Origin of the sequence: Polaribacter uvawellassae (genome assembly GCF_039748955.1) — a bacterium.
In the GTDB taxonomy this organism is placed as follows: Bacteria; Bacteroidota; Bacteroidia; order Flavobacteriales; family Flavobacteriaceae; genus Polaribacter; species Polaribacter uvawellassae.
In genome coordinates this window covers 1-57201 of record NZ_JBDIZN010000007.1, presented here as the reverse complement: position 1 = coordinate 57201, position 57201 = coordinate 1, and the positions used below count along the sequence as shown (strand labels likewise).

The following is a 57201-nucleotide window of genomic DNA, read 5'->3' as shown; positions in this document are numbered from 1 at the left end:
AGATTAGCACCATTTATTTTACCGTTTTCTATTTGGTACTCACATTATTTTACTTGGTAGATTTTGGCTATTACGATTATTTAAACATTCGTTTAGATGCTGCTTCGTTACGTTTTTTAAGCAATCTTGATATTTCTACACAAGTATTGTTTGAAAGTTATCCTGTATATAAAGGCTTGTTTGGTTTGCTTATTTTAGGAATTATAATTTATAAACTCAACTCGTTTATTTATAAAAAATTTGCTGTTGCTACTACTCCAATTTCTAAAAAGAAAAAAGCAATTTTTATTGTGATTCCGTTTTTTGTGTTGGCATTCTTTATTTACAACAGTTTTACGCATTATCCGTTGCGTTGGAGTCAGGCGTTCTTTTCTAAAAATCAATCGGTAAATCAGTTTGCGTTGAATCCTATTTTATATTTCTACGACAGTTTTGCTTTTAGAAGTGATGGTTTTGACCTCGAAAAAACAAAAAAATATTATCCTTCAGTTGCCAAACAATTGCACTTACCAAAAGACAGTTTAAACTTTCAAAGAAGGGTTTTAAAAAACGATTCTATCACCAAAAAACCAAACGTAGTAATTGTAATGTTAGAATCTTTAGGAGCAGCGCCAATGAGTTATTATGGCAATCCGATTAATACAACTCCGAAGATGGATGGCATCTTAAAACACAGTGCTAATTTTACCAATTTTTATGTGCACAAAGCAGGAACTGCTGGAAGTGTTTTTGCAAGTATTACTGGTTTGCCAGATGTAGATAATGTAGAAACGGCTTCAAGAAATCCGATGGTGATTGACCAACGTATTATTTTTGATCAGTTTGATGATTACGAAAAATTATATTTTTTAGGCGGTAGCGCCAATTGGGCAAATATTCGCGGAATTTTTCAATCGAATATTACAGATTTAAAAATCTTTGAAGAAGGCAGTTATCAAGAAGAAAACCGAGCAGATGTTTGGGGAATTGACGATTACGAATTGTTTAAAGAATCTGACAAAGAATTGCAAAAATTACATCAACAAAACAAACCATTTATTGCGTACATACAAACAGCAACCAATCACATGCCGTTTACAGTTCCTGATCAAAAAGGAAGTTATAGACCTTTAGCAAAAGATGAAATCAGTAAAGAATTGTTAGAAAAATCTGGTTTTAAATCTGTCGCACAAATCAACGCATTGCGATATTTAGATTTTAATGTGGATATATTTTTAAAACGCGCAAAAGAAGCAGGTTATTATGATAATACTATTTTCTTGTTTTTTGGAGATCATAATACAGCGATGAATCCGGTTGATTTTTTAGCAAAGAAAGAATCCGCTTTAGGAACCGTTGTACATCACGTTCCGTTTTTTATTCACGCTCCAAAATTTATAGCAGCTAAAATATATCCAAAGTTTACAAAATTGGTAGATGTTTTACCAACTGCTGCGAGTTTAGCAAACATCAATTATACAAATTACACCTTAGGTTCTAATGCGTTAGATTCTGTACAAGCAACAGATTTTGCTTTTTTATATCAAGCAATTAATGGCGAACCAGCAATTAGCTTACTACAAAATGATTATTACTATACGTTAACAACCGTTTCAAACACAGCAAATTTGTATGATTTTAATGGAGACGATTTAACGGATATTAAAAAAGACCATCCAAATGTTACCAAACAAATGGATAGTCTTTTAAGAGGTTATTACAATGCTACAAAGTACTTGTATTATAACAACAAGAAAACTAAGCAGTAAATATTTTCTTTACTAAAAAGTGCTGCAATTTAAATGCAGAAAAACCTATAATTGTTCCGATTGTTGCGCCAGTTAAAATATCTATCGGAAAATGAACTCCTAAATACAATCTGCTATACGCAAAGAAAATTGGAAATATAAATATGTATTTTATGTACTTATAACTTTCTTTAAACAAGAAATAGACAAACACAGAAAATGTCATTGATGTAGTTGCATGTCCAGACGTAAAGCTATAACTCTGTGGAGTTATCAACGTTCTTAGCACATCATTTATACTGGTATCGTTGTTAGGTCTTAAGCGTTCAAAAGTAACACGAATTAAGTTTGTAAATTGATCAGAAAATGCAATTAAAACAATGACAAAAAAGAAAATAAATCCGCCTTTTTTCCAACCAAATTTCTTAAAAATCAAAAAGATAATTAGCAAAAACAACGGAGCCCAATTGAATTGATTTGTAATAAACAACCAAAATGGATCCCATTGTTCGCTTCCTAAACTATTTAAATAGATTAGTAATTCTTTGTCTTTTTGAATTAAGATATCAAACATGTTTTACTTTCCTACTTTTAAAATTTCTAATTCAAAAATTAAATCAGATTTTGCAGGAAAAGGTCCATAAGCTCTTTCGCCGTAACCTAAGTTATACGGAATAAACAAACGAGCTTTATCACCTTGTCTCATGTTTTCTATTGCTTCATTAACACCTGGAATCATTGGTTGTTGACTTAATGTAAAAGTAAATGGATCTTTATCAAACGTACTTTGAATTGGTGTTCCGTCTGCTAACATCATATTATAATGCATTGTTGTTGGTGTTGTTGCAGAAAACTTTTTTCCTTTGCCTTTTTTAAGTGTTAAAATGCGTAATCCAGATTCAGTTTCTGTTGCTTTATCAAATCCTTGTGCTTTTTGATAAACTACTTTGTCTTTTAAGAATTTATTATATCTAGCAACTTCTGCTTTTTGAGCATCTTCAATTCTTTTTTGTTTTGCAGCTACAGAGTTTTTCATTTCTGTTTCAAACACCTTTGCTGCATCAAATCCTTTTGCTTTGCTACCAACTCTAATAATAGTTACTTTTTTAATTGTATCTTTTACTTCAATTAAATTCACTATATCTTGTCCTTTTTCTACTTTTCCAAAAACAGAATGAATTCCGTCTAACCAAGGCGTTTCTTTATGTGTAATAAAAAACTGACTTCCGTTTAATCCTGGACCACCATTTGCCATTGATAAAACTCCAGCTGCATCGTGTTTGTATTTAAGACTTCCAATAGAATCTCTTGGAAATTCATCTTCAAAAACATAACCTGGACCACCAGTTCCGTTTGCTAAAGGATCACCACCTTGAATCATAAAATCTTTTAAAACTCTATGAAATAATAATCCGTCGTAATATTTTTTTCCTTTTAATGAATCTGAAACACTTGTGTTTTCTCCTTCTGCTAAAGAAACGAAGTTAGAAACTGCTAATGGTACATCTTCTTGATATAATTTAAGTACAATATCTCCTTTATTAGTTTCAATATCTGCATACAAACCATCTTTTAGGTCTGGATATTTTGCTGGTTTACAAGCAGCTACAAGTAAAATTGCAACTACAAAAAATAATTTAAAAAATTTCATAATGTTTATTTAGTTTTTACGATTTCTATCAATTCTAAGTCAAACACCAATGCGGTAAAAGGTCGAATTAATTTGCTTTTATACGTTGAGCCATAAGCCAATTCTTGCGGAATAAAGAAACGATATTGTGCGCCTTCTTTCATTAATTGTAACCCTTCTGTCCAGCCTTTTATAACGCCATTAACTTTAAATTCTGAAGGATTTCTATTACTTCTAGAGCTTTCAAAAACGGTTCCATTTATTAGTTTGCCAGTATAATGGACTTTTACAGTTGAAGTTGCAATTGGCTTCTCTCCTTTACCTTCTTTTAGAATTTTATATTGCAAACCACTCTTTGTGGTAATAATTCCTTTTTGGTTTTTATTATAGGCTAAAAACTCTTCTCCTAACCTTTTAACTTCTGCAAATTTTTTCTCAACTAAAGCTTTAGATTCTAGTTGTTGTCTATTAATTTCTTCGATTCTTCTTTGTTGTGCGAACGCATTAATAATAGTTAAATCTTGAGGTTTTAATAATAAGCCAGAAGAATCTATTGCGTTTAAATATCCTTGTATAAACAAATCTGAATCTAATTTTCCAAAGTTGGCTTTTAATTTTACTGCCAAGTCAACTCCTAAAGCATAGCTAACAGAATCTATTTTTGAATCTAATTTTTTTGTATTGTAGTTGTTTTTACAAGAAACTATTGATAAACTTAATAATGCAAATACTAATAATTTAAAAATTTTCATTTTTTAATTTTGTTTGATTGATATTAATGTTACTGTACTTTTTATTGTTTGATTGATTCCTATTTTATTTTCATCGCCAACCAAGCCAAAAGCTCTGTAAGACGGAATGACAAAAGTAATGGTTTCTCCTATTTTCATCAACTTTATTCCTTCTTGCAATCCAGGAATAAAATCTTCTTTGTCTATTTTGTAATTTTTAATTCCTAATTCTTCTTTTGTATAAAAAACATTGTCGTATAAATCTGTTATATCGTAAGATATTTCTACAACATCACCAATTTTAGGAGTTTGTGTATCTCTTTCTTTTTTAGTGATGTAAGAATACCAAAAACCATTTGTTGCTACATTATATTGTTTGGTAGAATCTTGTGAAATATAGTTTTCTATCACGTTATTTTCCTGTGCAATTAACTTTTTCTTTTGTTCTAAAGTCTCAGATAATATGGTGGTTGTTTTTTGCACAACGGGTCTTCTTGCTTCTTGTTCTTTACAAGAAAAAAGTACTAACAAACCTAAAAATAAAATTGCATTATGCTTCATAAGAGTTCTGTAATTGATTCTTATAGTTTGGTAATAATGATGTAAAATATTCAACAGTTTTTTTAAGCGATAAATCTGATTTTCCTCCAGCAGCATTATCGTGTCCGCCACCATTAAAATAATTTCTTGCAAACTGATTTACAGAAAACTTACCTTTAGAACGGAAAGATATTTTAATTATTTTTTGCTCTTCATCTTCAATAAAAATTGCTGCAAAAACAATATCATCTAAAGAAAGTGCATAATTTACAACTCCTTCTGTATCGCCTTTTTTATAATTAAATTTCTTCTTTTCTTTTTCAGAAAGCGTAATAAAAGCTGTTTTATATTCAGGAAATATTTTTAAGTTTGTTAAAGCTTGTCCTAATAACAATAATCTATTGTACGAATTAGAATCGTACACATTGCTGTGAATCTTATCGTTCTCTGCTCCTTTTTCAATTAATTTCGCAACAATTCTATGCGTTTCACTAGTTGTAGATCTAAAACGAAACGAACCAGTATCAGTCATTATTCCTGTATATAAACACGTTGCAATATCTTTTGTAATTGCATCGGTATCTTTTAACATATCAAAAAAATGATATACCATTTGCGCTGTAGAACAAATCGAAGTATCAGAATATAAATAAGTAGCAACATCGTCTGGTTGTTGATGATGATCTATCATTGCAAAATCATTTTTATAAGTTTCTAACGTTTTTGCCATGTTGTCTCCAACTCTATGCAACGCATTAAAATCTAGTAAAAAAATAATATCAGAAGTATCAATTGCTCTTTTTGCTTGTTTATTTTGCTTGTCAAATAAAATCACATCCTCACTTCCTGGCAACCAACGTAAAAAATCTGGATATTCATTTGGTGCAACAACTGTTGCAGAATGTTTCTTAGAATTAAAGTATTGACATAACGCCAAAGTTGAACCCATTGCATCTCCGTCAGGGTTTCTATGTGGTACAATTACAATATTTTTTTTGGTTGATAAAAACGATTGTAATTTATTTAATTGTCCTTTCTCCATAAGTTGCGAATATACGATATAATCCTAAATTTGCTAAACAATTAAATCTTACATTTGTGTTAAATCAATTGTAAAAAAATGAAAAAAATCATCTACTTACTAACGCTGTTTTTTGTATTTAGTTGCAACACTAAAAATGAAGAGTTTATCATTTCTTTTGGCTCTTGTAACAAACAATATGTAGAAAACATTTTATGGCAAGAAATTGCTAAAAATAATCCTAAAGTTTGGATTTGGGGCGGAGATAATGTGTATTCTGACACTGATAGTATGCCAAAATTAAGAGCAGATTACAAAATGCAATGGAATCAAAAAGGATACAAAGAATTTATCAATTCTGTGGATGTTTTAGCAACTTGGGATGATCATGATTATGGTTTAAATGACGGCGGAGTTGAGTTCTATAAAAAGAAAGAAAGCCAACAAGAATTTTTAGATTTTTTAAAAGTTCCTAAAGAGGATGCCAGAAGAAAACAAGAAGGAGTTTATCACACAAAAACCTATAAAACAAAACAAGGAAGTATCAAAGTAATCGTTTTAGACACACGCTATTTTAGAAGCGGATTAACCATTTCTGAGGATAAAACTAAAAGATATCAACCTAACAAATATGGAGAAGGAACAATGTTAGGAGAACAACAATGGAAATGGTTTCAAAACGAATTATCAAATTCAAAAGCAGATTTTAATGTAATTGTAAGTAGTGTTCAGTTTTTATCTTACAAACACGGCTTTGAATCTTGGGGAACTTTTCCGCACGAAGTAGATAAAATGAAAAGTATTATTCAATCTTCAAATGCAAAAGGCGTTTTAATTTTATCAGGAGATAGGCATATTTCTGAATTTTCTGGAACAAAAATTGAAGGCTTAGAATATCTTTTAGTAGATTTTACATCAAGCGGATTAACACATTCTTATACTGGTTTTAAAGGTGAAGAAAATCCAGACAGAATTGGAAAAGTAGTTCCAGAATTAAGTTTCGGAATCTTGAAATTTGATTTTAAAGCAAATAAAATTACCATGCAAATGCGCGGTAAAGACAATATATTACAGCAAGAATATATTCAAAGTTATAATTAACTTGTAATTAACAGATAAAAGAGTATTTTTGCACAAAATTTTTAAAAATAGAGATGGCAACAAATAGAACATTTACAATGATTAAGCCTGATGGAGTTGAAAACGGACACATCGGAGCAATCTTAGAAAAAATTAACGCGGCAGGATTTAGAATTGTTGCAATGAAATTAACTCAAATGACAAAAAGAGATGCAGAAGCATTTTACGCAGTTCATAACGAGCGTCCATTTTTTGGTGAGTTAGTAGAATTTATGACTCGCGGACCAATTGTTGCCGCGATCTTAGAAAAGGACAACGCAGTTGAAGATTTTAGAGCTTTAATTGGTGCTACAAATCCAGCTGAAGCTGCAGAAGGAACAATCAGAAAATTATATGCAACTTCTATTGGAGAAAATGCTGTACATGGTTCTGATTCTGATGAAAACGCTGCTATTGAAGGAGCTTTTCACTTCGCAGGAAGAGAAATGTTTTAAGGAGTAGATCCTAATAAAACGCTTAACTATAAAAACTCGCTGCAATTGCAGCGAGTTTTTTTGTTTTAAATTTTTACTAATAAAAGAGCCTTCGACTCCGCTCAGGCAGTCAGCTATATATTCATTGAAATTGTTCACTGACAACTGATAACTGAGAACTGAAAACTGAAAACTGATAACTGATAATTGATAATTGATAACTACACCAATAAGATTTTAGAAATCAACTCTTCGCCCATTTCTTCATTCATTAGTTTGATAATTTTTTCTTTTCCGTAACTCAACTCTTCACGCAAAACAGAAGACGACAAAGAAATTACCAAGGTTTTGTTTTGCAACTGCACTTTTTCTGTATAAGAAACAACGCCTTGTCCCATTAGTTTTGCCCAAACTTCTTCTATTTTTAGTTTTTGCATTCCTTTAGAAAGGTTGTTTTCTTTTATAAAAGAACCCATTAAATCTTTTACCGAAAAAGCATCGTTTTCTCTTTTTGACATGATTTTATTTTTAGTCATTGCGAAGTTTTTAATAAAAAACTGTGGCAATCTCATTACTTATAAACAGGTTACTTTCTACCTCTTAAACTTTGCATCTTTGTACCTTTTTCAAACTTACAACTTAAACATCTGATACGGTTTATTACTTTTTTTAATTACTTCTTCTGTTCTTTCTGCGTGTGTATCTGTGATAAAAATCTGACCAAACTCATCCTTATTTACCAGTTTAATAATCTGTGAAACTCTATGTTCGTCTAATTTATCAAAAACATCATCTAATAACAAAATAGGAACTACAGAAGCTTGTTCTTTTATAAACTGAAATTGCGCCAACTTTAACGCAATTAAATACGATTTTTGCTGACCTTGAGAACCAAATTTCTTAATAGGGTAACCACCAATTTCAAAACTTAAATCGTCTTTATGAATTCCAACTGAAGTATACTGTAAAATTTTATCTTTTTCTAAGCTTTGTGTTAATAGTTTTTCAAAAGATAGAATTTCTAACTGACTCTTGTAAACCAAATTTACGGTTTCTTTATCTTCAGAAATAATTTGATACTTCTCATTAAAAATTGGCACAAAACTGTCTAAAAACTTTTTACGTTTGTTGTAGATAATGGTTCCGAAAGAAATGAGCTGTTCGTCGTAAATTCTTAAATTCAACGCATCAAAAGTTCTATTTGCGGCAAAATATTTTAACAACGCATTTCGCTGACTTACAACTTTATTATACTGAATTAAACTTTGTAAATATTCTTTGTCTTGCTGAGAAATAACTCCGTCTATAAACTTTCTTCTGGTTTCACTTCCTTCAACAATTAAATCTCTATCTGCAGGCGAAATAATTACCAACGGCAATTGTCCAATATGTTCAGAAAATTTTTCGTAGGCTTTGCCATTTCTTTTCAATACTTTTTTCTGTCCTTTTTTTAAACTACACACAATTTTTTCGTCTCTTTCTCCTAAAATATAGTTGCCTTCTATCATAAAAAAATCTTCTCCGTGTCTAATATTCTGCAAAGCAACCGAATTAAAGTAACTTTTTGCAAAAGACAAATAATAAATAGCGTCTAAAACATTGGTTTTACCAATACCATTATTACCTACAAAGCAGTTTATTTTCTCCTGAAAATCAAATGTTTGAGAAGAAATATTTTTAAAATTGACTAAAGAAATTTTTTGTAAATACATGTATAACTATTATCAAAAGTAAGAAATCGCAAATTATTGAAAATTTAGCGAATTATCTGTTTTTAAAATCCAATAAAATAAACTATTTTTGCGCCTACTAATTTTTTAGCGAACATGGCAACATACAAGAAAAGAGGATCAAAACCAAAAGACAATAGAGCGCAAGCTCAAGAACAAAGTACAACTGCAGAAGTATTTAATACTTTAGACGAAACTGCATCAAGATCTGAGAAATGGATAGAAAAAAACAGCAAACCATTATTTTATGGTTTAGTGTTAGTTGCTGTAGTAATTTTAGGATATTTAGGTTACAGTAAATATGTAATAGAACCTACCGAAAAAGAAGCTGCAAACGAATTATCTTTTCCAAGAAAATATTTTAACGAAGCAAACACTGTTTCTGTTGGTGTAGATTCTTTACTAAACCTAGGATTAGAAGGAGCTGACGGGAAATATGGTTTTGTTGACATTGCAAATACTTATAGCGGAACATCTGCTGGAAATTTAGCAAATTATTATGCTGGACTTTCTTACTTAAAATTAAAACAATACGATAAAGCTGTTGATCATTTATCTAAATTTTCTTCGGATGATTTAGGAATTGGACCTGTTGCTTTAGGTGCAATTGGTGATGCTTTTGCAGACATTAACCAATATAAAGATGCTGTTGATTATTATTTAAAAGCAACGAAAAAAGTTAACAATTATACTACACCATTATTTTTATTTAAAGCAGGTCAACTTTCTATGAGTTTAGAAGATTACAACCAAGCATTGTCTTTATTTAAAAGAGTAAAAGCTGATTTTCCAACTTCTTATCAAGCTGGAGAAATAGATAAATATATAAGTAGCGCAGAATTTGCTGCTAAAAACTAAGCTTTATGGCTACAACTAATTTATCATATTACGATAAAGCAACAATCCCAAATGCGAAACCTTTTCGATTTGGGATTGTTGTTTCTGAATGGAATCCAGAAATTACAAGAAATCTTCAAAAAGGCGCTATCGAAACTTTAATTGATTGTGGCACAGAAGAAAGCAACATTATTTCTTGGGATGTTCCTGGTAGTTTTGAATTGGTATATGGTTGTAAAAAAATGATAGAATCACAAAAAGTAGATGCTATTATTGCAATCGGAAATGTAATTCAAGGAGAAACAAAACACTTCGATTTTGTTTGTGAAGGCGTTACACAAGGAATTGTTGACTTAAACATAAAATACGATGCTCCTGTTATTTTTTGTGTTCTTACAGACAACACAAAACAGCAATCTATTGATAGATCTGGCGGTAAATTCGGAAATAAAGGAATCGAGTGTGCTATAGCTGCGGTAAAAATGGCAGCATTAAGACAGTTTTAACAAGATACTTTTTAACAATCCTTGACCACTTCTTTTTTATTCTGTAAATTTGACTCATAAGCTTATGTTGGTTTGATTTTTGTTATAAAAAAATCAATAATCTTAATTCACTTACATTAATTATGGGATTTCTAAAACGCACCAATAAAAAATTTGAATACAAACCTAGATTTTATAAAGGAGAAGGAAATCCTTATGAAATTAAGCACAAGTTTGATGAATTTAGAACTACAACTGGGAAAAACAAAAATTTAAAAACAAAATTTGTTACTGCTTGGGATGAATTAAAAGAATCTAGAGGAAAAGGAGTAAATAAAATCTTAGTTACAATTATTGTTATTTTAACGTTCTTGTTTTTACTCTTTATCGATTTTGATCTATCTATCTTTTTACAATAAATAGATGTCAGATATTATTCAATTATTACCAGATCATGTTGCTAACCAAATTGCCGCAGGAGAAGTTGTACAAAGACCTGCTTCTGTTGTAAAAGAATTGTTAGAAAATGCAATCGATGCTGATGCAACTTCTATCACTTTATTAATTAAAGATGCTGGTAAAACCTTAATTCAAGTTATTGATGACGGAAAAGGAATGAGTGCTACAGATGCTCGTTTGTCTTTTGAACGTCATGCAACTTCTAAAATAAAAGATGCACACGATTTGTTTAATATCAACACAAAAGGTTTTCGTGGCGAAGCATTAGCTTCTATTGCAGCTGTTGCACATGTAGAACAAAAAACAAAAGAAGAAGCAGAACAATTAGGAACTCAGATAAAAATTGAAGGCAGTAAAATTACTTCGCAAGAAGTGATTTCTACATCAAAAGGAACCAGTGTTTCTGTAAAAAATTTATTTTTTAACATTCCTGCAAGACGAAACTTTTTAAAATCTGATGCCATAGAAACGCGTCATATTATAGACGAATTTCAGCGTGTTGCTTTGGCGCATCCATCCATTGCTTTTTTATTGCATCATAATGGCAATGAAGTTTACAATCTGAAAGAAAGTAATCTTAGAAAAAGAATTGTTTCAATTTTTGGAGCAAAAATGAATGAAAAATTAGTGCCGATTGATGAAAAAACAGATTTAATTTCTGTTCAAGGTTTTGTTGCAAAACCAGAATTTGCAAAGAAAAAAAGAGGTGAACAGTTCTTTTTTGTAAACGATCGTTTTATAAAGAATTCATATTTAAATCACGCTGTTGTAAATGCCTTTGATGGTTTGCTAGAAAAAGGTGCGCATCCATCGTATTTTTTATATTTAACCGTACCAACAAGTAGTATTGATATCAATATTCACCCAACAAAAACAGAAATTAAGTTTGAGAATGAAAAAGATATTTACGCCATTTTAAGAGCTACTGTAAAGCATAGTTTAGGGCAATATAATGTTGCGCCAGTTTTAGATTTTAATAGAGATAGCACATTAGATACGCCTTATAATTTTAAAGCAAAAACCAACGCTTCTACTCCAAAAATAACGGTTGACCCAAATTTTAATCCGTTTAAAAAAGAGCAACAAAATCAGCATCCAAAAGATGTTTCTTTCCAAAAAAGTTCTCAAGATTGGGCAAGTTTATATACGCCATTTGAAACTAGTGAAAACACAAATCAAGAAGCCCTTTTTCATCAAGATGAAACTACAGAAACTGGAAAAACATTTCAGATTCAGAAAAAATATTTGTTAAGTTCTATCAAATCAGGAATGGTTTTAATTCATCAGAATTTAGCGCATCAACGTGTTTTATATGAAGAATTTTTAGAAAGCATTACTGTAAATGAAGCTTTGAGTCAACAATTATTATTTCCGGTACACATTTCATTTTCTAAAAGCGATATCGAAATGATTGACGCAATGAAAGCCGATTTAGAAAATACCGGGTTTTTATTTGAATCAATTTCTGATGAAGCTGTTGTAGTAAAAGGAATTCCGACTTCAATTACTGAAAGTCAAATTTCATTGATTTTAGAACAATTGTTAGACGACATGAAAATTGAAGTTTCAGAATCTAGTTTTAGTCATTTTGATGTGATGGCAAAATCATTTGCAAAATCATTGGCAATTAAAACCGGAACAACACTTAACGCCAAAGAACAAGAAAATTTGGTGCACGATTTATTTTCGTGCAAAGAACCATCTGCTGCTCCATCAGGAAAAGCTACGTTTAAAACATTAACAATAAAAGAGATTGATGCTATTTTTAATAGTCATTAAAAAATATAAAAATGGGTAGAATTACAGAAGCAATAAAGCATTTAATTATAATTAACGTTATATTTTTTGCTATTCCGGAGTTGATGAAACTAGACATCGCTCAATATCTTGCCTTGTATTTTCCGAAAAATGAAAACTTCGGAGTTTGGCAATATGTTTCTCATATGTTTATGCACGGAAGTTTTATGCACATTGCATTTAACATGTATGCTCTGTGGGCATTCGGAACACCGTTAGAACAAATGTGGGGAAAAAATAAATTTATCTTTTTCTACTTTTCTGCCGGATTAGGAGCTGGAATTATTTATACATTGGTAAATTATTACCAGTTTAATGGTGTATATGAGCAACTAATAAATATGGGAGTTTCTATTGCAGATATACAAAACATTTTAGATACTGGAAAATACAATGATGCGTTAATTACTTTAAGCAATAAAGAAATGAGCGAGTTTTATAGCTTGTATCACACACCAGCAGTTGGAGCATCTGGAGCAGTTTATGGAATTTTAGTTGCCTTTGGGATGACATTTCCTGATGCAAAATTAGCTATCATATTTTTCCCGGTTCCAATTGCAGCAAAGTACTTTATTCCATTAATGTTATTAGGAGATTTATTTTTTGGAGTTACAAAATATTCAATCGGAAATATTGCGCATTTTGCGCATATTGGAGGTGCAATCATTGGATTTATAATTGCTTGGTATTGGAAAAAGAATCAATTTAGAATGCATTAATTAATCGTCATTACGAGGAAGAATGACGAAGTAATCTCAAAATTAAGATTGCCACAGCAAATTAAAATTTGCTTCGCAATGACAAAAAAATGAATATTATAAACACATTACAAACCAAATTTAAATACGCCAATATTGTAGAGAAATTTATCTCAATCAATGTTGCAGTTTTTGTGTTGCTTTTTATATTCAATACCTTAGGCTATCTTTTTAAAGCAAATAGTATAATTGTAAATTGGTTTATTCTACCGGCAACTTTTGACGGATTTATCACCAAACCATGGACCATTATTACTTATGGTTTTGTACATGTAGATTTTTTACACATTTTAATGAATTTAATTTCGATGTATTTTATTGGTAATTTATTTATCCAGTATTTTACGCCGAAACAATTTATTTCCTTTTACATTTTAGGAACGTTGTTTGGCGGAATTGTATTTCTATTAAGTTATAACTTCTTCCCTGCTTTTACGAACGACGTTTCTAATAGCTTTTTGCTTGGTGCTTCGGCTGGAGTTTCAGCAATTTTTATCGGATTGGCAACTTATATTCCTAATTATCAATTTAAAATTCCGTTAATAGGCTTTGTAAAATTATGGCATTTGGCAGCAATTTGGGTGCTGTTAGATATTATTCAAATTCCCACAGGAAATGCTGGCGGAAGATTGGCGCATATTGGCGGAGCGTTATTCGGGTTCATTTATGTAAGCCAAGCTAGTAATACAGAAATAAAAGTTTGGAGTAAAATAGTTGGTTTTTTCATTTCAAAAAAGAAACCTTTAAAAACAGTTTACAAATCGAAAAAATCTGCTCCAAAAAAACAAGCAAATACAACTTATAAGCAGCAAAAAATAAATATTATTTTAGATAAAATTAGTAAATCTGGATACGATACGTTGTCAAAAGAAGAAAAAGATTTTTTATTTAAACAAGGAAAATAATAGATGAAAAAAAAATCTTTTTTTGACAGATTATTCTCTCTTCTGAATTCCTTATTCGCTACATTATTATTGCTGTCTTACCTATTACCTTATATTTCTCCAAAGTCATTTTCAGTATTTGCTGTAATCAGTCTTTTTGTGCCAATTTTATTTATTATAAACTTGCTATTTTTTATTTATTGGCTTCTAAAATTAAAAAAACAACTAATTTTATCTGCATTTGTTTTGCTTATTGGCTGGTTTACTTCATCTCCTTTTTATAAGTTTTCTAACGATAATGAAACGCAAGAGGACGATTTAAAAGTGATGAGTTATAATGTAAGAATGTTTAACTTTTATAAGTGGAATAAAGATGAAAATTTAGCTCAAAAAACATTTGATTTTATCAATAGTGAAAATCCAGATATTTTAGCATTACAAGAATTTTATGCTTCGCCAGTAATTAGTTTTAGTTATCCGCATCAATTCATAAAAACAACATCTAAAAACAATAAATTCGGACAAGCAATTTATTCTAAATATCCAATTATTAATTCAGGTTCTTTAGATTTTAAAGACAGTGGAAACAATATTATTTATGTTGATGTTCTAAAAGATAAAGACACCGTTCGTGTATATAATATTCATTTAGAATCTTTAAGTATTAATACAGATAAAGAATATTTTGGCGAAGAAAATAATCAGAAATTATTAGGAAGATTCAGAACAACTTTTAAAAAACAAGCCATACAAACAGAGCAGTTTTTAGCACATGAAGAGAGCTGGAAAGGTAAAAAAATAATTTTAGGAGATTTTAATAACACCGCTTTTTCTTGGGTGTATCGAAAAATTAAATCTGATAAAAAAGATGCGTTTGTAGAAGCCGGTCAAGGCTTCGGAAAAACCTTTGACTATTCATTTCCTATGCGAATAGACTTTATCTTAACAAGTGCAGATTTTGAAATTAACAAATTTACAACCTTTGATAAAAAATACTCAGATCACTTTCCTATTCTTGCTAGAATTAATTGGTAAGTTTCTATATATTCGCATAAATTGATTTTAAATGACACATTTTGACGTTGCTATTATTGGAAGCGGACCTTCTGGAGCATCAACAGCATTTTACTTAGCAAAAAAAGGAATTTCAACAGTAATTATAGAAAAGGAAACATTACCACGTTATAAAACTTGTGGTGGCGGCTTTGTTTTTAGAGGTAGAAAAAATATGCCTTTTGATATTTCTGAAGTAATTGAAAAAGAGTTTTTTGAAGTTGATACTTACTTCGGTGCAAAATTACATTTTAAGTCAAAAAAAGTAAAAAAACCTATAATTTCTATGATTATGCGTGATGCTTTTGATCATTTAATTATCAAAAAAGCACAAGAATTAGGCGTAACATTATTAGAAAACCATAAGTTAACAGGGTTAAATTTTGAGACTGAGAATATTGTATTAAAAACATCTCATTCAGAAGTTTCTGCAAAATTTGTAATTGCTGCTGATGGTGTTTTAAGTACAACTGCCAAATTAGCTGGTTGGAAAGAAGATACTCGAAGATTGATTCCTGCTTTAGAATATGAAGTAGAAGTGCCAAAAAAAGATTTTGAGCGATTGTCTAAAGAAGTTCGTTTTGATATTGATGCAGTTCCTTCTGGTTATGCATGGAGTTTTCCGAAGAAAAATCACTTATCCTTAGGCGTTTTAACCACAAAACGTAGCAAAATTAATTTGAAAGAATATTATGCTAAATATTTGAAAAAAATAGGAATAACAACCATTATTTCTGAATCTCAACACGGATTTCAAATTCCGGTTGCACCTAGAACAGATGGTTTTTTTAAAAATAATGTTTTCTTAATTGGAGATGCTGCTGGTTTTGCAGACCCAATTACAGCAGAAGGAATTTCCAACGCAATTTTAAGCGGAAAATATGTGGCAGAAGCATTAATTAAAAGTGAATTAAACGCTGAAAAAGCAGATCAATTATATACAGAAAAACTGAATATTAAATTATTGCCAGAGTTGCATTCAGGAGTGTTTTTGGCAAAATATTTTTACACAAAAAATCCAATAAGAAAGTTATTGCTAAAAAAATACGGACAACGTTTTGGTGATTTAATGGTAGATATTTTATCTGGAGACAAACCATTTCCAACCAACGTAAAAGAAAGAATGAAAGAAAAAATAAAAGAGGTTTTGTTTTAACTTTCAAAACCATATTCTCGTTCTACTTTACAGATTCTTAGTTGGTATTTTTTATACCATTTTTCTCTTCCTAAGTTTCTAACTTCGGTATGTTCTACATTGTTTTTCCATTGAGTAATGGCTTCTAAACTTTCCCAATAAGAAACGGTAATTCCGATTTTGTTCCGTGCAGATTCAATTCCCAAATAACCAGGTTGTTGTTTTGCTAATGTTTCCATGCGTTCAGCAGCTTCTTGATAACCTTCAAGATTATCTGTCATTATCGTTGAAAATATAACGGCGTAATATGGCGGTTCTAAATCATCTACAATCATAAATATAATTCGTATTTAGTTTCTGGCAGTTGCAAATCATCGGCAATTTGTTTTTTTATCGCAACAAAACCTTGTTTTTCAATAATCTTTATGGAAGCGATATTTTTATCAACCACATAACCAATTATTTTTTTAATTCCGATAGTTTTACAATACAAAATCAAACCTTTACAAATTTCTGTTGCATAACCTTTATTCCAAAATTTTTCTAAAAAACGATATCCAATTTCATCATCTGTATTGTCTTTTACTAATGCAACGGTTCCAACAAAAACGGCATCACTTTTTCGTTCAATTGCATAAATCCAAAAATCATTATTAGACACATTATATTTAGAAATTAATTCATTCAATTCCTCTTTGTTTTTATCAAAACTCTTCACATCTCCAGTTGCATATTGCAATACTAATGGATTACTTTCTAATTGATGAAAAGGTTTTAAATCTTCTAAAATCAGTTTTCTAACTATTAATCTTTCTGTTTCAAAAATCATAAAGAATATCGTATTTTTGCATCTTTCAAATGTACAGGAATGAATGCAGATAAAAAAGTAGCTTTTTATACATTAGGTTGTAAATTAAATTTCTCTGAAACCTCAACAATTGCTCGTAATTTTGTAAATGAAGGTTTTGAAAGAGTTGAGTTTGATAAAAAAGCTGACATCTATGTAATCAATACTTGTTCGGTTACAGATAATGCGGATAAGCGTTTTAAATCGATTGTAAAATCGGCTTTAAAGCAAAATGATGAAGCTTTTATTATTGGCGTTGGATGTTATGCGCAACTAAAACCAGAAGAATTAGCAAATGTTGATGGTGTTGATTTGGTCTTAGGCGCAACAGAAAAATTTAATGTTACAAGTTACATCAACGATTTAACAAAAAATGATATTGGCGAAGTACATTCTTGCGAAATTGAAGAAGCTGATGCATATGTTGGCGCATATTCAATTGGCGATAGAACGCGTGCATTTTTAAAAGTGCAAGATGGTTGCGATTATAAATGTACCTATTGTACGATTCCGCTTGCGCGTGGAATTTCTAGATCTGACACGGTAGAAAATGTCTTGCAAAATGCCAAAGAAATTTCAGAAAAAGGCATCAAAGAAATCGTGTTAACAGGAGTAAATATTGGAGATTACGGAAAAGGAGAATTCGGAAATAAAAAGCACGAACATACTTTTTTAGAGTTGGTAAAAGAATTGGATAAAGTAGACGGAATTCACCGATTGAGAATTTCATCCATAGAACCAAACCTTTTAAAAGACGAAACGATTGATTTTGTTTCAAAATCCAATACTTTTGTTCCGCATTTTCACATTCCGTTGCAATCTGGTAGCGACGAATTGTTAAAAAAAATGAAACGACGTTATTTACGTCAAACCTATACAAATAGAGTTGAAAAAATTAAAGAAGTGATGCCAAACGCTTGTATTGGCGTTGATGTTATTGTTGGTTTTCCTGGAGAAACGGATGAATTATTTTTAGAAACTTACAACTATTTAAACGAGTTAGATATTTCATACTTACACGTTTTTACCTATTCTGAAAGACCAAATACTGAAGCTGTTCATTTAGACGGAGTTGTTCCTAAAAAAGTACGTGCAAAACGCAGTAAAATGTTGCGAGGTTTGTCAGTAAAAAAGCGTAGAGCTTTTTACGAAAGTCAGTTAGGAAAAACAACAAAAGTATTGTTTGAAAGCGAAAATAAAGAAGGTTATATCAACGGGTTTACAGAAAATTACATAAAAGTAAAATCGCCTTGGAATCCTGAATTGGTAAATACCATTCACGAAATTATCTTAACCGAAATCGATGAAGACGGTTTGGTTCGATTTGATTTTGTAAAAGAAAAAGCATCATTGGTTTAGATATTTATAAGCAATATCATTCCTATTTTTACAGGAAAACAAAATTGAATTTCACACAGTATTTATCACTATATTAAAGGATGTCTAAAACTCATATTTATTTTGTTCCCGGAATGGCTGCTAACAGCAAGATTTATGAATATCTTACGTTAGATAAAACACTGTTCGAATGTCATTTTTTAGAGTGGAAAATTCCGCTTTCTAGAGACGAAAGCATAGCATCGTATGCACAAAGAATGTGTGATGAGATTTCTCATAAAAATCCCGTATTAATTGGTGTTTCTTTTGGAGGCGTACTTGTTCAAGAAATGAGTAAAATCATTGCAACAAAAAAAGTCATTATTATTTCTAGTATTAAAAGCAATCAAGAACTCCCAAAGCGTTTAAAACTGGTTGAAAAAACAAAAGTTTACAAACTATTTCCAGCTAAATTTATCGAAAATATAGATACGTATATAAATCTATTTTTGGGCGATTATCAGAAGAAGAAATTCCAAACGTATAAAAAATACATGTCTGTTAGAAATGCAGAATATTTGCATTGGGCAATTGTAACTATTTTACATTGGCAACAATCTGAACCTATAGAAAACATAGTGCATATTCATGGTTCTAGAGATGAAGTTTTCCCGATAAAACACATTAACAATTGTATAGAAATTGAAAACGGAACGCATGTAATGATTATTACAAAAGCTAAGAAAATAACTTCCGCTATTAGTCAGGCTTTAATTTGTTAATGCGTACTAGTTTTTATACTTTTATAAAAACATTTTTTTACCATGACAAAACCGACAAGATATTTATCAATTTTTAGTATTTTAATTCTAACTGTTGTTTTTATCAATGCGATAAACACTTCAAAAATTCAACCTCAAAAAAACACCAGCGATACTTATAAAATTAAAGCTTTAAAATTATCGCCAGATTTAAATTTAGCAGGAGAAAGAGTTCCGTTAGAAAAACCGGATATTAGAGAACGAATGGATAGAGAATTGCTAGTAAATACATATTGGCAATCTAATGGTTTGTTGTTATTAAAAAGAGCCAATAAATACTTTCCTATTTTAGAGCCTTTGTTAAAAAAATACGGTTTACCAGACGATTTTAAATATTTAGCTGTTGCAGAAAGTGCTTTAATTGATGAAACTTCTTCTGCTGGAGCAGCCGGAATGTGGCATTTTATGAAGGCAACAGGAAAAGAATACGGATTGGAAATTAACAGAAATGTTGATGAACGTTATAATATTGAAAAATCTACCAAAGTTGCTGCAGAATATTTAAAAAAATCAAAAGAGCGTTTAGGAAGTTGGACCTTGGCAGCAGCTGCGTATAATGCAGGAAACTACGGAGTTGCCAAACGATTAGAAACACAAAAAGTAACGAGTTATTACGATGTATTATTACCAGACGAAACAGAACGTTATGTGTTTAGAATTATCGCTTTAAAAGAAGTATTATCGAACCCAAAAGCATACGGTTTTATCTTTGATGAAAACGATTTATATACACTTCCAGAAACTAGAATTGTAAAAGTAGACACAGTAATTACTAACATTGCCAATTTTGCAAAACATTTTGGTACCAACTACAAAGAATTAAAACTACACAATCCTTGGTTGCGAGAAAACAAACTGAATAACAAATCTCGAAAAATGTATGAGATTAAGATTCCGGTTGAATAAGGTTTTTATAAAAATTGCTAAACTTAAAAAGGAACCAACAAAATGGCATTAAGCTGGAATGAAATAAAAGACAGAGCCTTAAAGTTTTCTAATGAATGGGCAGAAGAAACAAAAGAACGTGCAGAAAAAGATAGCTTTTGGAACGACTTTTTTAATGTCTTCGGTATTTCTAGAAGACGCGTTGCAACCTTTGAAGAGCCGGTAAAAAAATTAAGTGGAAATCAAGGTTTTATAGATCTTTTTTGGAAAGGAACTTTATTGGTAGAACACAAATCTAAAGGAAGAAGTTTAGACAAAGCTTTTGAACAAGCCACTGATTATTTCCCAGGAATTAAAGAACACGAACTGCCAAAATATATTTTAGTTTCAGATTTTGACAAAATCAAATTATTTGATTTAGATGAAAACACAGCACACGAGTTCCATGTTTCTGAATTATACAAAAATGTAAAACTCTTTGGCTTTATTGCTGGTTATCAAAAAAGAACCTTTAAAGAAGAAGATCCTGTAAACATAAAAGCTGCCGAATTAATGGGCGCGTTTCACGACCAACTCGAAGAACTTGGTTATCAAGGTCACCAATTAGAAGTGTATTTGGTGCGCTTGCTTTTTATCTTATTTGCAGACGATACCAGTATTTTTGAAAAAGATACATTTAAAGAATATTTAGACCAAAAAACTAATGAAGACGGAAGCGATTTAGGAGCTTTATTAGCACAATTTTTTCAAGTATTAAACACGCCAAAAGAAAATCGACTTAAATATACAGACGAGCATTTAAACCAATTTCCGTATGTAAATGGTAAGTTATTTGAAGAAGTTTTACCTATTGCTACTTTCAACTCTACAATGCGAAGTCTTTTATTTGAAGCTTCTGGTTTAGATTGGGGAAAAATAAGTCCTGCAATTTTTGGTTCGCTGTTTCAAAGTGTAATGAATCCTGAAGAAAGAAGAAATTTAGGTGCGCATTATACGTCAGAAAAAAATATTTTTAAACTGATAAAACCACTTTTTTTAGATGAGTTAAGAGCAGAATTTGAAAAAGTAAAATCGAGTTCAAAAAAGTTAAAAGAGTTTCATCACAAATTATCTACACTTAAATTTTTAGACCCTGCGTGTGGAAGCGGAAATTTCTTAATTATAACGTACAGAGAATTGCGTTTGTTAGAAATTGATATTTTAAGAGAAACCTTTAAAAAAGGTGAACAAGTCTTAGACGTTTCGTCTATTTTATGGTTAGATGTAGATCAGTTTTACGGAATAGAATACGACGAATTTGCTGCTAAAATTGCAGAAGTTGCCATGTGGTTAATAGACCACCAAATGAATATGCGCGTTTCTGAAGAATTTGGGCAGTATTTTGCACGCTTACCTCTTAAAAAAGCAGCTAAAATTATAAACGGAAATGCTTTACAAATTGATTGGAACACATTAACACAGACTTCAAACCTAGACGTTTCTGCAAATAAAATGAATGTTTTTCAGGTAAATGAACCTATTACACATTATGATACTTTAAATGTGTATACCAAAGAAATAAATATTAGAAAAGGTATTTTACCTGCAAAAGACACAAAATGGGAAAACAATTCTTTTGGAAAAGTAAATTACATTATTGGAAATCCGCCTTTTTACGGAAAATCTTTACAGACTAAAGAGCAAAAAGAAGACATGAAAATGGTTTTCAATAATGTAAAAGGTGCAGGTGTTTTAGATTATGTTGCTGCTTGGTATTATAAAGCTGCTCAATATGTTTTAAACACTACTACAAAAGTTGGTTTTGTATCTACAAACTCTATAAGTCAAGGAGAACAAACAGGAATTTTGTGGAACGAATTATTAAACAATTACAATATTAAAATTCATTTTGCTCATCAAACTTTTAATTGGACAAACGAAGCCAAAGGAAAAGCGGCGGTACATTGTGTAATTGTTGGTTTTGCAAATTTTGATACAAAAGATAAATTTCTTTTTGAATATGATGATATTAAAGGAGAACCTCATGTAAAAAAAGTAAAAAATATTAATCCATATTTGGTTGAAGCAAATGATTTAGTAATTCTTAAACGTAGAAAACCAATTTGTAATGTTTCAAATATTTCTTTTGGAAGCATGCCAAATGATGGTGGAAATTTTTTATTTACTGATGATGAAAAAAATAATTTTCTAGCTTTAGAACCAAATGCAGTAAATTTTATAAAACCTTTACTTGGCGGTTATGAATTTTTAAATGGAAAAAAGAAATGGTGTTTATGGTTAAAAGACATCAAACCAAATGAATTAAGAAATTTAAAAGAAGTACAAAAAAGAGTTGACAATGTTAAAAATTTACGCTTAAAAAGTTCTCGTGCTGCAACTCAAAAACTAGCTGCATATCCAACATTATTTGGAGAATTAAGGCAACCAAAAAATAAATTTATTTTAATTCCATTAACTTCTTCTGAAAACAGAAAATACATTCCAATGGGTTTTTTTAATTCAGATTATATTTTAAATAATACTTGTTCTGCAATTGATAATGCTACATTATACGAGTTTGGTGTTTTACAATCAGAAATCCATATATCTTGGGTAAAATATACTTGTGGTAGATTAAAAAGTGATTATCGTTATTCTAATGAAATGGTTTACAACAACTTTCCTTGGCCAAAAAATCCATCAGAAAAAAACAAGAAAAGAGTTGAAGAAAAAGCACAAAAAGTATTAGATGTAAGAGCAACTTTTTCAGAAAGTAGTTTGGCAGATTTGTATCATCCGTTAACCATGCCGCCAACTTTGGTAAAAGCGCACAACGAATTAGACAAAGCAGTAGATTTGTGTTACAGACCACAAGCTTTTACCAACGAAACCACACGTATAGAATATTTGTTCGATTTGTATAATCAATATACAGTGCCTTTATTAAATACGCCAAAAAAGAAGAAGAAATAAAAAAATTAGCAATGTGGAAACCAGATACTACCACTTATAATAACATTCAATCGCTAATTAAATTTGTTGATTTTATTTCTGATTTACCATTTTCTAAAGTACAAAACAAAATTTATTTAACAGAAATAGCGTTTCTAATTAAAAATATACATAAAGCTGAAACGCATAAAGAATGGAATCTGAGTTTAGACATTTACGATTATAGTTTTCATTCCGAAACTAAAAAAGAAGGAGTTTATTGGCGAAACTGGAGTGTTTCTTTTGAATCTGGAAGATTAGATATTGAAGCGAAATCTCATCACACAGAAGAACCTTTAGGGTTTTATAAAGATGATTTTAATTATTATGGTGTTATCTATTTCGAAAAGGAAATTAAAAATGAACGGATTTATTTAGATGTTGCAATCAGTGAATTTATAAAGGATGCTTTCAATTATAAAAAATACATAACCAACACTTTAAAAGATATTGAAATAGATATAGATATTTGGGAACACAAAAAATTAAAGGAATAAAAAAACAATATACATAACGCTTTGTCATTCTCACGAAAGCGGGAATCCAAACAGGCACTATTAAAATTCTATTAGTTTTTGCAAATCAACTTACTTATTATAGATTCCCTTTTACAAGGGAATGACAATTAAAACTTCATTACAAGGACGTTAGGACGAAGTAATCTGTCTATCAGCAACCAAAATTAGCCAAAGGGTAAGCTTACTTTATCAAAAAACAACAACGTTTAAACACTAAGTAACCCAAATTAATAAAAAAAAAGACTTCTTTATTAAAAAGCAACAACGCTTAAACACAAAGTAAGGCTGCTTTATCATAAAGTAACAAGAAAACACTATAAAGAGATTTTACAAAACCTCTTTCACTCTCCCAACAATACCAGAAGTTAATTGCACTTTTATTCCGTGCGGATGATTTGGTGAGTTAGTTAAGATTCGTTTTACAATTCCTTCAGTTAATTCTCCGCTTCGTTGATGATGTTTTTGAACAACGTTTACTGCTACTCCAACTTGTATGTTTGCTCTTTTTGTTCCGTCCATTAAAATTGTTTTTTTACCGCATTAAATTCTTGCATCATTTCGTCAATCACTTCTTTGGCAGATTTTATCTCGTGAATAATTCCAGCAACTTGCCCAATTTCTAATTCGCCATTTTCTAAATCGCCTTCAAACATTCCTTTTTTTGCTCTAGCTCTTCCTAGTAATTCTTTAATTTCATCAACAGTCGGATTAAGTTTATACAATTCTTGTATTTGATTGTAAAACTTATTTTTTACTAATCTAACTGGCGCTAATTCTTTTAATGTTAATACGGTATCGCCATCTTTAACATTGATAATTGTTTGTTTAAAATTTTCGTGTGCAGACGATTCTTTGGTTGCAGCAAATCTACTACCAACTTGTACGCCATTTGCTCCCAAAACCATTGCGGCTAACATGGCGCGTCCAGAACCAATTCCGCCCGCTGCAATCACAGGGATTTTCACCTGTTCTTTTACCATCGGAATTAACGTAAACGTAGTTGTTTCTTCCCTTCCGTTGTGTCCGCCAGCTTCAAAACCTTCACAAACAACAGCATCAACACCAGCAGCTTCTGCTTTTAAAGCAAACTTTACAGAACTAACAACGTGCACAACAGTAATTCCTTTTTCCTTTAAAAAAGCCGTCCACGTTTTTGGGTTTCCAGCAGAAGTAAACACAATTTTAACGCCTTCTTCTACAATAATTTCCATGATTTTTTCAATATCTGGATACAACATTGGTACGTTTACACCAAAAGGTTTATCGGTTGCTTTTTTACATTTTTGAATGTGTTCTCTTAACACATCTGGATACATAGAACCTGCTCCAATTAAACCCAAACCACCTGCATTAGAAACTGCCGATGCTAATTTATAACCCGAAACCCAAATCATTCCGCCTTGAACAATTGGATATTTTATATTGAATAATTGTGTGATATTGTTTGTCATTATTTTTTTATCAACTTTATTGTTTTTTGCTGATTTTCGTTCGTTATTTTCAATATATAAATTCCAGAATTAAATTCTGAAACATCTACCATTTTAGTTTTCAATCCAACTTTTTCAAATACTTTTTTCCCGATTACATTAAAGATTTGAATTTTGACATTTTCTAAACTTTGGATAGAAGTTTGAATCGTTAATCTGTTGGTAACTGGGTTCGGAAAAACAGTTGTCGCATTTAAAAAATCTTGGTCGTCAACACTTAAAACGGTATTGTATGCATTTTCAAAATTCGGAATTCCATATCCATATTGTTCGTGTGGATTATTAAACCGGTCTCCAGTTTCTTTTATGCGCGTCATAATTTGTGTGTTTGTTAAATTTGGAAATGCTTGCCAAAAACAAGCTACAACACCAGCCATAATTGGTGAAGAAAAAGAGGTTCCGTTTGATGTTCTTGGAGTTCCTGTGTTTTGATCTAATACATAAACACTTTGTCCTTGCGCTAACACATCTGGTTTTACTCTATTATCTGAAGTTGGGCCAAAAGAACTAAAACCTGCAATTATTCTTGAAGCATTTACAGCTCCAACCGTAAAAACCGAATTCGCATCAGCTGGTGCAGAAATGTATTTCCAGGTATTATTTCCTTCGTTTCCTGCAGAGTTTACAATAATCATTCCTCTAGAAACACCAATCTCCGCTCCTCTTGTTATAAAAGCTGTATTTCCGTTTAAATCTGAATACGAATAATTGTATCTGCTTTCATCAAACGTTGAATATCCTAAAGATGTATTTATTACATCAACACCTAAACTATCTGCTCTTTCTGCAGCTTCAACCCACAAACTTTCTTCTAAAGGAACTTCGTTTGCAGCATCTTCAGTTCTGAATAAATAGTACGAAGCATCTGGTGCTGAACCAACAAATTGCCCGTCAATATAACCAGCAATGGTTGATAAAACATTTGTTCCATGATTATGCCCACTATAAAAATTAGTACTTCTATCTACAAAATCATAACCACCAAGTATTTGATTGTTATTTCTTATACGTGCAAAAGCCTGCAATGTATTTACATTCGGAAAACCTGCATCAATCACAGCAATATGCATTCCATTTCCTGTAAAATTTTGCTTGTGCAGAAAATCTGCTTTCAACATTTCAATTTGATTTTGCGTATTTCCGTAGTTAAAATCTGTCCTTGTTTCTGAAAACTTATTACGTTTTGTTATTGTATTAGATTTTGCTAATCTTTTACCATTGGTATTTAAAGAATTATCAGCAAATTCAATACTTTCTACAAACGTAAATGTGTTTTTTAAACTGTTGATCATAGCTTGCGTTCCTTGTACATGAATGGCGTTTAACCATTTAGATTTTGCTAAAACTGTAATTCCAGATGTGCTTTTAATCTGATTGTAATACGATATTTCAACCGGAACATCTTTTATATCTAAAGAAATATTTTGACGTGTTCTTCTGTCTAAAGAACGCTGAGATAACATTGTTAAAGGTGTTGCTAAAAATGTAACTGAACTAGGTTTGTCTTTTAAATAAATCCAAGCATCTTCTTGTGCAAAAAGTTGGAGAGAAATAAAAAAAGCTAATAGGGGAAATAGTCTTTTCATCGGATATAAGTTTATCCGTCTAAAATACTACTTTTTAAAGTTCTAATAAAATACTGATTAAGAAATTACGCCAGAACCTAACAATTCTTCGTTTTGATACCAAGCTACAAATTGTCCTTCTGTAATTGCAGATTGCTTATTTTCAAAAGCTACATACAAACCATTTTCTACTTTATAAAGTATAGCTTTTTCTAATGCTTGTCTGTAACGAATTCTTGCTTCAACTTCTAATGATTCTCCGGTTTCTAATCTTAAATCTTCACGAATCCAATGCTCTTCTTCGTTGCTAACAAACAAGACTTTTCTATACAAACCTGGATGGTTTTTTCCTTCACCAGCATAAATTACATTTTCTTCAACATCGGTTTCTATCACATACAACGCTTCTTTTGTTCCGCCTACATTTAATCCTTTTCGTTGTCCTTTGGTAAAATAATGTGCGCCTTGATGTTTGCCGACTGTTTTTCCGTCTGCAATTGAATATGAATATTTAGTTGCATAAAAAGCCAATTCTTCTTCTTTATTAGAAAAAGTTGGAATTGTTCTATTATAAATTTCAGAATCAGCAGGAATTGTAACTATAACGCCTTCTTTTGGTTGTAATTTTTGTTGTAAAAACTCTGGTAAACGTACTTTACCAATAAAACACAAACCTTGAGAATCTTTTTTATCTGCAGTAATTAAATCTGCTTTTTTAGCAATTTCTCTAACTTCTGGCTTTGTTAATTTGCCAATTGGAAATAATGCTTTGGCTAATTGTTGTTGCGATAATTGACATAAAAAATACGATTGATCTTTATTCGCATCTTTTCCAGCCAACAGTTTATAAACTGATTTTCCGTCAATCTCTTCTTTGCCTTTTCTACAATAATGTCCGGTTGCGACATAATCTGCACCCAAATTTAGCGCAATGTCCATAAAGACATCAAATTTGATTTCTCTATTACACAACACATCTGGATTTGGAGTTCTTCCTTTGCTGTATTCATCAAACATATAATCTACAATACGCTCTTTGTATTGTTCGCTTAAATCTACAACTTGAAAAGGAATTCCTAATTTATCTGCAACAATCATAGCATCGTTGCTGTCTTCTAACCACGGACATTCGTTAGAAATAGTTACAGAATCATCGTGCCAATTTTTCATAAACAAGCCGATTACTTCATATCCTTGTTCTTTTAACAAATATGCAGTTACACTACTATCAACACCACCAGAAAGACCAACAATTACACGTTTCATTTTTAATAAAATTGACTGCAAAGATACAAATCAATTGGGAGATTAACACATTGAATTAACTGATGTATTGATAAGAAAAAGTTATTTTAATTTTTATTCTTGATCGTGTTTTTTAACGATTCTTTTCTTTCTTTATCGGTAGCAAGTTCTCCATCTAGATAAAACTCCCATTTACCTATGCGTTTTCCGTCTTTATAAAGACCACGTTCTTTAAGATTTCCACTTAACTCAAAGTATTTTGCTAGTCCATTTGCCAAACCATTTTCAAACAACACTTCTTCAATTAATACTTCTTTATCAGAATATTTTTTAGAAACACCGTGCAACAAACCATTTTTATATTCAGATTCTTCTGCTTTCTTTCCGTTGGATTCAAAATAGACCGTTACTTTTCCTTCTAGTTTTCCATCAACATAATATTCTTCTGAAAAAACAGTTCCTTTTTTATAAAAATACGTCCATTTTCCCACTCTTTTTTTGCCAAAAAATGCTCCGTTTACTCTTATTTTTCCATTGTCAAACAAATACTTTACATCGATAGAGTCAGAATCTTTTTTAAAGATTTTAATAGCTTCTGGATGCGTAGAATATTTAATGCTGTAAAACTTAAACGTTCCTACTTCTTTTCCGTTTTCAAACTGCCCCGTATATTTAATTCTCTTATTTGTAGTATAATATTTTTTCCAAGGACCAGTTCTCTTTTTATTTTTATCAAACTGATTGTATTTTTGGGCAACTGCTTCATTTCCGTTTAAAAAAAACGAAAAAAGGATACAAAGAAAAAATAGTCTTTTTATATTTATCATCATCAAACAATTATCTAACAAAGATACGCAACTATGCATATATGAATAAAGATTTTTTAGTTTCTGCATTACAATCAATGGAAAATGCTAAAAGAGAAAACAGAGATAAGGTAGCAAATATTGTATACAACAATAAAGAATTATTTAAATACCTGGTTTCTTTAACTTTTGAAGTTGATGATAAAATTTCTATAAAAGCTGCTTGGATTTTAGAATGGATTTGCACACACGGAGATTTACGTTGGATGTTACCACATTTAGAAGAGTTTACACAAAATATTTCTAGATTGCGTTTTGATAGCGCCATTAGACCTTGTGCAAAAATTTGCGAACACATTGCAACTGCTTACACTTCTAAAAACAAAAATGAATTTCAAACTACATTAACAATAGCACAAATTGACAGCATTGTAGAAACTGGATTCGATTGGTTAATTACTCCGCAAAAAATTGCCGTTAGAGCTTACACAATGACCACTTTGTATTTATTTGGTTTGCAAAAAGATTGGATTCATCCAGAATTAGAGCATTTAATTAGCACTAAAATTATAAAAGAAAGTAAAGGTTGTAAAGCAAGAGGAACCTATATTTTAGAGCTGATAAAAAAGCATCAGCAGTAATTTTTAATTTATGATTTGAATCATAAACTGGTTTTTAAATAGTCTATAAATTTGGTTGTAAAATTATACTACAATGAGCAACCAATTTAATATCGTCCAAAAAATCAATCAAAAAATAGAAAGTGAAAAAGTAAATACTATCGGAATTTCTATTGCATTAGTAATGATTAGTACAGGAATTGCATCGATAAATGCTGCTATTGCTGTTCAAGGAAAAATTTCTTTATTTATTTTAATGACAGCTATTGTGTTGGCTATGACAACACTCGTTTTATCTCTTAGTCAGCAACCCATAAAAGCAATTGCTTGGTCGTTTATTGTTAGCGTTATTATCAATACAATTATGTTGTTTTACCAAATTGCTATTGCACTTTCTTAGGTTTTGCTTCAAACATTTTTAGAAAAAGAATTGATGCAATATTTCTTGCGCGTTCTTTAGCTTCGTGTGCTTTTGTGCCGCTAAATAATTCGTCTATAGTTGTAAACCAAATTTCTAACCATTTACCAAAGTGTTTTTGTTCTATTGTATGATTAAAATGCGCATCAACATCTTTATGAGCTTTCATTGGGTTTCCTTTAAAATTTCTAGTAAAAAATAAGTTGCCTTCCCAAAAATCTGTTAGTTTTTCTATATGACTTTTCCATTCGTCAGCAGGAATTACCTCTAAAAATATTGGCCCAATAAATTCATCTTTTTTAACTTTTGCGTAAAAAGTATTTACCAATAAAAAAATATCTGCTCTGTTTTCTATATCTCTTAACTCCATTTTATCCTATTTTTTATCAAACAAAAGTATATCTTTACAAATAGCAAACTTATGACCCAAATCATAATGATAAACGAACAATTGCTTCTTGATTTTAACGCAAAAATATGCGAATATTCTAAAGGAAAAAACATTTTTTTAGAAAATGAAACTGCACGTTATTATTATCAAATTGTTAGTGGTGCTGTAAAAATGAACAATTATAATGACGACGGAAAAGAGTTTATTCAGAATGTTTTTTACAAAGGACAAAGTTTTGGAGAACCACCACTTTTTATTGATGTAAAATATCCTGCAAATGCTATTGCTTTTTCTAATTGTAAAGTGTTAGAATTAGAAAAAAGTAAACTTTATGAGTTGTTATACAAATATCCAGAAATTCATTTAAATATTACCAAAAGCTTGGCAAATAGGTTGTATTATAAAGCAATAATTGCCTCAGAAATATCGAGTCAAGAACCAGAACATAGAATCTTGCGTTTTTTTGATTATCTAAAGAAAGATGTTGCCAAATTAGAAGGTGAATTTACGTTTAAAATTGATTATACAAGGCAACAAATTGCAGATACACTTGGGCTTCGAGTAGAAACTGTAATTAGAGTGATTAAAAATTTAGAAAAGAAAAAAAAGGTGATAATTGTTAAAAGAAAAGTTTTTAGATAAATTCTCTTTAAATATAGTCAAATCAGTTCTGTATTTTTTATTTTTGCAATTAAGACAACACAACAACAAAAAATGAATTTATCTGAATTAAATGCCATCTCACCTATAGATGGAAGATATAGAAATAAAGTAGCAAAATTAGCTGATTATTATTCTGAAGAATCTTTGATTAAATATCGCGTAAAAGTAGAAATCGAATACTTTATTGCTTTGTGCGAAATTCCGTTACCTCAACTGAGTGATTTTAACACCGATTTGTTTGTTGATTTAAGAAAAATATACAACAACTTTTCTACTAAAGATGCTCAGAAAATTAAAGACATTGAAAAGGTTACCAACCACGATGTTAAGGCCGTTGAGTATTTTATCAAAGAAGAATTTGATAAATTAAATTTACTGAAATACAAAGAGTTTATTCACTTCGGATTAACTTCACAGGACATTAATAATACGGCAATTCCGCTTTCAATAAAAGATGCTATCGAAGAAGTTTATATTCCTTCTTACAAAGAACTTCTAAAAAAAATAAAAGAACTTTCTGTAGAGTGGAGCGATGTTTCTATGTTGGCAAGAACGCATGGCCAGCCCGCTTCTCCAACTCGCTTAGGAAAAGAAATTAATGTGTTTGCAGTACGTTTACATGAGCAATTTAAAACGTTGGAAAACATACCAAATGCAGCAAAATTTGGTGGTGCAACAGGAAATTACAATGCCCATCATGTTGCATATCCGAATATAGATTGGAAAGCTTTTGGAACTCATTTTGTTCAAGAAAAATTAGGTTTACATCATTCTTTTCCAACCACACAAATTGAGCATTATGATTATATGGCTTCTTTGTTTGATTGTCTAAAAAGAATAAACACCATTATCTTAGATTTAGACAAAGATATTTGGACCTATGTTGCGATGGATTATTTCAAACAAAAAATCAAAGCTGGAGAAATTGGTTCTTCTGCAATGCCACATAAAGTAAATCCGATTGATTTTGAAAACTCAGAAGGAAATTTAGGAATTGCAAATGCTTTGTTTGAGCATTTAGCAGCAAAGCTTCCAATTTCTAGAATGCAACGTGATTTAACAGACAGTACGGTTTTACGTAATGTTGGCGTGCCTTTTGGACACACATTAATTGGATTTACATCAACCTTAAAAGGATTGAATAAATTGTTGTTAAACAAAGAAAAATTTGAGCAAGATTTAGAAAATAATTGGGCTGTAGTTGCAGAAGCAATTCAAACAATTCTTCGAAGAGAAGCATATCCAAATCCGTATGAAGCTTTAAAAGGATTGACAAGAACTAATGAAAAAATTACTCAAAAATCTATTGCAGATTTTATTGACACATTAGAAGTTTCTGAGGCAATAAAAAACGAATTAAAAGTAATAACACCAGCTAATTTTACAGGAATATAATGAAAAAAATAATCATCACACTTTTTGTCTTAATAGGTATAGCATCTTGTAAAGAATCTGTTATTATTGATAATAACAATCAGTTTAGAGTTGGAGTTTTTGAAATTCCTGCAGGAAAAGGATATAGCAAAACAATTATTACAAGAATTGATAGTTTACAAATTGAAGAATATACAAAAACTGTAGAAATATCAACAGATAGTAGTTCTTATCAACGTACAGAAAAACATATTGACACATTATATGTTGAGTGGAAAAACAACTTTTCTTATATTTTACGTATGAAAAGCCCAAAAACGAGTTTAGATAAAGACAAAATTTTTGTAACTATAAATAAAGTAACAGACACTTCTTATAGCTTTACCGCTAAAATTGGTTTTTCTAAATTCAAACAAACAGGTACTGTATATAAAGTTAAACAATAATGGAAATATTTGCACACCTCGATACCTGGGTTGCGTTATTAACGCTTACTTTTTTAGAAATAATTTTAGGAATAGATAATATTATATTTATTTCTATTTCTACAGGAAAACTCCCAAAGCATCTGCAAAAAAAAGCTACAAATATTGGGTTGTTGCTTGCAATGGTATTTCGAATTATTTTATTGCTTGGTGTATCGTATCTAATTGCAATGAAAGATCCTTTTTTTACAATTAATACTTCTTGGTTAAGTACAGAAATTACAGGACAAAGTATTATTTTAATTTTAGGAGGAATGTTTTTACTCTACAAAAGTACAAGTGAAATTCATCATAAAGTAGAAGGTGTTACAGAAGACAAGCAAAAAGCAACAAAAAAGAAAGCGGCTACAATGTCTAATGTAATTTTACAGATTATTTTAATAGATCTTGTGTTCTCTTTCGATTCAGTTTTAACTGCAGTTGGAATGACCAACGGAGTTGAAGGAGCTTTAATAATTATGATTACAGCCGTAGTAATTTCTATGTTAATTATGATGATTTTTGCAAATCCGGTTGGTAAATTTGTAAACGAACATCCAACAATACAAATGCTTGCTTTGTCTTTTTTGATTTTAATTGGGTTTATGTTGATAACCGAAGGAGCGCATTTAGCAAATACTGAAATTTTTAACAATTCTATAGGAGCAATTCCAAAAGGGTATTTGTATTTTGCCATCGCTTTTTCATTAGGTGTCGAAGCTTTAAACATGAAAATCAGAAAAAAAAGGAATTAAAAATTATCAAAAAGTTTAAAAAGCATATCATCCATTTAAGTGTATTGTTAATATTAACACCATCAATAATACAATTAGCACACGCTTTAGACAATCACAAACATGCAGTTTGTTTTTCTATTGATGTAAAACATGTACACGAAACGGATATAGATTGTTCTTTATTACACAGACAATTACAAACTTTTAGTGTAGATTTTTCTTCTAATTTTGATGTAATTCCACAACATTTTTACACAACTATATTTACTGAAAGATCGCAAGTAAAAGCAGTAGAAGTTGTTTCCAAAAAAACTACTCGAGGGCCGCCGTTTTTTATTGTTTCATAAATTCTGTCAATATATTTATTGACAAAAACTTAGTACAACAATAAAAAACACAATACATGAAAATAATCTTAAAAGCCTTATTTTTATTGAGCTGCATTACAGTTACGGCTCAAAATAATTTATCAGGAACCGTTACAGACGTACATAAAGAGCCATTAATTGGCGTAGAAATTTATACAACAGAATATCATAAAGGAACTATTACAGATGCAAATGGTAAATATTTACTGAAAAATTTACCCAACGGAAAAGTAAAAATTTCTTTCTCTTTTATCGGTTTTGAAACACAAACAAAAACAATTGACTTTAACTCTAAAGATGTAACTTTAGATATCTTTTTACAAGAATCTGTCTTTACAATAGACGAAGTAATTATCTCTACACCTTTCAATAAATTACAATCAGAAAATGTAATGAAAGTAGAACGATTAACTGCTGCTGCAATTAAAAGAACAGGCGCACCAACCTTAATGGATGGATTACAAAAACTAGCAGGAGTTTCTCAAATATCAACAGGAACATCCATCGGAAAACCTGTAATTAGAGGCTTAAGCGGTAATAGAGTTTTAGTGTACGCACAAGGTGTTCGTTTAGAGAATCAACAATTTGGAGATGAACATGGTTTGGGTTTAAACGATGCAGGAGTTCAAAGTGTAGAAGTAATAAAAGGACCAGCTTCTCTACTTTACGGATCTGATGCTTTAGGCGGAGTTTTGTATTTAAATCCTGAACGCTTTGCAGCAACAAATACTACAAACGGATTTATAAATCAACAGTTTTATAGCAATACATTAGGTAGTAATACTTCTGTAGGTTTTAAAAGTTCTGCAGAAAAATGGAAGTTATTAGGACGAATGAGTTCTAATTATCATTCAGATTATAAAACTCCCAATAACCAAAGAGTTACAAATACACGATTTAAAGAAAATGATTTTAAAATTGGTATTGGATACAATTCAGATAGCTATTCAAACGAATTTAGATACAATTTAAATAAATCTATTTTAGGAATTTCAGAAGGAATTGGAAGTCAATCAACCGATTATACACCAGAAGAACCTTTTCAAAAAGTAGACAATCAAATTTTTAGTTTGCATAATCATTTCTTTTTTGGAAAATCTAAATTAGATGTTGATTTAGGTTATATTTTTAATGATAGACAAGAGTTTGAAGAACATCATCCAGGAGAAGAACATCACGGAGAAGAGGAAGCAGCTTTACGCTTAAAATTGAGGACATTTAACTATAATATAAAATACAATTTACCAACTTTTAAAAACGGTATTGAAAGTATTTTAGGTTTACAAGGAATGCATCAACAGAACAAAAACTTCGGAGAAGAATTGTTAATTCCGAATGCAAAAATTAATGATATTGGTGTGTTTTACACCATCAACAAACAATTTAATAGTTCAGCATTACAAGCAGGAATTCGTTTTGATGCAAGAAAGTTAGAAACCGAAAAACACATTGTAGTTCATGATGGAGATTCTCATGTTTTTAATCCGTTAGATAAAAACTACACAAGTTTTACTGCTTCTTTAGGGTATAAATTTACATTGCTTAATAAAATTACAACTAGAATTAATACCGCAAGCGGATTTAGAGCCCCAAATTTAGCAGAGTTAACTTCAAATGGAGTGCATCATGGTACAAATCGTTTTGAAGTTGGAAATGCAGGTTTAGACACAGAAAAAAATGTTCAAATAGATCTTTCTTTAGAATATAAAACTAAACATATTGAGTTTTTTGGTAACGGGTTTTACAATCATCTAAATGATTATATCTTTTTAGCTCCAACCGGAACAATAGAAGATGGTGCGCCAGTTTTTAAATACACACAACACCATGCAAAATTATATGGAGGCGAATTTGGATTTCATCTACATCCGCATCCAATAGATTGGTTGCATTTAGAAAGTAGTTTTGAAATGGTTATAGGAAAACAACAAAATGGAGATTATTTACCTTTAATTCCTGCCAATACTTTTAAAAATACTTTTAGAACAGAGTTTAATATTAAGAACTGGTTAAAAAACGGATATTCTAACTTAACAGTAACTTCTACATTGGCTCAGAAAAATGTTGGTTTATTTGAAACTGCTTCTGATGGTTATCATTTAGTTTCTATTGGTTTTGGTGGTGATGTTGAATTGAATTCTTTAAAATTTAATACTACAATTTCTGTAAACAATGCATTCGACAACAAATACATTCATCATTTATCAAGATTAAAACCTGATGGAATCTTAAATTCAGGTAGAAATATTGTAATGGGAGTTAGTTTTAAAATCTAAATCATTTAGAATTAAATAATTAAAAAGAGGTTTTTACAATTGTAGAAACCTCTTTCTTTTTTAATACAAATCATAATATATAAATTACTTAACTTAGCATCAATCACAAACATAAAATTCACCTATAATGAAAATTTTTAAAATTATCTTTATTATTGCTTCTTTCTTGGTAACCGATTTATATTCTCAACAAAAAAGAGTTCGTGATTACGGAATTGAAGTTGGCGTTTTAAAACCAGGAAAAAACAACGCAATTACAGATGTATTTGGTGTAAAAGTTGGTCATACAACTATTATTAAAGGTGACAATGTTAGAACTGGAGTTACAGCAATTTTACCGCATTCAGATAATATTTTTCAATATAAAGTTCCAGCTGCAATTTATTTAGGAAATGGTTTCGGAAAACTAGCTGGTTATAGTCAAGTTAAAGAATTAGGAAACATAGAAACTCCGATTATTCTTACAAATACATTGAGTGTTCCTGCTGCTTCAAATGCGTTGATTACCTATACTTTAAACCAACCTGAAAACAAAAATGTTAGTTCTGTAAACTCTGTTGTTGGCGAAACAAATGATGGTTATTTAAATGATATCAGAGGAAGACATGTAAAAGAAAAACATGTGTTGGACGCAATTAAGAATGCAAAAACAGGAGTTGTTGCCGAAGGAAATGTTGGCGCTGGAACTGGAACTATCTGTTTTAATTATAAAGGCGGAATTGGAACTTCATCAAGAGTGATTCCTGAAAAATATGGTGGTTATACAGTTGGTGTTTTGGTACAAACAAATTTTGGTGGTGTGTTTGAATTAAATGGCGTTCCTGTTGCAAAAGAATTAGACAATTATCCAAGAAGTTATACGTATGATGTTGATGGTTCTTGTATGATTGTAGTGATGACGGATGCACCTTTGAGTTCTAGAAATTTAGAACGATTGGCAAAACGTGCAATGATGGGATTGGCAAAAACTGGCGGAATTGCATCCAACGGAAGTGGCGATTATGTAATTGCTGTTTCTACCGCTAAAGAAAATAGGATTCCATACAACAGCAAATCTCAGTTTTTAGATAAAAAAGAATTAAGAAATGGTGTTATTTCTCCATTATTTTTAGCAACTATTGAAGCAACAGAAGAAGCAATATTAAATTCGCTTTTTGCTGCAAATACTTTAAAAGGAAGAGATCATCACGAAGTAAAATCTTTACCTATTGATAAAGTTGTTGAAATTGTTAAAAAACACAACGGAATTAAAAAATAATTAATGCACGTGTTTTGTTTTCTTTAAAGTACTAATTACAATAAAAGATGCTAAAAAGAAAATTGCTAAAGACAAAACACTCCATTGCATAGAATCTGTAATAGCATATAATAAACCATAAACAAAAGTTCCTAAAACAATTGCTATTTTTTCGGTAACATCATAAAAGCTAAAATAAGTTGCGTGATCTTGAGTTTCTGGTAATAATTTAGAATAAGTTGAACGTGTTAACGATTGTATTGCTCCTTGGACCAATCCTAACATTCCGCCTAATCCATAAAAATACAAGGCAACATTTTCTTGGTTTTTATCTAACATAAAAGCTGCAAAACAAACCAACATCCAAGTAAGAATTGTTATTTTAATTGCTTTGATATTTCCATATCGCTCTGAAATTCTTGAAAATAATGCAGCTCCAACAATTGCAACAATTTGCACTAATAGAATAGTTATGATTAAGTTCATAGTTGGCAATCCTAATTCGCTAGAACCAAAAATTGCTGCCATTAAAATAATCGTCTGAACTCCAATACTTAACAGGAAAAATGCTATTAAAAATCGTTTTAAATTTGAGTAATTGCGTAACTCTTTCCATACTTTTTTTAGTTCTTTAAAACCTTTCCATATATAATCTTTCTCAGGTTTTCTATTGTAAATGTCGTCTGGTAATCTTTTAAAAGTAATTTGGGCAAAACCAAGCCACCACAAACCAACCATTACAAAAGAAATACGAGAAGCCATCCCAGATGTTATACCAAATACCTCTGGCATTTGAATCATTATTAAATTGATAATCAATAAAATAACTGAACCTGCATATCCAAAAATAAAACCTTTTGCACTTGCTCTATCTTGCTGTTCTGGTTTAGCTACTTCTGGTAAATAAGCATTGTAAAAAACAATGCTAGACCAAAAACCAATGCTTGCTAATATTGTAAAAACAATTCCAATCCAAACAGTATCAACACTATCAAAAAAGTATAAACTCATTACAGAAATTGAACCTAAAGCACAGAAAAATTTCATAAATTTTTTCTTACTTCCAGTGTAATCTGCAATACCAGATAAAATTGGAGACATAAATGCGACAATCAAAAAAGAAAATGAGAGTGCATAACTATATAAAGTATCTGGATGATCCCAATCAGTTCCTAAAAATCGAACGGTTTTTCCTTTTGTAATTGCAGTAAAATACAACGGAAAAACTGCTGTACTAATCACTAATGAATACACAGAATTAGCCCAATCGTAAAAAGCCCAACCATTAATAAGCTTCTTGTCCCCTATTTTTAGCATGAAAGTAAAATTTAGTTAGTTTGAGAACACAAGATAAACTTTTATTTTACAATTGGAGTTGCGTTAAACTTTTTAGCCAAAGCTCTTGCTTCTGGTAAAAATGCTTTTAATTCTTTTATTCTAGATTCATTGGAAGGATGCGTACTTAAAAATTCTGGTTGAGAAGATTTTCCTGCTTTTTCACTCATTCTTACCCAAACTTGTGCAGCTTCTTCTCCGTTGTAACCAGCCATAATCATAAAAACTAATCCTAACCTATCTGCTTCAGATTCGTGAGTTCTACTATATGCTAGCATTCCAACTTGAGAGCCAACTCCATAAACCATATTCCAAATTTTAGAATTTTCATCATCTTTTGTTCCGTATGCAACAGCAATTCCACCTAAAGCTTGAATCTGACTATTTCTCATTCTTTCTTGACCGTGTTTTGCAAATGCATGTGCAATTTCGTGTCCCATAACAGCTGCAATTCCGTCTTCATTTTCACAAATTGGTAAAATTCCTGTATAAAAAACCACTTTTCCTCCAGGCAAACACCAAGCATTTACCGTTTTATCTTCTATTAAATTAAATTCCCATTTATAAGAATCAGCTTCTTTTACCATATTATTTGCACGCATAAACTTATCTACAGCAACAGAAATTCTTGTTCCAATTTCTTTAATTTGTTTTGTTTTTTCAACATCTTTAGATTTTTTATTCTTTTCTAAAAACCCTTTGTATTGAGCAAAACTTGATGGTAAAACTTGTGAATCTTCAACAGGTGCTATTCTTTTTCTACCAGTAATTGGCACAGTACTACATTGTGCTAAAAAGATTGAAACAAGTAATAATATGGTTATTTTTTTCATAATTCTATTCATAATAATATATCGCTTTAACGAAACGTAAATTTACATATTCTATTTAAAATAGAATGTCTTTCTTGTAAGATGATTTGATTAGAATCGACCTAAAGTAAAAACAACCAAAATGCAAAAACTACTTTCAATAATAATCTTAGTTTCATTTATTAGTTGTACAACTAATGCACAAGAGAAAAAAGAGAAAAAACAAGGATATAAAATTACTAAAACAGAAACTGAGTGGAGAAACATATTGTCTCCAGATTCGTTTTTTGTATTAAGAGAATCAGGTACAGAAATTGCTTTTTCACATCCATATAACAACACAAAATCTGAAGGAGTTTACGTTTGTGCTGCTTGTAAAACACCTTTGTATTTGTCTAAGTATAAATATGATTCAGGTTCTGGTTGGCCAAGTTTTGACAGAGCTATTAAAGAGAATGTTGAACTTGATGTTGATTATGAAATTGGATACGCAAGAACAGAATTAAAATGCAATACTTGTGGTGGTCATTTAGGACATTCTTTTGAAGATGGACCAAAAGAAACAACTGGTTTACGTCATTGTATTAATGGTGCAGCACTTCAATTTATTCCAAAGGAATTGTAAATAAAATGTATCTTTATTGTCAAATTCAACAATAATAAAAATGGATCCTTCTTACCTGCCAAGTGTATTAAAACAGTTTGAATACAATAAAAGTTTGGGTGATAAAACTTTTCGTCAATTGACAAAAGAGCAACTTTTTTGGCAATATAACGATGAGAGTAATTCTGTTGCAACCATTGTAAAACATATTTCTGGAAACATGTTGTCTCGTTGGACTAATTTTTTAACTGAAGATGGCGAAAAATCTTGGAGAAATAGAGACGATGAATTTATAAACTCTTACAATTCTAAAGAAGAAATAATTACTGACTGGGAAAAAGGTTGGCAATGTTTGTTTGATAATTTACATAAAATTACTCCAGAAAACAGCAATACAATTGTGTATATCAGAAACGAAGGACATACAATTGCAGAAGCAATTAACAGACAATTGTGCCATTATTCTTATCATATTGGACAAATTGTTGTGATTGGGAAAATGGCTAAAAACACAGATTGGGAAACTTTATCAATTGCAAAAAATGCTTCAAAAAGTTATAATGAGAAAAAATTTTCTCAAAATAAAACGCGCAAACATTTTACTGACGATTTGTAATAAATAAATCACCCCTACTCTAGTAGTAACAAAACAGATACTCATTCGTCATTTACTTATGACTAATCAACTTAAAAAAGGAGAATATTTTGGTAAACATTATCATAAATTACAGTTAGATGATTTTTTAATTACCGATACAGAGTATACACATTCAAAAGTAGATTGGCATTCTCATGAAAATCCATATTTTACTTATTTAATACAAGGAAAACTACTAGAAGCTAACAAAAAAGAAACATATTATTTAAAACCTGGCACTTTATTATTTCATAATTGGCAAGATGAACATTACAATATAAAACCAAAAGAGTTTACAAGAGGATTTCATATTGAGTTAAATACTGAATGGTTTCAAAAATATGATTTTCATTCTTTTAATTTTCAAGGAAGTATTCATTTAGAAAATCCCTTAATTAAAGAAGTTATGAATAAGATTTTTTTAGAAAGTAAAAATGTTATGGCAAATAGTCAACTTTCTATAGATTCTCTTTTAGTAAATTTATTTTCTACGCTAAAAAATGATTCTTTTAAAACGAAAACAACTATTCCTCATTGGGTAAATAGATTAAAAGAAATTTTGCATTATCAACCAGAAGTTAGTACTTCATTAAATCATTTAAGTTCACTTTTAAACATTCATCCTGTACATTTATCAAGAGAGTTTCCTAAATATTTTAAAACAACTATTGGAAATTATATTAGAAAACAAAAAGTAAATAAAGCCATTCCTCTTATTTTAAGTAAAAAACTTTCTATGACAGAAGTTTGTTATGAATGTGGCTTTTACGATCAAAGTCATTTCATTTCAAGTTTTAAGAGAATTTATGGAGAAACTCCATTACAGTTTTTCAAAAAAACAAGCAATGTTAATTTTATACAATTTTAAAGTTTCAACAAACGGCACCTTTGTATAAACAAAAACATATATAATGAAATTATCCTTTAAATTATTGCTACTAATTATATTAGCAACAACCAATTTATATTCTCAAGTAAATATTAAAGATTATGAAGGTCAATGGGAAGGAGTTCTTCCAAAGAAAAACACCTTTAACCTTAAAGTAAACATTACCAAAAAACCGAACAATAAGTATCTTTTTAAGCTTAGCAATGATGAATTTTCTTTTGAAAATATAATCGCTTCTGATTCTAAAAAAAATATTCAGTTTGAGTTTTCAAAAGGGTTTATTTTTTCTGCAATTATAAGTGATGATTCTTCTGAAATTAATGGATTTATAAGTTCTAACTTTCATTTTTATCATATCAAATTGACAAAAAAGAAAGATAACAGTTTTCAAGGAAAATGGAATCTTTTCATTATTGATGAACTAATAAGTCAATCTATGTTTTTCAGTATTGAAAATATAAATGGTCAAAAATTTGAAGCCTATCCATTTTTTGGAGATAAACGTTTTGCAGGAACTTGGGCTGGAGAACCTAAGAAGAAAAATAACATTATAACATTTCAAGATAATATAACTGGGCTTGATTTTAAAGGAAAATTGTTGACAAACAAAATTGAATTAGAAATAATTTTAGCTGGAAAAACTATTACTACTGTTGTATTACATAAATCAAAAAGCGAATGGGCTTTTGATGATTTTTCTACAAGAACAAGTATTGGTAATAAACCTTTGCAATTAAATGATGGATGGAGAGTTTCAAACTTAAAAAGTAGTAAAAAACTACAAGAAATGGAACGTGATATTCTTTCTAAAAAATTGATTAAAACACACAGTATTTTAATTGCTAAAAAAGGGAAATTAGTTTATGAAAAATATTTTGGAGGATTTACTCACAATACTCCACACGATCAACGTTCTGCTTCTAAAAGCATTTCATCTGCTTTAATTGGAATTGCTATTGATAAGAAATTGATTAAAAATGATTCTGAATATTTATATAATTTTATTCCAAAGAATTTTCAATACACAAAAGATAGTTTAAAGTCTTTAATTAAAATAAGTGATTTATTAACTATGAGTTCTGGTTTAGATGCAGTTGATTTCGGAACTGAACGTAAATCTTTAGCTTCAGAACCTGCATACCAAAATTCATCTAATTGGTTAAAAACAGTTTTAGAAGCTCCAATGATTAACAAACCAGGAGCAGAAGCAAATTACGGTTCTGCAAACCCTTATTTATTAGGAGTTTCATTAAATACTACTTTAGAACAACCTTTAGAACTATTTATTGACCAACAGTTATTAAAACCTTTAGGAATCTCAAACTATATCATTCAAAAAGACCGAACAGGAATACCTTATTTTGGAGGTGGAATGCATATTACGCCTAGAGATATGCTAAAATTTGGACAATTGTATTTAGACAATGGAAAATGGAATGGTAAAAGAATTATTTCAAAAAAATGGATAAAAAAATCTTTCAAAAACTATAGAAAACTTCAAAACACAAATGATAAGAATGGTTACGGTTACTTATGGTGGCATAAAACCTATAAAGTTGGTAAACAAGAAATTAAATCTATTGAAGCTAGAGGTGCTGGAGGGCAATATATTTTTGTAATTCCAACTTTAGATGTAGTTGTAGTAATTACTTCTGGAAATTACAGAAATGGAAAATTTCAACAACCCGAAAAAATCTTAGAAAATTATATTTTGCCTACACTTTTAAAGACTAAATAAAGATTGTTTTTTTTGTTATTGATACTCAACAACTAATTTCCAAGAAATTTGATATTCTTCTTTTGGTAAAAGCATTTTTAATCCAATTTTAGAATTAAAACTATTCGAAATTCCTGTTGTTGGCTCAATGGCAATTGTGTTCTTTTTTGGAGGCGTATATATTTGTAGAAAAATATCTTTTTCTGAAGATGATAATTCTAAATGATATGTTGGAGTTATAAATTCCACCAAATTTGAATCTAAATAAAAACAATCGTCTAGTATTTTGTTTTTCAATTCAAAATTCTGAAAATTTGCTAGTTTTTTAGTGTTTATTGGAATCATTCTATCATCAAAAACTACTTGTTTAGAACTCTCAAATTTTAAAAAACTGTTGTTTAGATTTGTCGAATAAAAATACGGATGCCAACCTAATGTAAAAGGGAATTCACTTTTTGAAGTGTTTTCTATTTTAACTTTTAACTCTAAAGAATCACTTGTTAAAATATATTCAAGTTGAATTTTATAGGTAAACGGAAATCCTTTAGTAAGTTTTGTCTCATTATATTCTAAAACAACGGAAGCTTTATTTTGAGTTGTATTTTTCTTTACAAGTTCAAATTCTTTATCATGTACAAATCCATGAAGCGCATTGTTCTCTTCTACTTGGTTAATTTCTGTTTGATATTCAATAGCATTAAAAACATATTTTCCGTCTTTAATTCTGTTTGCAAAAGGAAATAAAATTGAGGAAGCAAAGCTTTCACGGTAAGAAATCGGAGTTAAATCTTTAATTACAGGAATTGAATTAATGGTTAATTCTTGCAAACTTGCTCCTTGGTTTAAAATGATTTTTGCAGACGAAGAATCAGTATACAATTCAACATAATTGAGGTTTTTTTCTGGATCAAAAGTTTGTTGAATTTGATAAATCATTGTTCTTTAAATAAGTAATAAACAAATCAAATACTATTTTTTTTGAAAACCTAATTTCCAGCAAACCAAGTTTTAAAAGCATTCACTTTTTCTCTACTTACAATGATTTCTTTTTCATTAAAAACTTTAGATGTAATTTTTAATCTACTATTTGAATAGACCAATACATCTTGAATGTCAGAAATATTAACAATAAAAGTCCTATTCACTCTAAAAAATTCTGCGGGATTTAAAACTTCTTCTAAACTTTCTAGTTTAAAATCTAAAATATATTTTCTTTTTGTGTTTGTAATTAAATAAACGGTTCTTCCTTCAGCATAAAACAAAGATATTTCAGAAGTTTTAATAGAATGTATATGATTTCCTAATCGAACTAAAAACCGATCTTTGGTTTTTTTCTCTGCAATTTGCTTTACTACATTAATCATAGAATCGTTACCTGTAAACACTTTTTCCATTTCGGTTAGTTTACTCATTGCTTTAGAAACATCTGTAAATGTAATTGGCTTTAAAATATAATCGATGCTATTCACTTTAAAAGCATCAATTGCATATTCATCAAAAGCAGTTGTAAAAATAACAGGTTTTAATATTTTTGCTTGATTAAAAATTTCGAAACTCAATCCGTCTGTTAACTGAATATCCATAAAAACCACATCATATTCTTCCTCTTTTTGAAACCAAGAAACAGCTTCTGAGATACTAGAAAGTTTTTCTACAACAACAATTTCAGTATTGTATTTAGACAAATAACGCTCTAGTTTTTCTACAGCCAAAATTTCATCTTCTATAATAACTATTTTCATTTTCTATTCTTTAATTTCTAACTTCGGAATTGATATTGTTCTTACTATATTATCTTCAAATATTTCAATTTCATCAATATTATAAATACTATAAACTCTTGCAATTTCTTCGATGTTCTGAATACTAAACTCTCTATTAATTCTATCTTCAGTTGCATAACTTATTGTGAAATTTGTTTCAGAAAATGCAATCTCAATCTCTAAATTATCTTTGGTTGAAACTATTGTTGTTTTGATAATTTGTTCAATTACAAAAAGTAATGTTCCTGGTACTATTAAAAAATTTGCATTCTCTTTTACACAAATAATTACTTTTCTATAAGGCAAATGATTATAAAGTTTTATAAATTCTTTTAGTATTTCGTTTTCTTCATTAAAGGAGACTAACTGATTTTTTCTACTTGATAAAATGTATCTATAAATAGTTGATAAGTGATCTATAAACTCATCTACTTTATCAATATTTTCATCAATTAAAATCAACAGCCTTTCAAAGCTTTCAAACAGTAATTCTGGGTTTATTTCTCTTTTAAATTGTTTAAAATCTTCTTCAATATTTTGTTTGATTAGAATTTCATTATCTAATTTTTGTGTATTGATTTTGTATAAATATTGATGACTTATATTTAACAAAACGTAAGAAACTGGAATGCAACAATAAATACTATTAAATGTAATTATTTCTGTTGTTGAAGGCGAAAATCCAGCAACTTGCTGATAATACAATTCAATTAAAAGTGTTATTAAGACTGCACTTAGAATTATCGCTAAAACACAATGTAAAATGAGTTTAAATACAGTTCCTATCTGTATTGGAATGTGTTTAAAAACCCATAATAAAAAACGAGAAAATTCGTGTACGATATAAGAAAGTGTAATGCTTACATATAATTCTTGTCCTAAAAATTGTTCTTGTAATTGTCCAATATTATTGTTGATTAATAAAATTAATAAGTATGCTACAACTCCAGTAAAAATTGGACTTAAAAATCGAAATAACGGAGTATGTATAAACAATTTTCTCATTTAATAATTGGAATTTTAACAGTGAAGTTTTCTCCATTACTTATAGAGATTCCTTTATTAACTAATAGTAAATACCGTTTATTAATGTTTTTTAATCCTACTTTAAATGATGTTTTATCTTTTGGAGATTCTGTAATTGTATTTTGAACACAAATAAAATCGTCTTCTACAAACACATCAATTAGCAAAGGTTTTTCTATACTCATTGTGTTGTGTTTTACGGCATTTTCAACCAACATTTGTAAACTTAATGGCGGAATTTTAGTGCTCAATAAATCATCGTCAATAGTAATATTTGCTTTAAATTTATCCTCAAATCTTATCGCTAATAAATACTGGTAGGATGCAACAAAATCTAATTCTTCTTTTAAAGTAATTAGTTTCGAATGATAACTTTGTAATGTATAATTATACAAGTTTGCCAACCTTCTTATAAACAATTTCGCTTTCATTTTATCAACAAAAACCAATGAAGAAACTGTGTTTAAAGAGTTGAATAAAAAGTGTGGACTTAATTGAGATTTAAGTGCTTTTAATTGTAGATCTATTTGCTTGCGTTCTTGTTTAACAGATTCAATTTGCAATGTAGCAAAAGAATAATAAGAGTAAAATGCAAAATATATTACTGAATAAATAAGTAAAATAATACATAACAAAATAGCCAATTTTATGAGCAGTTCTTTATGATCATAAAAAAAATCTACTTCAGCTTTAAAAACACTTGTGTAAACGTAAAACAAACCAATTGCTAAACAAATTGCAATTGTATACTGAATGATAAAGCCTAAAAATAATCTGTTATTTGTTTGCGTTTGCCAAGGAAAATAATTGTCTAACTTCTTCACCACAAAAAACAAAACATAGCTAATAAAAATTCCTGTAAAAGAAGTTAAAGCAGCAATTGTAAAACTAAATGCTACTTCTTGAGTAGAACCGCTTATCACCAAATAATAGCTCAGAATTGTGCTTACAATAATACTAGAAATAATAATTAGTAGGTGCTTTTTCAAAAGAAAGTTAGTTTGGTTTAATGTAAATAAAGATACTCAATCTTAACTAAAATAATTTTAGTTAAGATTGAGTTTAAAATAAATTATAATTAATTTAAAGCTTTCATTGTTCTTCCGTAATAGGTATCAGACTTAATTTTTTTTGCAGCAGTTCTATATGCATTTTTAACTTTTTCTGATGATTTATTAACTTGACCAGACAACGCAACCAATACTGATGTTAAAGAATGACTTGAGCTCATAGTTCTAGAAGAAGATTCAATAATCATAATTAATTGATTTTCTGACAAATTTTTAGTTGCAATTTTTTTATAAATTGTTGAGACATAATGATCTGATTTTATATTCTCATCCACCATTTTTACTATTGTGTTTATTGATGATGAATTAAAACTATTGTTTTTCATCATTTCTGTAATGATGCTTGAAATATAATGATCTGATTTAATATCTTTTATTATAGTTAGAAATTGTTCATGGGTTTTTTTAGATAAATTTTTATTCTTTAAAGCTACTTTAAGAATTGTAACTTTATAATGATCAGATTTAACATCTTTTGTTAATGTTAATATTTTACTCATATTATCATCATTCATTTTTCTGTTTTCCATGATGTCTTTAAGCAACTGAGTTAAATAATGATCAGATTTTATTCCTTTTGTTATTTCTAACAAACTACTTAATTGCTTGTCAGAAATACTTTTGTCTTCTATTACTTTTTTAAGAATTCCTGTTGCATAATGATCTGATTTAATATTTTTTGTAGCATTAATATATGCTGTTACCGATTTATCATTTTTTAAAAATGCCTTTTGATTGCTCTTTAAAATTTGAGAAACATAATGATCTGATTTAATATAATCTCCAGTAGTTTCTATAACACTTACTAGTTCGTTTGTGCTTAAATTCTTCTCTAATAACAACTTTACATAAGCAGCTTTTACAAAATCGCTTTTCATTTTTCTTATTTCAGATAAGACACTGTTTGCTCCACCTTTTTTATAAAAACGATCTACTCTACTTTTTGCGGCTATAGTTGTAGTTCTTAAAATTTCTGGTAAAATTTCTGCTAACCATTTTCTTCCTTCAGAATTAAAAGATTTTTCTGACCAACCAACATAATATTTTTTAACTAACGTTCCTGTTTCATTATGAATTACAATTCTTCGCTTTGTTCCGAAACTAGATTTTTTAATTTCAATAAATCCGCCTCTAGAAATGGCAACAATATCTTTATCATCATTTGATAAAGTTATATCTCCTTCATATTCTATTCTAAAATCATTTTGTCCATTTTTTACATGATATGTTCTAATTCCATTTTTACTTGAACTAGAATTAATTGTATATGAATTACTTTTAGATGTAGTAATACTCGTTTGAGCCACAACAAGATTAGAGGTAAAAATAAATAGAATTAATACTACTGCTAAAATTGATTTTTTAATAATTGATATTGCTTTCATAATTAAATATTTACTGTTTGATAAAACAAATATATGTGAGATGTAACGCTAAAAAAAAGGAAATGTATTCAACTGTTTATTTTTTGTAGTGAGTTGTTATTTGCTTTTATTTTGTATATTTCTTCATCGTAATAAAACAAAAATGATTAAAAGTGAAATTGTAACACTGCTCGAAGAAAAACACCAAGAATTATTTAATTTAATTGAAAATCATCCAGAAAAAGATTGGGTAAAAGGTCCAGAAAATAAATGGACATTTGGTCAACATATTTTGCACTTAGCAGATTCTATTCAGCTTTTAAACAATGCGTTGAGTTATCCGAAGTTTATTCTAAAATACAAGTTTGGAAAATCAAACAGAGCAACTAGAAGTTACGAAGTTGTTGTAAAAAATTATCAAGAAAAGTTAGCCAAGAATCAAGAAATAGCAACAAAATTTAACAGCAAGCTAAAGAAACCTGTTCTACAAGAAAAACCAGTTTTAGTTAATAAACTTAAAATTCAGAATAAAAAACTACAATACAAAACCAATAAATTAAAAGATACCGATTTAGATATGTTGTTAATTCCTCATCCACTAATGGGAAGAATGACGGTTAGAGAAATTATTATGTGGACGGCGTATCACACAGCACATCATACACAAATTTTAAAAGAGAATTATTAATGAAAAAACTGATTGCAAAACCACATTTATTCTTTTTTGGGTTGATTCCGATTGTTCTAATATTAGGAATTCTTTTTAAAGAAGAAGCTATTGATATAAACGTTTCGTATACCTATTTTGTTATAACATATAATAATTTAAGTTATGTTTTTGCTGTGTTTTTTGGTTTGGTTGGTTTGAATTATTTTTCTCTTCACTGGGGAAATAAAACCGCCAAAAAGTGGTTAACAATAACTCATATTTTTTTACAAACAATTGCATTAATTTTATTTTTTACAAAAAATAATTGGAATTGGTTAGGCACAGATAAATATTCCGAAGAGATAAATACTACAACAGATTATTCGAATTTAATTTTAGCTTTTGCTATTTTAATATTTATTATCTCTGCTTTTGTTCATCTTATCAACTTCTTTTCAAGTCTATTTTCAAAATCTAAATAACAAGTTTTTTCGTTATAAAAATCGTGCTATTTTCTTATATTTGTGCTTCTAAAAAAAAGAACACAAAGCACATGTTTAATAATTTAAGCGATAAATTAGATAAAGCCTTACACACATTAAAAGGTCACGGTAGTATTACAGAAGTTAACGTTGCAGAAACCCTAAAAGAAGTTCGTAGAGCTCTATTAGATGCCGATGTTAACTTTAAAATTGCCAAAGAATTTACCAAAAGAGTACAAACAAAAGCATTAGGACAAGATGTATTAACTACATTAAATCCTGGGCAATTAATGGTAAAGTTGGTTAAAGATGAATTAACCGAATTAATGGGCGGAGAAACTGTAGGAATAAACCTTGGCGGTTCTCCAACAGTAATTTTAATGTCTGGTTTACAAGGTTCTGGTAAAACTACTTTTTCTGGAAAATTAGCAAACTACTTAAAAACTAAAAAAACAAAACAAGTTTTATTAGTTGGTTGTGATGTATATCGCCCAGCTGCTATAAATCAATTACAAGTTGTTGGAGATCAAATTGGTGTTGAAGTGTATGCAGAAGTTGGTAATCAAAATCCGGTAGAAATTTCTCAAAATGCAATTAAACATGCAAAAGCTAACGGTAAAAATGTAGTTATTATTGATACTGCTGGTCGTTTAGCTGTTGATGAAGAAATGATGACCGAAATTTCTAACATCCATAAAGCTGTAAATCCGCAAGAAACATTGTTTGTAGTAGATTCTATGACTGGGCAAGATGCTGTTAATACTGCAAAAGCGTTTAATGATGTATTAAATTTTGATGGAGTTATTTTAACAAAATTAGATGGTGATACTCGTGGTGGAGCAGCATTAACGATAAAATCTGTTGTAGATAAACCAATTAAATTTATTGGAACTGGAGAAAAAATGGAAGCAATTGATGTTTTTCATCCAGATAGAATGGCAGATAGAATCTTGGGAATGGGAGATGTTGTATCTTTAGTAGAACGTGCTCAAGAACAATTTGATGAAAAAGAAGCACGAAAATTACAAAAGAAAATTGCAAAAAATCAATTTGGTTTTGATGATTTTTTAACTCAGATTCAACAAATCAAAAAAATGGGAAACATGAAAGATTTAGTTGGTATGATTCCTGGAGCTGGAAAAGCAATGAAAGATGTTGATATTGATGATGATGCCTTTAAAGGAATTGAAGCAATTATTCATTCTATGACACCATCAGAAAGGAGTACACCAAGTACTATAAATTCAAGCAGAAAAAAACGAATTGCAAAAGGTTCAGGATCAACCGTACAAGATGTTAATCAATTGATGAAACAATTTAATCAAATGAGCAAAATGATGAAGATGATGCAAGGTGGTGGCGGAAGAAAAATGATGCAAATGATGCAAGGAATGAAGTAATATTTAGTTGTCAGTTTCAACTCATATCATAGTAAAAACATAGAAACAATCAGCTATTTTAAACACAATAAACTTTTATAAATATGGTAATTTTAGACGGAAAAGCAACATCAAACCAAATTAAAGAAGAAATAGCAATTGAAGTACAAAATCTTACTGCATCTGGAGTTAGAGCTCCACATTTAGCAGCAATTTTAGTTGGTAGCAATGGGGCAAGTTTAACCTATGTAAATGCAAAAGTAAAAGCGTGTGCAAAAGCTGGTTTTGAATCAACCTTAGTTAGTTTATCTGAAGATATATCAGAAGAAAAATTGTTGCAAGAAATTGAAAAATTAAACAACAATCCTGAGATAGATGGATTTATAGTTCAATTACCATTACCTAAACACATTGACGAACAAAAAATATTGATGGCTGTTAATCCAGAAAAAGATGTAGATGGATTTCATCCAACAAATGTTGGAAAAATGACATTAAATTTACCAACCTTTTTACCTGCAACTCCTTTCGGAATATTAGAATTACTAGAACGCTACAAAGTAGAAACTAGCGGAAAACATGTTGTAGTTATTGGAAGAAGTCATATTGTTGGTAGCCCAATGAGTATTATAATGTCGCAAAAAAGAGCAGCAGGAAATGCAACAGTAACCATTACTCATAGTAGAACTAAAAACTTAAAAGAGATTACGTTACAAGCAGATATTATTGTTGCTGCATTAGGAATTCCAGAGTTTTTAACTGGAGATATGGTAAAAGATGGTGTTACAATTATTGATGTTGGAATTACAAGAATTACAGATGAAACTAAGAAAAGCGGTTTTCGATTAGCTGGTGATGTGCATTTTGAATCAGTTTCTAAAAAATCTAGTTTTATTACTCCAGTTCCTGGAGGAGTTGGACCAATGACTATTGCAATGTTGATGAAAAATACATTATTAGCCGCAAAAAACAGAAGTTAAATTCTTTTTTTATATTGCAGTAAATAATTCTGCAATTGAACGATTTTTTCCTAAAAGAAAATACTGATTTTACTCCCTTTTCTACACAGCATTTACTTGTTGTTTTAATGCTGTTTTTATTTGGGTTTATATTAATCAGATGGGCAATAAAACAATCAGAAAAAAGACAAATACTTATTGGAAATATATTAGCTATTTCAATTTCTTTATTTGTAATTATTGGGTTTGCAATAAAATTGTTTAGCGATAATTTTAATATCCAAGAACATTTACCGTTACATTTATGTAGTATTTTAGCATTAACTATTCCTATTGTTTCCATAAAAAGAATCTATTTACACTACGAAATTATTTTCTTTTTAATTTTAGCAGGAACATTACAATCTTTAATAACTCCGAGTTCGTATAGTTTTTAAAATTTTGAGTTTTTTAGATATTGGTTTGTACATGCTGGATTAGTAATTTTTATGATGTATGCAACTTTTGTTTATAAAATGCGACCAACATTAAAAAGTGTTTTCAAATCTTTTATTGGAATGCAAGTATATATGGCATTGATGTTTACACTAAATTATTTCTTAGGATCAAACTATTTCTACACTAATAGAAAACCAGATGCAGCCTCTATGCTAGATTTATTTGGAGAATGGCCTTATTATGTAATGGTTGTTGAGTTGATTGTTATTCCGTATTTTCTATTGATATATTTGCCATTTTATCTAACAAGGAAAAAAGTTTAACTCTTTTGTTTTTTACATTCAATTTTCCAAAACGGAAATACAATTGTTTCCTTTTCATCAACCCATTCTCCAATCCATTTATAACTCTTATTGGTTATGTCATAAAAAGTTAATCTAGAAAAACCTTTAGTTCCGTTTGGCGCATTTTGCTTTTTATATAAAACAATTTTGTTTTCTTTTCGATTTCCTTTCCAAGTTTGCAAAGGGCTTGCTGTGACTGCTGAAGAATAGTAATGAACATTCCATTGTAAACTATCTTTATCGTATTGTCTAATGCTTCCTGAATGACGAGCATCTTCTTTTAAGGTTAAATCTTGAACTGCCATTCCATTCATAATATATTTCCATTCCCAAGTCATGTTTACAGGTTTTGCCCAAGTTTGATCCGGATTTCTAGAAGTAGATTCACATTTACTCAAACCAATTAATTCTTTATAATCTTGTAATTGTTTTGGTGCTTTTGGATTATACTTTCCGAACGGATTTTCTTTGGTTGTAGTATATTTCATTTCTAAAGTTTCTTGAGCAGATAAAAAAGAAATTGAAAAAACAAATAATAATAAAAAGCCTCTAATTCGCATAATAAGTTGATTTTGAATTAGAAATTTAAAAAATATATTCTTTAAATCACTATAACAAGAATTGTTTAGTAAAATTTTAACGCTAACAACCTTCTTCTCGATGTACTAAATCCATTGAAAAAGCTGGTAAACAAATGGCTAAATATTCACAATCAGCATCAAAAGGGTTCGAATATTGAACACGTGTGTTTTTTTCAATTTTAATAGATTGTCCAGCTTCTAAAATTACTGTTTCACCTTCAATAATAAATTGTTTTTTCCCTTTTATAATATACGTATATTCATCAAATTTTGGAGTTTGAAAAGGCTCACTCCATTTTGGTGGAGCAATCATATGTGCAATACTAATTTTAGAATCTTGGTTTGTTGCATTTCCAAAATGCTCTTCAATTAATTTTCCGTCTGATGTTGGAACAATAAAAGGTGAATTTTGAATGGTATACTTTTTCATAACCAAAATTATTAATTAAAAGAAAAATAAAACAATTAAGAAACTCTTTGACTAATTAAACCAAATTATAAAAGATTTTACTTTTGCTAAACCAGGAATTTGTTCAATGCTAATTTTTTGTGTGCTAAAATTCTTTAATCCTAAGTCTTCCTTATCTAAACTAATTGTTACGTTTAAATCATCTATAAATAAAGTAGCAGAACTTAAAGATGTTTCAACTTTAGTAATTGTATTGTTTAAATTAATGTCCTCAAAAGATGACTCTAATGAAATTCCAGTTTTAGTTGAGAATCTTGGGTCAAAAATTTGAATACTTTTAATGGTAGATGTAGAATCTAATTGTTCTTGTGGAATAATTGTTAATAAATGCTTTCCTCCTTTTTCATAAATCAAATATTCATCGTCGTCTTGAAAGTAATTATTCCCCAAACTTCCTTCGCTTAAATTTTTAACAATAGAATCCTTTTTAAAAATATTATCAATTTCGCTTATCGTAGTTAGTGTTGTTAACTTGCCAACTTTCCCTTTTGCTATGGTAAATTTCCCATCACCACTACACTGCACAAATAAAACTGACATTACACTAACAACCAATAACTTAACTAAATTCTTATTCATTATTTTATCTTTTATACTAACTAAACGATTCTTTTTGTTAATTCTTATTTATCGAGCATAAAAGTAAACAAACTTTAAATGATACAAAACAATAAAAAGTTAATATCTCATAAAAATAGCAAATAGAATTCCTTTTTATTGCTTCATTTATTCTTCTAAGTTTCAGTATCTTTGCCAACCAATGAAAAAAGAGGTTCAAGATTTAATAAATAAAGGAGAAATGCTTCCATTAATGGAAGAGTTTTACACCATTCAAGGTGAAGGTTCTCATACAGGAAAAGCTGCATATTTTATAAGAATTGGCGGTTGTGATGTTGGTTGTCATTGGTGTGATGTTAAAGAAAGTTGGAATGCAAAATTGCATCCACCAACTCATACAGATTTAATTGTAGAAAATGCAAAAAGATATGCAGATACAGTTGTAATTACTGGTGGCGAACCTTTAATGTGGAGTTTAGATTATATTACAAATCAACTACAACAAAACAATATAAAAACTCATATAGAAACCTCTGGAGCGTATTCTTTTTCTGGAAAATGGGACTGGTTTTGTTTGTCTCCAAAGAAGACAAAACTACCTTTAGAAGAAGTTTATAAAGAAGCTGATGAATTAAAAATGATTGTTCATAATAGAAGTGATTTTAAATTTGCCGAAGAAGAAGCTTTAAAAGTTAATAAAAATTGTGAATTATTTTTACAACCTGAATGGAGTAAAAGAGAAAAAATGATACCTGAAATTGTAGCATATGTAATGAAAAATCCTAAATGGAAGATTTCTTTACAAACTCATAAATATTTAGAAATTCCATAACAAAAAAAGCAGCTATTTAGCTGCTTTTTTTGTTATAACTTTTCTTGAACTAATTTAAGAATCATTTTAAATTGTTCTTCTTTTGTTAAATTAGAATTATCAATTTCTATAGCATCGTTAGCTTTTATTAAAGGAGAATCTTCTCTTGTTGTATCCATTTGATCTCTATCAACTACGTTTTTAAAAATTTCTTCATAACTAACATTGTCACCTTTTTCAATCAATTCATAGAATCTTCTTTTTGCTCTTGTATCCGCAGAAGCGGTCATAAATATTTTCAACTCTGCATTAGGAAAAACAACAGTCCCAATATCTCTTCCGTCCATTACAATTCCTTTATGCAATCCCATTTCTTGTTGTTCTGAAACCAGTTTTTCTCTAACTTTAGAAATTGCAGATACTTTGCTAACTAAGTTAGATACTTCTAACGAACGTATTTTTTTTTCAACATTAACATCGTTTAAATACACTTCTGCAAAGCCTAACTCTTTATTAAAAGTAAATGAAATTTTAATATTTTTTAGTTCATTAATCAACTTTTCTTGATGAACAAAATCCAATCCAACAAAATTATGTTGCATCGCAAAAAGAGTAACTGTTCTATACATTGCACCAGTATCAACGTATATATAGCCCAAGTGTTTTGCTAACTGCTTAGCTATTGTACTTTTTCCTGTTGATGAAAAACCATCTATTGCTATCGTAATTTTTTTATTCATCTATCTTTTTCTATCTAAATTTATTTGTAAACTAAAAGTACTAATATTTGTAGCAGTATGCACTTTAGAATAAGAATAATTCAATTTAAAGTTATTCATTTTTAAACCAAAACCAAAAGATATTCCTCCAAATGATCTAACGTTTTGTAATTTAAACTCTTGTGATTTTCTGAAATTATATCCTAATCTTAAGTTAATTGCACTTTCAGGGAATAATTCAACGCCTACAATAAAATGTCTCAATGCGTTATTAAAAAAAGAGATATTTTCTTCTGTAATATTTCCTTCAATATCAGAAACTTGATTTGACGGATTACTAACAGAAACATTCCATTGTTGTAAATTATCAATCGTTAAATACCATTTTACAGGAACATTCTCTAATTGATAAGAACCACCTAATAGTACTTCTAAAGGTAGCTTTTCTTGCTCATTATTAAAAGATGATATTTGCATTCCAATATTTCTAACAACTAAAGTAATTACAAAAGGCTTATGTGGACTGTGAAATAAAAATCCAATATCTGCTGCCATTCCAGTTGATGAATAATTACTAATGGATGAATTAATAAATTTAATATTTGCTCCAGCATATAAATTTGTCCATGGTAAATTTACAGCATAACCAACTGAAACAGCAATATCACTAGCAGAAAATTCTCCAGTTATATTTCCAGATTCGTCTGCCTCAATTAAACTTCCATAATTAATATATTTAACACTTCCTTGTAGAGTTCCAAATCTTCTATTAATTCTTTTAGCAAAAGAAACTGATCCAATATTAATTCCAGATAAATAAGAAGAATAATTTACAGCTAATTGGTTATCTAGATTCTCATTAATCACTGACGGATTCCATAATGGTTGATTTACATCATCAATTAATGTTAAAGTTTTACCTCCAAGCGCAGTTTGTTTTGCTGATGTAGAAATATTTAAGAATTTATATACAGATTCTCCACCAACTTGAGAAAACATCAAGCTTGGAAAAATCAATATTATTAGTAAAATTCTAAATGTTTTCATAAACAAGTTGCAAAGAAAAGATAATTAATAATTAGAACGAAAATATTCTCTTTTATTTTAATTATTAACAAAAAAAGTCCTCAATCATTAGATTGAGGACTTTAGTATATTATATTGATTGTATCAATATAAAGAAAGGCAGCGACCTACTCTCCCACCTATTGGCAGTACCATCGGCGCAAATGGGCTTAACTTC

Annotated in this window: 61 protein-coding genes and 1 pseudogene (1 of these 62 only partly in view); 35 read left to right on the top strand and 27 right to left on the bottom strand. The window is 29.6% G+C overall.

Annotated elements, in window-relative coordinates; genetic code table 11:
* On the top strand, positions 1-1748 hold the 3' portion of the coding sequence (locus ABDX67_RS12685; RefSeq protein ID WP_347175409.1) for an LTA synthase family protein. The gene continues 256 nt to the left of window position 1, outside the view; 1748 of the gene's 2004 nt are visible here — the last part of the coding sequence; its start codon lies off the left edge, out of view; the stop codon is at positions 1746-1748.
* Here the strand turns inward: ABDX67_RS12685 and ABDX67_RS12680 are convergent.
* Genes ABDX67_RS12680 through ABDX67_RS12660 form a run of 5 tightly spaced genes read right to left on the bottom strand, consistent with a single transcriptional unit; the run spans position 1738 to position 5670 of the window.
* Entirely contained in the window at positions 1738-2301 is a 564-nt protein-coding gene (locus tag ABDX67_RS12680) for a phosphatase PAP2 family protein (protein ID WP_347175408.1), read from the bottom strand. The genes ABDX67_RS12685 and ABDX67_RS12680 overlap by 11 nt on opposite strands.
* A 3-nt stretch (positions 2302-2304) precedes the next feature.
* Positions 2305-3378: a peptidylprolyl isomerase gene (locus ABDX67_RS12675; RefSeq protein ID WP_347175407.1), complete on the bottom strand. Its 1074-nt coding sequence runs from the start codon at positions 3376-3378 to the stop codon at positions 2305-2307.
* Between the two features lie 5 nt (positions 3379-3383).
* Positions 3384-4109 (bottom strand): BamJ family beta-barrel-assembly machinery protein, encoded by a 726-nt coding sequence (gene bamJ / locus ABDX67_RS12670; RefSeq protein ID WP_347175406.1) that lies wholly within the window; start codon positions 4107-4109, stop codon positions 3384-3386.
* A 3-nt stretch (positions 4110-4112) separates the two neighbouring features.
* On the bottom strand, positions 4113-4649 hold the full coding sequence (gldI, locus tag ABDX67_RS12665; protein ID WP_347175405.1) for a gliding motility-associated peptidyl-prolyl isomerase GldI: 537 nt from the start codon (positions 4647-4649) through the stop codon (positions 4113-4115).
* Positions 4639-5670 (bottom strand): DHH family phosphoesterase, encoded by a 1032-nt coding sequence (locus tag ABDX67_RS12660; RefSeq protein ID WP_347175404.1) that lies wholly within the window; start codon positions 5668-5670, stop codon positions 4639-4641. The genes gldI and ABDX67_RS12660 overlap by 11 nt, the downstream gene beginning before the upstream one ends.
* Before the next feature lie 78 nt (positions 5671-5748).
* Here ABDX67_RS12660 and ABDX67_RS12655 point away from each other — a divergent pair, with 78 nt between their 5' ends.
* Both ABDX67_RS12655 and ABDX67_RS12650 read left to right on the top strand, forming a co-directional pair.
* Entirely contained in the window at positions 5749-6750 is a 1002-nt protein-coding gene (locus tag ABDX67_RS12655; RefSeq protein ID WP_347175403.1) for an alkaline phosphatase D family protein, read from the top strand.
* 53 nt (positions 6751-6803) lie between these two features.
* On the top strand, positions 6804-7223 hold the full coding sequence (locus ABDX67_RS12650) for a nucleoside-diphosphate kinase (protein WP_347175402.1): 420 nt from the start codon (positions 6804-6806) through the stop codon (positions 7221-7223).
* Positions 7224-7423: 200 nt separating this feature from the next.
* On the opposite strand, the gene ABDX67_RS12645 is transcribed toward ABDX67_RS12650, so the two are convergent.
* Positions 7424-7720, bottom strand: coding sequence for a DciA family protein (locus ABDX67_RS12645; RefSeq protein WP_347175401.1), 297 nt, complete (start codon positions 7718-7720; stop codon positions 7424-7426).
* Between the two features lie 114 nt (positions 7721-7834).
* Positions 7835-8914: a DNA replication/repair protein RecF gene (recF, locus tag ABDX67_RS12640; protein ID WP_347175400.1), complete on the bottom strand. Its 1080-nt coding sequence runs from the start codon at positions 8912-8914 to the stop codon at positions 7835-7837.
* 114 nt (positions 8915-9028) lie between these two features.
* Here recF and ABDX67_RS12635 point away from each other — a divergent pair, with 114 nt between their 5' ends.
* The 8 genes from ABDX67_RS12635 (at position 9029) to ABDX67_RS12600 (ending at position 16361) form a co-directional block, all read left to right on the top strand.
* Positions 9029-9790, top strand: coding sequence for a tetratricopeptide repeat protein (locus ABDX67_RS12635; RefSeq protein WP_347175399.1), 762 nt, complete (start codon positions 9029-9031; stop codon positions 9788-9790).
* Positions 9791-9795: 5 nt separating this feature from the next.
* Entirely contained in the window at positions 9796-10275 is a 480-nt protein-coding gene (gene ribH, locus ABDX67_RS12630) for a 6,7-dimethyl-8-ribityllumazine synthase (protein ID WP_347175398.1), read from the top strand.
* Positions 10276-10397: 122 nt separating this feature from the next.
* On the top strand, positions 10398-10673 hold the full coding sequence (locus tag ABDX67_RS12625; RefSeq protein ID WP_347175397.1) for a riboflavin synthase subunit beta: 276 nt from the start codon (positions 10398-10400) through the stop codon (positions 10671-10673).
* Between the two features lie 4 nt (positions 10674-10677).
* Positions 10678-12492: a DNA mismatch repair endonuclease MutL gene (gene mutL, locus ABDX67_RS12620; RefSeq protein ID WP_347175396.1), complete on the top strand. Its 1815-nt coding sequence runs from the start codon at positions 10678-10680 to the stop codon at positions 12490-12492.
* A gap of 11 nt (positions 12493-12503) precedes the next feature.
* Complete coding sequence (locus tag ABDX67_RS12615; RefSeq protein WP_347175395.1) at positions 12504-13229, top strand: rhomboid family intramembrane serine protease; 726 nt, start codon at positions 12504-12506, stop codon at positions 13227-13229.
* An 89-nt stretch (positions 13230-13318) separates the two neighbouring features.
* The gene (locus ABDX67_RS12610; RefSeq protein ID WP_347175394.1) at positions 13319-14173 is read left to right on the top strand and encodes a rhomboid family intramembrane serine protease; all 855 of its coding nucleotides are present in this window, start codon (positions 13319-13321) and stop codon (positions 14171-14173) included.
* Between the two features lie 3 nt (positions 14174-14176).
* Positions 14177-15187 (top strand): endonuclease/exonuclease/phosphatase family protein, encoded by a 1011-nt coding sequence (locus ABDX67_RS12605; RefSeq protein ID WP_347175393.1) that lies wholly within the window; start codon positions 14177-14179, stop codon positions 15185-15187.
* Between the two features lie 31 nt (positions 15188-15218).
* The gene (locus tag ABDX67_RS12600) at positions 15219-16361 is read left to right on the top strand and encodes a geranylgeranyl reductase family protein (protein ID WP_347175392.1); all 1143 of its coding nucleotides are present in this window, start codon (positions 15219-15221) and stop codon (positions 16359-16361) included.
* Here the strand turns inward: ABDX67_RS12600 and ABDX67_RS12595 are convergent.
* Positions 16358-16675, bottom strand: coding sequence for an antibiotic biosynthesis monooxygenase family protein (locus ABDX67_RS12595; RefSeq protein WP_347175391.1), 318 nt, complete (start codon positions 16673-16675; stop codon positions 16358-16360). The two genes, ABDX67_RS12600 and ABDX67_RS12595, sit on opposite strands and share 4 nt — an antisense overlap.
* Positions 16672-17169 (bottom strand): GNAT family N-acetyltransferase, encoded by a 498-nt coding sequence (locus ABDX67_RS12590; protein ID WP_347175390.1) that lies wholly within the window; start codon positions 17167-17169, stop codon positions 16672-16674. The genes ABDX67_RS12595 and ABDX67_RS12590 overlap by 4 nt, the downstream gene beginning before the upstream one ends.
* A gap of 39 nt (positions 17170-17208) precedes the next feature.
* Here ABDX67_RS12590 and mtaB point away from each other — a divergent pair, with 39 nt between their 5' ends.
* From mtaB to ABDX67_RS12565, 5 genes are all read left to right on the top strand, one after another.
* On the top strand, positions 17209-18546 hold the full coding sequence (gene mtaB, locus ABDX67_RS12585) for a tRNA (N(6)-L-threonylcarbamoyladenosine(37)-C(2))-methylthiotransferase MtaB (RefSeq protein ID WP_347175389.1): 1338 nt from the start codon (positions 17209-17211) through the stop codon (positions 18544-18546).
* 80 nt (positions 18547-18626) lie between these two features.
* Positions 18627-19286, top strand: coding sequence for an alpha/beta hydrolase family protein (locus ABDX67_RS12580; protein WP_347175388.1), 660 nt, complete (start codon positions 18627-18629; stop codon positions 19284-19286).
* 42 nt (positions 19287-19328) lie between these two features.
* Positions 19329-20231, top strand: coding sequence for a lytic transglycosylase domain-containing protein (locus tag ABDX67_RS12575; protein ID WP_347175387.1), 903 nt, complete (start codon positions 19329-19331; stop codon positions 20229-20231).
* Positions 20232-20273: 42 nt separating this feature from the next.
* The gene (locus ABDX67_RS12570; protein ID WP_347175386.1) at positions 20274-23162 is read left to right on the top strand and encodes a class I SAM-dependent DNA methyltransferase; all 2889 of its coding nucleotides are present in this window, start codon (positions 20274-20276) and stop codon (positions 23160-23162) included.
* An 11-nt stretch (positions 23163-23173) separates the two neighbouring features.
* A complete protein-coding gene (locus ABDX67_RS12565) occupies positions 23174-23677 on the top strand; it encodes a hypothetical protein (protein WP_347175385.1) in 504 nt (167 codons plus the stop codon).
* 348 nt (positions 23678-24025) lie between these two features.
* Here the strand turns inward: ABDX67_RS12565 and ABDX67_RS12560 are convergent, their stop codons facing one another.
* The 5 genes from ABDX67_RS12560 to ABDX67_RS12540 all read right to left on the bottom strand — a co-directional run bounded on the left by ABDX67_RS12560 (position 24026) and on the right by ABDX67_RS12540 (position 28828).
* Positions 24026-24217, bottom strand: coding sequence for a YwbE family protein (locus tag ABDX67_RS12560; RefSeq protein ID WP_347175384.1), 192 nt, complete (start codon positions 24215-24217; stop codon positions 24026-24028).
* Positions 24217-25149 carry an NAD(P)H-dependent flavin oxidoreductase gene (locus ABDX67_RS12555; RefSeq protein WP_347175383.1) on the bottom strand — a complete coding sequence of 311 codons (933 nt, stop codon included), beginning with the start codon at positions 25147-25149 and terminating at the stop codon, positions 24217-24219. Before ABDX67_RS12555 ends, ABDX67_RS12560 begins: the two co-directional genes overlap by 1 nt.
* Entirely contained in the window at positions 25149-26774 is a 1626-nt protein-coding gene (locus tag ABDX67_RS12550) for a S8 family serine peptidase (RefSeq protein WP_347175382.1), read from the bottom strand. The genes ABDX67_RS12555 and ABDX67_RS12550 overlap by 1 nt, the downstream gene beginning before the upstream one ends.
* Before the next feature lie 57 nt (positions 26775-26831).
* Entirely contained in the window at positions 26832-28019 is a 1188-nt protein-coding gene (gene mnmA, locus ABDX67_RS12545; protein ID WP_347175381.1) for a tRNA 2-thiouridine(34) synthase MnmA, read from the bottom strand.
* A gap of 86 nt (positions 28020-28105) precedes the next feature.
* A complete protein-coding gene (locus ABDX67_RS12540; protein ID WP_347175380.1) occupies positions 28106-28828 on the bottom strand; it encodes a toxin-antitoxin system YwqK family antitoxin in 723 nt (240 codons plus the stop codon).
* Positions 28829-28866: 38 nt separating this feature from the next.
* Here ABDX67_RS12540 and ABDX67_RS12535 point away from each other — a divergent pair, with 38 nt between their 5' ends.
* Both ABDX67_RS12535 and ABDX67_RS12530 read left to right on the top strand, forming a co-directional pair.
* Positions 28867-29445 carry an adenylosuccinate lyase gene (locus tag ABDX67_RS12535; RefSeq protein WP_347175379.1) on the top strand — a complete coding sequence of 193 codons (579 nt, stop codon included), beginning with the start codon at positions 28867-28869 and terminating at the stop codon, positions 29443-29445.
* 73 nt (positions 29446-29518) lie between these two features.
* The gene (locus ABDX67_RS12530; protein ID WP_347175378.1) at positions 29519-29824 is read left to right on the top strand and encodes a hypothetical protein; all 306 of its coding nucleotides are present in this window, start codon (positions 29519-29521) and stop codon (positions 29822-29824) included.
* Here the strand turns inward: ABDX67_RS12530 and ABDX67_RS12525 are convergent.
* Complete coding sequence (locus tag ABDX67_RS12525; protein ID WP_347175377.1) at positions 29808-30212, bottom strand: group III truncated hemoglobin; 405 nt, start codon at positions 30210-30212, stop codon at positions 29808-29810. The two genes, ABDX67_RS12530 and ABDX67_RS12525, sit on opposite strands and share 17 nt — an antisense overlap.
* A gap of 66 nt (positions 30213-30278) precedes the next feature.
* Here ABDX67_RS12525 and ABDX67_RS12520 point away from each other — a divergent pair, with 66 nt between their 5' ends.
* The 7 genes from ABDX67_RS12520 to ABDX67_RS12490 all read left to right on the top strand — a co-directional run bounded on the left by ABDX67_RS12520 (position 30279) and on the right by ABDX67_RS12490 (position 37373).
* Complete coding sequence (locus tag ABDX67_RS12520; RefSeq protein WP_347175435.1) at positions 30279-30875, top strand: Crp/Fnr family transcriptional regulator; 597 nt, start codon at positions 30279-30281, stop codon at positions 30873-30875.
* Positions 30876-30947: 72 nt separating this feature from the next.
* The gene (purB, locus tag ABDX67_RS12515) at positions 30948-32291 is read left to right on the top strand and encodes an adenylosuccinate lyase (RefSeq protein ID WP_347175376.1); all 1344 of its coding nucleotides are present in this window, start codon (positions 30948-30950) and stop codon (positions 32289-32291) included.
* Complete coding sequence (locus ABDX67_RS12510; protein WP_347175375.1) at positions 32291-32716, top strand: hypothetical protein; 426 nt, start codon at positions 32291-32293, stop codon at positions 32714-32716. Before purB ends, ABDX67_RS12510 begins: the two co-directional genes overlap by 1 nt.
* A complete protein-coding gene (locus ABDX67_RS12505) occupies positions 32716-33489 on the top strand; it encodes a TerC family protein (RefSeq protein ID WP_347175374.1) in 774 nt (257 codons plus the stop codon). The genes ABDX67_RS12510 and ABDX67_RS12505 overlap by 1 nt, the downstream gene beginning before the upstream one ends.
* A 44-nt stretch (positions 33490-33533) precedes the next feature.
* A complete protein-coding gene (locus ABDX67_RS12500; protein ID WP_347175373.1) occupies positions 33534-33818 on the top strand; it encodes a hypothetical protein in 285 nt (94 codons plus the stop codon).
* A 56-nt stretch (positions 33819-33874) separates the two neighbouring features.
* The gene (locus ABDX67_RS12495) at positions 33875-36115 is read left to right on the top strand and encodes a TonB-dependent receptor (protein WP_347175372.1); all 2241 of its coding nucleotides are present in this window, start codon (positions 33875-33877) and stop codon (positions 36113-36115) included.
* 127 nt (positions 36116-36242) lie between these two features.
* Positions 36243-37373, top strand: a complete 1131-nt coding sequence (locus ABDX67_RS12490; RefSeq protein ID WP_347175371.1) for a DmpA family aminopeptidase — start codon at positions 36243-36245, stop codon at positions 37371-37373.
* Here ABDX67_RS12490 and ABDX67_RS12485 read toward each other — a convergent pair whose 3' ends face one another.
* Positions 37374-38669 carry an MFS transporter gene (locus ABDX67_RS12485; protein WP_347175370.1) on the bottom strand — a complete coding sequence of 432 codons (1296 nt, stop codon included), beginning with the start codon at positions 38667-38669 and terminating at the stop codon, positions 37374-37376. It abuts the gene before it with no gap.
* 41 nt (positions 38670-38710) lie between these two features.
* The gene (locus tag ABDX67_RS12480; RefSeq protein WP_347175369.1) at positions 38711-39520 is read right to left on the bottom strand and encodes a M48 family metallopeptidase; all 810 of its coding nucleotides are present in this window, start codon (positions 39518-39520) and stop codon (positions 38711-38713) included.
* A 121-nt stretch (positions 39521-39641) separates the two neighbouring features.
* On the opposite strand from ABDX67_RS12480, the gene msrB reads away from it, so the two are divergent.
* The 4 genes from msrB to ABDX67_RS12460 are packed head-to-tail and all read left to right on the top strand — an operon-like array spanning position 39642 to position 43367.
* Entirely contained in the window at positions 39642-40124 is a 483-nt protein-coding gene (msrB, locus tag ABDX67_RS12475; protein WP_347175368.1) for a peptide-methionine (R)-S-oxide reductase MsrB, read from the top strand.
* Between the two features lie 40 nt (positions 40125-40164).
* Entirely contained in the window at positions 40165-40719 is a 555-nt protein-coding gene (locus ABDX67_RS12470; RefSeq protein ID WP_347175367.1) for a DUF1572 family protein, read from the top strand.
* Between the two features lie 58 nt (positions 40720-40777).
* Positions 40778-41608, top strand: coding sequence for an AraC family transcriptional regulator (locus tag ABDX67_RS12465; protein WP_347175366.1), 831 nt, complete (start codon positions 40778-40780; stop codon positions 41606-41608).
* A 43-nt stretch (positions 41609-41651) separates the two neighbouring features.
* Entirely contained in the window at positions 41652-43367 is a 1716-nt protein-coding gene (locus tag ABDX67_RS12460; protein ID WP_347175365.1) for a serine hydrolase domain-containing protein, read from the top strand.
* A gap of 15 nt (positions 43368-43382) precedes the next feature.
* Here the strand turns inward: ABDX67_RS12460 and ABDX67_RS12455 are convergent, their stop codons facing one another.
* The 5 genes from ABDX67_RS12455 to ABDX67_RS12435 form a co-directional block, all read right to left on the bottom strand.
* Positions 43383-44282: an aldose 1-epimerase gene (locus ABDX67_RS12455; protein WP_347175364.1), complete on the bottom strand. Its 900-nt coding sequence runs from the start codon at positions 44280-44282 to the stop codon at positions 43383-43385.
* Positions 44283-44332: 50 nt separating this feature from the next.
* Complete coding sequence (locus ABDX67_RS12450) at positions 44333-45088, bottom strand: LytR/AlgR family response regulator transcription factor (RefSeq protein ID WP_347175363.1); 756 nt, start codon at positions 45086-45088, stop codon at positions 44333-44335.
* Positions 45089-45091: 3 nt separating this feature from the next.
* Complete coding sequence (locus tag ABDX67_RS12445) at positions 45092-46114, bottom strand: histidine kinase (RefSeq protein WP_347175362.1); 1023 nt, start codon at positions 46112-46114, stop codon at positions 45092-45094.
* Positions 46111-47124 (bottom strand): sensor histidine kinase, encoded by a 1014-nt coding sequence (locus tag ABDX67_RS12440; protein WP_347175361.1) that lies wholly within the window; start codon positions 47122-47124, stop codon positions 46111-46113. The genes ABDX67_RS12445 and ABDX67_RS12440 overlap by 4 nt, the downstream gene beginning before the upstream one ends.
* Before the next feature lie 89 nt (positions 47125-47213).
* Entirely contained in the window at positions 47214-48590 is a 1377-nt protein-coding gene (locus ABDX67_RS12435; protein ID WP_347175360.1) for a hypothetical protein, read from the bottom strand.
* A 142-nt stretch (positions 48591-48732) separates the two neighbouring features.
* On the opposite strand from ABDX67_RS12435, the gene ABDX67_RS12430 reads away from it, so the two are divergent.
* The 5 genes and pseudogenes from ABDX67_RS12430 to ABDX67_RS13500 all read left to right on the top strand — a co-directional run bounded on the left by ABDX67_RS12430 (position 48733) and on the right by ABDX67_RS13500 (position 52799).
* Positions 48733-49257, top strand: coding sequence for a DinB family protein (locus tag ABDX67_RS12430; RefSeq protein WP_347175359.1), 525 nt, complete (start codon positions 48733-48735; stop codon positions 49255-49257).
* Entirely contained in the window at positions 49257-49700 is a 444-nt protein-coding gene (locus tag ABDX67_RS12425) for a hypothetical protein (RefSeq protein ID WP_347175358.1), read from the top strand. Before ABDX67_RS12430 ends, ABDX67_RS12425 begins: the two co-directional genes overlap by 1 nt.
* 71 nt (positions 49701-49771) lie before the next feature.
* A complete protein-coding gene (gene ffh, locus ABDX67_RS12420) occupies positions 49772-51100 on the top strand; it encodes a signal recognition particle protein (RefSeq protein WP_347175357.1) in 1329 nt (442 codons plus the stop codon).
* Positions 51101-51183: 83 nt separating this feature from the next.
* Positions 51184-52059, top strand: coding sequence for a bifunctional 5,10-methylenetetrahydrofolate dehydrogenase/5,10-methenyltetrahydrofolate cyclohydrolase (locus ABDX67_RS12415; protein ID WP_347175356.1), 876 nt, complete (start codon positions 51184-51186; stop codon positions 52057-52059).
* A 35-nt stretch (positions 52060-52094) separates the two neighbouring features.
* Positions 52095-52799: pseudogene (locus tag ABDX67_RS13500) on the top strand (YwaF family protein).
* Here the strand turns inward: ABDX67_RS13500 and ABDX67_RS12400 are convergent.
* The 3 genes from ABDX67_RS12400 to ABDX67_RS12390 form a co-directional block, all read right to left on the bottom strand.
* On the bottom strand, positions 52796-53380 hold the full coding sequence (locus ABDX67_RS12400; RefSeq protein WP_347175354.1) for a hypothetical protein: 585 nt from the start codon (positions 53378-53380) through the stop codon (positions 52796-52798). The pseudogene ABDX67_RS13500 and the gene ABDX67_RS12400 sit on opposite strands and share 4 nt — an antisense overlap.
* Before the next feature lie 82 nt (positions 53381-53462).
* Complete coding sequence (locus tag ABDX67_RS12395) at positions 53463-53831, bottom strand: cupin domain-containing protein (RefSeq protein WP_347175353.1); 369 nt, start codon at positions 53829-53831, stop codon at positions 53463-53465.
* A 51-nt stretch (positions 53832-53882) separates the two neighbouring features.
* A complete protein-coding gene (locus ABDX67_RS12390; protein ID WP_347175352.1) occupies positions 53883-54449 on the bottom strand; it encodes a hypothetical protein in 567 nt (188 codons plus the stop codon).
* A gap of 181 nt (positions 54450-54630) precedes the next feature.
* Here ABDX67_RS12390 and ABDX67_RS12385 point away from each other — a divergent pair, with 181 nt between their 5' ends.
* On the top strand, positions 54631-55260 hold the full coding sequence (locus ABDX67_RS12385) for a 7-carboxy-7-deazaguanine synthase QueE (RefSeq protein WP_347175351.1): 630 nt from the start codon (positions 54631-54633) through the stop codon (positions 55258-55260).
* Between the two features lie 32 nt (positions 55261-55292).
* On the opposite strand, the gene cmk is transcribed toward ABDX67_RS12385, so the two are convergent.
* Together cmk and porQ are read right to left on the bottom strand one after the other, a co-directional pair.
* Positions 55293-55979: a (d)CMP kinase gene (gene cmk / locus ABDX67_RS12380; RefSeq protein ID WP_347175350.1), complete on the bottom strand. Its 687-nt coding sequence runs from the start codon at positions 55977-55979 to the stop codon at positions 55293-55295.
* Complete coding sequence (gene porQ, locus ABDX67_RS12375; RefSeq protein WP_347175349.1) at positions 55980-57005, bottom strand: type IX secretion system protein PorQ; 1026 nt, start codon at positions 57003-57005, stop codon at positions 55980-55982.
* Between the last annotated feature and the right edge of the window lie 196 nt (positions 57006-57201).

Coding starts and splice junctions, on each gene's coding strand:
- gldI (WP_347175405.1), bottom strand. CDS start 4,649: ATGAAGCATAATGCAATTTTATTTTTAGGTTTGTTAGTACTTTTTTCT.
- ABDX67_RS12530 (WP_347175378.1), top strand. CDS start 29,519: ATGAGCAACCAATTTAATATCGTCCAAAAAATCAATCAAAAAATAGAA.
- ABDX67_RS12560 (WP_347175384.1), bottom strand. CDS start 24,217: ATGGACGGAACAAAAAGAGCAAACATACAAGTTGGAGTAGCAGTAAAC.
- ABDX67_RS12490 (WP_347175371.1), top strand. CDS start 36,243: ATGAAAATTTTTAAAATTATCTTTATTATTGCTTCTTTCTTGGTAACC.
- ABDX67_RS12590 (WP_347175390.1), bottom strand. CDS start 17,169: ATGATTTTTGAAACAGAAAGATTAATAGTTAGAAAACTGATTTTAGAA.
- ABDX67_RS12615 (WP_347175395.1), top strand. CDS start 12,504: ATGGGTAGAATTACAGAAGCAATAAAGCATTTAATTATAATTAACGTT.
- ABDX67_RS12385 (WP_347175351.1), top strand. CDS start 54,631: ATGAAAAAAGAGGTTCAAGATTTAATAAATAAAGGAGAAATGCTTCCA.
- cmk (WP_347175350.1), bottom strand. CDS start 55,979: ATGAATAAAAAAATTACGATAGCAATAGATGGTTTTTCATCAACAGGA.
- ABDX67_RS12480 (WP_347175369.1), bottom strand. CDS start 39,520: ATGAAAAAAATAACCATATTATTACTTGTTTCAATCTTTTTAGCACAA.
- bamJ (WP_347175406.1), bottom strand. CDS start 4,109: ATGAAAATTTTTAAATTATTAGTATTTGCATTATTAAGTTTATCAATA.
- ABDX67_RS12505 (WP_347175374.1), top strand. CDS start 32,716: ATGGAAATATTTGCACACCTCGATACCTGGGTTGCGTTATTAACGCTT.
- ABDX67_RS12555 (WP_347175383.1), bottom strand. CDS start 25,149: ATGACAAACAATATCACACAATTATTCAATATAAAATATCCAATTGTT.
- ABDX67_RS12450 (WP_347175363.1), bottom strand. CDS start 45,088: ATGAAAATAGTTATTATAGAAGATGAAATTTTGGCTGTAGAAAAACTA.
- ABDX67_RS12550 (WP_347175382.1), bottom strand. CDS start 26,774: ATGAAAAGACTATTTCCCCTATTAGCTTTTTTTATTTCTCTCCAACTT.
- mnmA (WP_347175381.1), bottom strand. CDS start 28,019: ATGAAACGTGTAATTGTTGGTCTTTCTGGTGGTGTTGATAGTAGTGTA.
- ABDX67_RS12495 (WP_347175372.1), top strand. CDS start 33,875: ATGAAAATAATCTTAAAAGCCTTATTTTTATTGAGCTGCATTACAGTT.
- ABDX67_RS12460 (WP_347175365.1), top strand. CDS start 41,652: ATGAAATTATCCTTTAAATTATTGCTACTAATTATATTAGCAACAACC.
- ABDX67_RS12540 (WP_347175380.1), bottom strand. CDS start 28,828: ATGATGATAAATATAAAAAGACTATTTTTTCTTTGTATCCTTTTTTCG.
- recF (WP_347175400.1), bottom strand. CDS start 8,914: ATGTATTTACAAAAAATTTCTTTAGTCAATTTTAAAAATATTTCTTCT.
- ribH (WP_347175398.1), top strand. CDS start 9,796: ATGGCTACAACTAATTTATCATATTACGATAAAGCAACAATCCCAAAT.
- porQ (WP_347175349.1), bottom strand. CDS start 57,005: ATGAAAACATTTAGAATTTTACTAATAATATTGATTTTTCCAAGCTTG.
- purB (WP_347175376.1), top strand. CDS start 30,948: ATGAATTTATCTGAATTAAATGCCATCTCACCTATAGATGGAAGATAT.
- ABDX67_RS12645 (WP_347175401.1), bottom strand. CDS start 7,720: ATGTCAAAAAGAGAAAACGATGCTTTTTCGGTAAAAGATTTAATGGGT.
- ABDX67_RS12600 (WP_347175392.1), top strand. CDS start 15,219: ATGACACATTTTGACGTTGCTATTATTGGAAGCGGACCTTCTGGAGCA.
- ABDX67_RS12570 (WP_347175386.1), top strand. CDS start 20,274: ATGGCATTAAGCTGGAATGAAATAAAAGACAGAGCCTTAAAGTTTTCT.
- ABDX67_RS12575 (WP_347175387.1), top strand. CDS start 19,329: ATGACAAAACCGACAAGATATTTATCAATTTTTAGTATTTTAATTCTA.
- ABDX67_RS12525 (WP_347175377.1), bottom strand. CDS start 30,212: ATGGAGTTAAGAGATATAGAAAACAGAGCAGATATTTTTTTATTGGTA.
- ABDX67_RS12470 (WP_347175367.1), top strand. CDS start 40,165: ATGGATCCTTCTTACCTGCCAAGTGTATTAAAACAGTTTGAATACAAT.
- ABDX67_RS12605 (WP_347175393.1), top strand. CDS start 14,177: ATGAAAAAAAAATCTTTTTTTGACAGATTATTCTCTCTTCTGAATTCC.
- ABDX67_RS12465 (WP_347175366.1), top strand. CDS start 40,778: ATGACTAATCAACTTAAAAAAGGAGAATATTTTGGTAAACATTATCAT.
- ABDX67_RS12675 (WP_347175407.1), bottom strand. CDS start 3,378: ATGAAATTTTTTAAATTATTTTTTGTAGTTGCAATTTTACTTGTAGCT.
- ABDX67_RS12425 (WP_347175358.1), top strand. CDS start 49,257: ATGAAAAAACTGATTGCAAAACCACATTTATTCTTTTTTGGGTTGATT.
- ABDX67_RS12535 (WP_347175379.1), top strand. CDS start 28,867: ATGAATAAAGATTTTTTAGTTTCTGCATTACAATCAATGGAAAATGCT.
- ABDX67_RS12610 (WP_347175394.1), top strand. CDS start 13,319: ATGAATATTATAAACACATTACAAACCAAATTTAAATACGCCAATATT.
- ABDX67_RS12520 (WP_347175435.1), top strand. CDS start 30,279: ATGATAAACGAACAATTGCTTCTTGATTTTAACGCAAAAATATGCGAA.
- ABDX67_RS12415 (WP_347175356.1), top strand. CDS start 51,184: ATGGTAATTTTAGACGGAAAAGCAACATCAAACCAAATTAAAGAAGAA.
- ABDX67_RS12580 (WP_347175388.1), top strand. CDS start 18,627: ATGTCTAAAACTCATATTTATTTTGTTCCCGGAATGGCTGCTAACAGC.
- ABDX67_RS12680 (WP_347175408.1), bottom strand. CDS start 2,301: ATGTTTGATATCTTAATTCAAAAAGACAAAGAATTACTAATCTATTTA.
- ABDX67_RS12395 (WP_347175353.1), bottom strand. CDS start 53,831: ATGAAAAAGTATACCATTCAAAATTCACCTTTTATTGTTCCAACATCA.
- ABDX67_RS12400 (WP_347175354.1), bottom strand. CDS start 53,380: ATGCGAATTAGAGGCTTTTTATTATTATTTGTTTTTTCAATTTCTTTT.
- ABDX67_RS12625 (WP_347175397.1), top strand. CDS start 10,398: ATGGGATTTCTAAAACGCACCAATAAAAAATTTGAATACAAACCTAGA.
- msrB (WP_347175368.1), top strand. CDS start 39,642: ATGCAAAAACTACTTTCAATAATAATCTTAGTTTCATTTATTAGTTGT.
- ABDX67_RS12510 (WP_347175375.1), top strand. CDS start 32,291: ATGAAAAAAATAATCATCACACTTTTTGTCTTAATAGGTATAGCATCT.
- ABDX67_RS12655 (WP_347175403.1), top strand. CDS start 5,749: ATGAAAAAAATCATCTACTTACTAACGCTGTTTTTTGTATTTAGTTGC.
- ABDX67_RS12435 (WP_347175360.1), bottom strand. CDS start 48,590: ATGAAAGCAATATCAATTATTAAAAAATCAATTTTAGCAGTAGTATTA.
- ABDX67_RS12565 (WP_347175385.1), top strand. CDS start 23,174: ATGTGGAAACCAGATACTACCACTTATAATAACATTCAATCGCTAATT.
- ABDX67_RS12390 (WP_347175352.1), bottom strand. CDS start 54,449: ATGAATAAGAATTTAGTTAAGTTATTGGTTGTTAGTGTAATGTCAGTT.
- ffh (WP_347175357.1), top strand. CDS start 49,772: ATGTTTAATAATTTAAGCGATAAATTAGATAAAGCCTTACACACATTA.
- ABDX67_RS12430 (WP_347175359.1), top strand. CDS start 48,733: ATGATTAAAAGTGAAATTGTAACACTGCTCGAAGAAAAACACCAAGAA.
- mutL (WP_347175396.1), top strand. CDS start 10,678: ATGTCAGATATTATTCAATTATTACCAGATCATGTTGCTAACCAAATT.
- ABDX67_RS12650 (WP_347175402.1), top strand. CDS start 6,804: ATGGCAACAAATAGAACATTTACAATGATTAAGCCTGATGGAGTTGAA.
- mtaB (WP_347175389.1), top strand. CDS start 17,209: ATGAATGCAGATAAAAAAGTAGCTTTTTATACATTAGGTTGTAAATTA.
- ABDX67_RS12595 (WP_347175391.1), bottom strand. CDS start 16,675: ATGATTGTAGATGATTTAGAACCGCCATATTACGCCGTTATATTTTCA.
- ABDX67_RS12660 (WP_347175404.1), bottom strand. CDS start 5,670: ATGGAGAAAGGACAATTAAATAAATTACAATCGTTTTTATCAACCAAA.
- ABDX67_RS12455 (WP_347175364.1), bottom strand. CDS start 44,282: ATGATTTATCAAATTCAACAAACTTTTGATCCAGAAAAAAACCTCAAT.
- ABDX67_RS12485 (WP_347175370.1), bottom strand. CDS start 38,669: ATGCTAAAAATAGGGGACAAGAAGCTTATTAATGGTTGGGCTTTTTAC.
- ABDX67_RS12445 (WP_347175362.1), bottom strand. CDS start 46,114: ATGAGAAAATTGTTTATACATACTCCGTTATTTCGATTTTTAAGTCCA.
- ABDX67_RS12635 (WP_347175399.1), top strand. CDS start 9,029: ATGGCAACATACAAGAAAAGAGGATCAAAACCAAAAGACAATAGAGCG.